Origin of the sequence: Novosphingobium sp. EMRT-2, assembly GCF_005145025.1 — a bacterium.
Taxonomy (GTDB): domain Bacteria; phylum Pseudomonadota; class Alphaproteobacteria; order Sphingomonadales; family Sphingomonadaceae; genus Novosphingobium.
Genome location: NZ_CP039697.1, coordinates 344,701 through 402,371, shown reverse-complemented (window position 1 = coordinate 402,371; position 57,671 = coordinate 344,701). Strand labels below are relative to the sequence as shown.

The following is a 57,671-nucleotide window of genomic DNA, read 5'->3' as shown; positions in this document are numbered from 1 at the left end:
CGCCTATGCGGTGCTCGCGGCTGTGATCCACAAGCTCCGGACGGGCGAGGGGCAGAAGGTGGAGATCGCGATGTTCGAGGCGTTCAGCCATTTCATGCTGCTCGAACATCTGGCCGGGCTGACCTTCGATCCCCCGAATGCGCCCGTGGGCTATTTCCGCCAGATCGATCCCGACCGCCAGCCCTTCCCGACGCGCGACGGCTTCATCAGCATCGTGCCCTATACCGACGAAGCGTGGCCGCGCGTGTTCGAAGTGCTCGGACATTCGGAGTTCTTGAAGGACGAGCGGTTCGCCACCCGCAAGGCGCGGACAGTCAATCTGGCGCTGCTTTACTGCGAGATGGCCCGGTTGACCCCGGCTTTCACCACGGCCGAGCTGGTCGCGAAATGCCATGCGGCGCAAATTCCGGCGCAGCCGGTGCGCGACATCGCCGATATCATGGACGATCCGCATCTGGCGGCGACGGGCTTTTTCTCGCGGCAGGAACATCCGAGCGAAGGCGGCTATTTCGCGATGGAGCATCCCGTCCGCTTTGCAAAGCCGCTCGGATCGGCCAAGCGTCATGCCCCGCGGCTGGGGGAACAGTCCGACCGGATCCGCACCGGGCTGAAGAAGCGATGAGAGGGGCAGCATGGCCGAGGACGTGACCGACCAGCCGGCAACGGCGCAGCGTATCGTCGAGGCGGCGCGCAGCCTGATGATCGAGCGCGGGCTGCTCGAAGTGTCGATCGCCGACATTTCGGAGCGCGCCGGCACCAATGTCGCGCTCGTCAGCTACTATTTCGGCAACCGCGAAGGGCTGATGATCGCGATCATCGAGGGCGACGCACGGCGCGCCTCGGGGCATCTCGAACGTCTGCTTGCCACCGATATGCCCCCGGCGGCCAAGATCGAGAGCCATATCAAGGGATTGATCGAGGCTTACTTCGAACGGCCCTATCTCAATCGCCTGCTCCAGAAACTGCTGCGCGAAGCATCGCCCGAAGCCTCGGCGAAAGTCGGTGCGACCTTTGTGCAGCCGGTGATCGAGGCACGGCGGGCGATGATCGCCGAAGGCATCGCGTGCGGCGCGTTTCGCGCGGTCGACGCCAACCTGGTTAGCTTCGCGATCGATGGCGCCTGCGCGCACCTGTTCTCGTCGCTGCAGTCGCGGCGCACGATCCTGGGCGATGGCGCGCTCGATCACGACCTCGTCGAACGCTACGCGCGAACGGTCAGCGAACTGATCGTCGGCGGGCTGCTCGCGCGTTAATCGGCGAGCGCGGCCTACGGGTTGAAGCCGAGCGTCGCCGAAGTGCCACCGTCCACCCCGATCGACTGACCGCACACGATCGCGGTCGCGCGTCCGATGCCCGTCGATCCGCCGACGACGAGAATGACCCTGTCCCGAAGCATGCGATCAGGCGGCGCGGGCGATCTGCGGCCGGGCGGCGGCGTCACCGAGATAGACGCCGGGAGTCGTGCCGAGCGGACGGTCGCGCTCGAACGTCTGCACGCCGTTCACGAAGATCTGGCGGTATCCGCCGGCGCGTGCTTTGCGCCGCCAGTCGCCGCCGGGCTGGTCATGGACCACGTCGAACCGGTCCTGGTCGAAATAGAGTTCGGCGAGGTCATAGACGATAAGGTCCGCGGCCATGCCTTCCAGCAGCGCGCCACGATCCTTGATGCCCATCGCGCGCGCGGGCTGGTAGGAAAGGCGATAGTGCATGTCCTCGAGCGAGAGGAAAGCGTTGTCGCGCACGAGCCACAGGATCAGGTCGGTGGTCCACTGGCCTCCGCTGAAGTTCTTGGTATGCGCCCCGCCGTCCGAAGCGCCCGCAAGAACGCGGCCGTTCGACAGCAGATCGGCGACTTTCGCGGGGTCGATCGCGATGCCGGGCGTCTTCAGTTCGATCCGGAGATCGCTTTCGAGCGCGGTGTCGATAAAGGCATCGACTTCGGTCTTGCCTTCGGCGGCTGCTATCTCGCCCAAGGTCTTGCCGAGATAGCCCTTCGCGTCGTTCGAGCCTTCGCCCATTCCGATCACGGTGTAGTCGGCCAGCCCGCCGGCGGTCGCCTCGAACATGACCGGGTCGTAGCTTGCGTTGAAACGGCGACGGAATTCGGGATCGAGCAGTTTTGCGCGCTTTTCGGCGGGGTCCTTGCAGAAGGTCAGCTCGCGATAGACGTCGAGCGCGTCGAGCGAACAGCCGGGTGAGTTGAAGAGTTCGGTCTCGTTCCAGGCGCGGCAGATGACGGTGGCGGCGTACATCTCGACGCCGTCCTCCTCGTTCATCGCGTCCAGCCACGCCATGCTCTGGCGGTGGAGGTCTGGAGTATATTCGCTGACCGAGAACACGTTGTGCAGGATCGGGCGGCCCGTCTCGCGCGCCAGCCTTTCGCTGATGCTGCGGTCGCCCACCGGCCCGATCTGCGCGATGACCTGGATGATCCCTTCCTGCCGGTCCCGAAGCGCGCTTGCCATGGCGACCGCGTCGTCGGGATGCATGATGTCGGTCGGCATCGCCGATCCGTCGATGTCGACATGGTTGTTCTCGTGCCCCATGAAGCTCAGCGACAGGCCGCACGCGCCGGCATCCATCGCCTCGTGTATCAGCCCCTTGATCGCATCGATTTCGGCCGTGGTCGGGCGGCGGCGCTTGGCGTCCTCACCCATCACGTAGAACATCACCGCGTTGAGCGGGAGAAACATGGTGAGGTTGACCGCCTTGGGTGTCCGCCGCATCGCCTCGACGAGTTCCGGGAAGGTTTCCCACGACCAGGGGAGCGCGGTTTGCATCTGGATCGCGGGAACCTGCTCGGTGGTTTCCATCATGAGCATCGCGCGCTCGCGATCCTGCACATGGACGGGGGCGAAGCCGAAGCCGCAATTGCCGGTAACGACGGTGGTGATGCCGTTCTCGCCGGCGTTCGAGCAGGTCGGGTCCCAGAAGATCTGCGCGTCATAATGGGTGTGGGTGTCTATGTGACCGGGGGCGACGATCAGCCCGGTGGCGTCGATGACGCGCGCGCTGCCGGGATCGGCGATGTACCCGACCCGCGCGATTTTGCCGTCCCGGATCCCGATGTCGGATCGGAAGCGCGGAAAGCGCGTGCCGTCGATGACCGTCCCGTTCTTGATGACGAGGTCGAATCCGTACATGACAATTCTCCCGGTATGTCGTTATGCGGGATAAATGCGACAAAAAATAAATTTCGTCAAATTTTGAGAGTTTCTGCGGGTTGGATGATGGATACGGAACTGGAAACTGATGTCGCGCGCCGAACGCAGGCCCGCATATTGGACGCCGCGAATCAGGTGATCGCGAAGGTCGGGTACAAGCGGTTGCGGATGGAAGCCGTGGCCAAGGGTTCGGGGATCACGCGCCAGACGATCTACAATTACTTCCCGAACAAGCAGCAACTCGCGACAGCGGTGCTGCTGCGCGAGGGCGCGCTGGTGAACGAGCGCGCCAAGAACAACATTCCGGCCGACCTGGAAGGGGAGGCGCTGCTATCGGCCGCGGTGCTGGCGCTCGTCGATGCGGCACGCGCCATGCCGATCTTCGAAGGCCTCTTCGAGGAAGGCTCTATGGGCTATGTCAACGAGCTTGCCGAGCACTCGCAGGTCATCGAGCGGATGATGCACGACTATTGGGCGCCGGTGATCGAACGGATCGCGGCGACGGGACGGGGGCGCACCGATATTTCGGTGCAGCGGATCGAATGGTGGCTGAGCTTCGTCTATCGCGCGCTGCTTCAGCGCCCCGCCGAGGATCTCGACGATCGCGCCAGCATGGACGCGCTGGTCCGCGACTTTCTCGCGCCGGCGGTGATGGCGCGCTGATCAGGCTGCAATCGGGGTCACCTTCACCGGGATGCCGTCGATAAACGTCGTTCCCGAAACGCGCTCGACCGCCTCCGGCCCGTGCCCGAGCAACAGGTTGATGTTCGCGCCGGGCAGCGTGTTGGCATGGCGCCAGCCGCCATTGTGGCCCCATCCATGCGGATAGCAGACCGCGCCCTCGATCACGTCTTCGGTCACTTCAACCGCGACTTCGACGGCGCCATGTGCGTTCGCCACGCTGGCCCGGCCACCATCGCTGAGGCCGTATCGGACGGCGTCGGCAGGGTGGACCAGCAGCGCCGGCTCCTGTGAACGCGCCAGCCTTTCCGGATTGTGCATCCAGCTGTTCATCGACTTGAGCTTGCGCTGGCTGAAAAGCTTGAGCGCTCCGTCGCTGGTTGCCGGGGCCTGCTGGGCGGCGAAGCGCGCGAATTCGTCGGCGGCGATCGGATGCCACAGGCGGATCTTGCGATCGGCGGTGGCGACATGGTCAGCCCACTTGTCATAGGTAAGGGGCAGGTCGAGCATCGTTCCGTGCGGCATTGCCGCAAGCTTTGCGAAACTGAGGGCCGCGTCGCCGCGCCGCTTGCCGAGCGGGCCATGGCGGAGCGCAAGCTCGACCAGCGTCAGCGGGGTGATCGCCATACCCTGCCGTTCCAGCCAGCGCAGGCCCGGGGTCGGCGCGATCGAGCCGAGCCCCATGCGCGCGACGAGATCGTTGAAAATCGCCTGCTCCTCGCGCGCCTCGCCCATCGGCGGCACGGCCGCGCGGGCGTACTGGAGGAAGGGCCGCACCATGTGCGACAGCCCGATCAGCGGGATGTCGTCCTTTTCGAGGAAGGTGGCCGCGGGCAGGATGTAGTGCGCGAAGCGGTTTGTTTCGGTCACGTAGAGATCGACCGAAAACAGCAGGTCCAGCGCTTCGAGTGCCTGTTCGAGCCGTTCACCGCCCGGCGCGGACAGTACCGGGTTGCCGGCGATGACCATCATCGCGCGAACCTGGCCTGCGCCCGGCTCCAATATGTCGTCGGGCAGCGCGGCGGCGGGCATCAGGCCCGCAACGACCGGCAGGTTGCCGATCCGCGTGCGGTGTTCGCCATAACCGGAGAGTGGTTCGGCGCCTTCAGCGAGCGGAAAGGCACCGAAGGTCGACCCGCCCGGCTTGCCGAACTTGCCGCCCGCGATGTTGATCGCATCGAGCAGCAGATTGGCGAGCGTCGAAAAACGACCGCGGCACAGGCCGACCCGGCCGTACATCGCGGCGCGCGGCGCGGCCGCGAAATCGAGCGCAAGGCGTTCGATGGTGTCGCGACGGATGCCGGTGGCCGTCGCGGCCTCGTCGAGATCGACCTGGGTGACGGCCGTGCGCAGATCGTCCCAGCCGGTGCAATGCGCGGCAAGGAAGGCTTCGTCGACCGCGCCTGCGCCGATCATGACCTTGAGCATCGCTGCGTGAAGCCAAGCGTCGGCGTCCGGCTGGATCGCGATATGCTCGTACCGCTTCGCGGTTTCGGTCCGGCGCGGATCGATCACGATCACCCGGCCGCGCTCGGCAATGGCGTCCAGATCGTGGCGCATCCGGGGCGCGGTGAGCAGGCCGCCGTGCGATACCAGCGGATTGGCGCCCGTTATGATCAGGAAATCGCAGTTCGGCAGGTCCGGGATCGCGTTGCGAAAGGCGACGCCATAGAGAATCCAGCTCGCGAGGTGGCGCGAAGTGCTGTCCTGCGACCCTGCCGCGTAGAACTTGCTGCTGCCGATCCTTGCAAGGAACCATTGGCTCGACATGAACGTGTCGGTCGAAAAGGCGCCGGGATTGCCGAAATAGGTCGCGACCGCCTGCGGCCCGTGCGCATCGATGATTGCCTTCAGCCGCGTCGCAATATCGTCGAGCGCCTGATCCCACGAAACCTCCGCAAATTCGCCGGGGCCGCCGACACGTTTCAGCGGCCGCAGCACGCGGTCGGGATCGTTGGCTATGTCGATGATCGCCGCGCCCTTGACGCAGATATGCCCCTGCGTGTGCGGATTGTCGCGATCGGGTGTCAGCTTGACCGGGCGTCCGTCCTCGACCGTCACCACCGTCCCGCAGAAGGCCTCGCACAGCCGGCAGAAGCTTGTCGTCTGCGTCCGAATCGGGGCGTTGCTTGCCAATTCCCTCTCCCTCCAATGCGCCGGAAACCTGCGGAATCGGTCGTTTAAACGAGCATTTAAGATGCATATTGACAGAATAAAATACGACGAATATCTATTTTTGTCGTGTCGGGGTATGAGCGTCATCGGCTCGGACTGGCAAGCGGAAAGATGAAGCGAAAAGCTTCACGATCTGGAGGGAGACGAAGATGCGTAAGGCTGTTCTGATGGCCAGTGTCGCCATCGCCGCGATGAACGTTTCGCCGGCTTGGGCAGAAGGCGTTCCGATGCCGGCTGCGGAAGAGGGCAAGATCGCCGAGAGCGGGGAACTGGCCGATATCGTCGTGACCGCGCAACGCCGCTCCGAAAGCCTCCAGAAGGTTCCGGTCGTGGTGACCGCGGTCGAGCCCGAAGTGCTCGAGGCGCGCAACGTTTCCACCCTGCAGGACCTGCCCAAGCTGACGCCGTCGCTGACCGTCCAGAATCAGGCGAGCAACGTCACCCCCTTCATCCGCGGCGTCGGCTCGACCGTCACCGGAGCGGGGCAGGCGGCCAGCGTCGCAACCTATGTCGACGGGGTTTACATCGCCACCCTGACGAGCGCCGCATTCGACCTCGACAATGTCGAGCAGGTCCAGGTGCTCGAAGGGCCGCAGGGGGCGCTCTATGGCCGCAATGCCACCGGTGGCGCGATCGTCGTGACGACCAAGACGCCGCGGCCGGGCGACCCCATTTCGGGCCGCTTCCGTGCGGGGTATGGCAATTACAACAATCGCGAGGCGTCGGGCATCGTTTCGGGCGGGCTTGGCGAGATGTTCGCCTTCTCCGTCAACGGATCGATCCGCAAGCGCGACGGGTACATCCGGAATCTCAACGCGCCAGGAGCGGGGACGAGCAACGCCGACTTTTACGATCGCGATTCCAAGGCAATCGGCGCCGTTCTCGTCTTCAAGCCATCGGAGCAGTTCAACCTGGTGCTCCGCGCGCAGCATTTTGAATCCGACGACCGGTCGGGTCAGGGCTATCAGGCGGTCGGGCTCGACCTCAACGTTCTGGGTACGGGGCTCAACGGGTCCCAGCTTTACTATGCCGGTTTTCTGCAAAGCTTCGGCGTTTCGCCCGCCGACGCGTTCGCCGCGGCGGCGAATTTGCGCTTCAGCGGTGAACATGGCGCGACTTACGAAAACGAGGCCAACGGATCGACCCGCGGCATATTGCGGCCGGGGCCGGCGGGCTCCTTCGTTCAGCTCAATGCCGAAACCTATTCGGCGAAAGCCACGCTCGATCTCGGGTCGGTCGAAATAAGCTCGTTGACGGCATACCAGACGGCGAAGTCGCTATCGGCGACCGAAATTCTGTTCGCGGACCCGAAGAGCTATCCGGCGGGCTTTCAAGGCGGCTCCGTCGGCTTCACCGGAGATTTCCCGTCGCGTACCTGGCAACAGGAGCTGCAGATCGCTTCGGTGAGCTCGCCCGTCCAGTGGATCGCCGGAATGCTCTATCTCGATGCGGCCGGCAACGTGCTGCTCACCGGCGACCTGCCGCCGCTGTCGGCGCTGACTGCCGACAATCGCTGGCAGAACAGGTCCATTGCCGGTTACGGCCAGATCACCGTGCCGATAACCGACAAGCTGAGCATAACGGCGGGCGGGCGCTACACGGACGAAAAATATACCAACACCGACTTCCTGTCGCTTGCCGATCCCCGAAACGTCTTCGGTATCCCGAACCAGGGCCGGCAACAGCTGAAAGGATCGAAGTTCACCTATACCGGCCGCATCCAGTACGACACCGGCAGCATCCTGCTCTATGCGGGCGTCTCCACCGGGTTCAAGGGTGCGACCCTTTCGAACACCAATCTGCTCAGCCCCGGTGTGAAGCCCGAAACGATCACCTCGTTCGAAGGCGGGACGAAGATTCGCCTGTCGCCCGACGCGCGTCTCAACATCGGCGCGTTCCACTACAACTATGGCAATATCCACATTGCCTATACGGATTCGGCGAGCGGATCGAACATCCTGGTCAACGGCACCGGGGCCAAGATAACCGGCGCGCAATATGATCTGCTGTGGCGGGTCTCGCCGATGTTCACGCTGCGCTCGAACGGGCTGGTGCTCGACACCAGCTATGATCGCGACGTGGAGTCGGCGGGCGGGGCCGGGGTGCTGTTCATCAAGGGCAACCGGCTGGCGGGTGCGCCGAAGTTCGTCGTCTCGCTGGGCGCGGACGTCAAATATCCGATCGGCGACGGCGAACTGAAGCTGTCGGTCGATGCATCGCACAACGCCGGCTACTATTTCGACGCCGAGAATCTGACCGGCACGGGCGGGGCGACGGCGCGCAGCATGCAGCTGGTCGACGCCAGTCTGACCTATACCGCGCCCGGCGACCGGTGGCTGGTTTCGCTGTACGCCGCGAACATCACCGACGAGAAGTACTTCGACAGCGGCCTGCCGATCAGCGGGATCGTCCGCAACGCGCGCGCCGCGCCACCCGCGACCTATGGCGTGCGCGTGGGGTTCAACTTCTGATGGCGACGATCGCGCCGCCTATCGACGACGACGCGATCGTCGCACCCGCGACCTATGCCGATCCCGATGCCTATGACCGTCTCTTCGCGCGGCTGCGAGATGAGGACCCGGTCCACTGGACCGAACCCACGGACTATCGACCGTTCTGGAGCGTCACCCGGTCTGCGGACATTCAGGACGTGGAGCGGAACGCCGCGCAATTCCTGAACGCGCCGCGGATGATGTTGCGACCGGTCTCGGTCGAGGAACAGGTGCGCAAATTGACCGGCGGCCGCGCGCTGATGCTGCGCGACATCGTCCATATGGACGGCCGCGATCACATGGTGCACCGCAAGCTGACGCAGGCATGGTTCATGCCGGCGCGGCTGAAGGCGCTCGAAGAGGATCTGCGTGCCTTGGCACGGCATTTCGTCGGCCAGATGGTGGAGCGCGGCGGAACCTGCGAATTCGTCGATGACGTGGCGGTCTGGTATCCGCTCCGCGTCATCATGCGTATCCTGGGCGTACCGGCCGAGGACGAGGCGCGGATGCTCGTCCTGACGCGCGATATCTTCGGCTCCGACGATCCCGACATCCGAAAAGGCCCAAAGCCCGACCTGGCGGCGACGATCAAGGGCTTCTTTGACTATTTCGCCGAGCTGACCGAGGCGCGGCGCCGCGATCCGTCCGACGATATCGCTACGCTGCTTGCGACCGCGACGGTCGACGGGCAGCCGATCGGTACGCTCGAACTGATGTCCTACTACATCATCATCGCAACCGCCGGGCACGATACGACCAGTTCGACGATCGCGGGCGGGCTGCTCGCGCTGTTGCAGAACCCGCCAGAGATGGAGCGGCTGCGCGCCGATCCCGCGATCCTTGCCGCGGGCGGCGTCGACGAGATGGTGCGCTGGGTGACGCCGGTGAAGCACTTCTTCCGCACCGCGGTCGAGGATTACAACCTGCGCGGAAAGACGATCAGGGCGGGCGAGGATCTGATGATGTGCTATCCCTCGGCCAACCGCGATGCCGACGCCTTCCCCGATCCGTTCCGGTTCGACCTGTCGCGGCCGCCGAACCGGCACCTCGGGTTCGGCTATGGTCCGCACCTCTGCCTCGGTCAGCATCTTGCCAAGATGGAAATCCGCATCTTCTTCGAGGAATTGCTGGCGCGCGTCGATGCGATCGAACTCGCTGGTGATCCGGCCTGGGTCGCTTCCAATTTCGTCAGCGGGCTGAAGCGTCTGCCAATCGCCTACAAGGCGCGATAAGGTCGTGCCATGATCCGGATGCTGTTCTGCCTTCATCGGCTGCCATCGCTCAGTCTCGAAGAATTCCAGACCTACTGGCTGGAAACGCACGCGCCGCTCGTCGCGCGGCATGCGCCGACGATCGGCCTGGCGCTTTACCGCCAGCACCACCGGCTCGATGATCCCGTGCTCGGGGGCCTGCTCAAGGGCCGGCTGGCCGATCAGCCCTTCGATGGCGTTGCCGAACTCGGCTGGAACAGCGAGGCCGATCTGCTCGGCAGCGGCAACGACCCCGCGCGGCGCATCGCCAATCGCGAACTGTTCGAGGACGAGCAGCGCTTTATCGACCTTCCGCGCTCGCCGATCTTCTTCGCACGCTCGCACATGATTGTTGGAGGTTAGACCACGCGCGCGCATTCCGGCGTGGCCGGAGCGGCAGCTATCCGACATGATCGGCTTGGTAAAATATGCCGACTCTTCACCCGTTCCAGCAGCGTGTGCCCGGAGCCGCCGATCTTCTGAGCCATCGATGTAATCGACGAACTTTGCCCATCGCGGTACCGGAAGATCATGAACTCATGACGGCTTTGCCGAACCTTTCCTGCGCAGCGAATGGCCGCAAAATTCGTCCGATCGCCACCCGGCCGGAATGAGAGCGGGTGTGCTCACACACCTGCGAGATAGGCTGCGCAGGCAAGGTCCTGTACGATCGAGCCGAGCGACTTGTAGATCGTGACGTCCGCCTGGCCCAGGCGCCCTGGCGTGTTGCCATTGAGTACATGCCCGATCTCCGCCAAGACATGATCGTCCGTGACAAGTCCTGCCTCACGGGCGTTCAGGAACTCTGCGCCCTGTGCCAGAACGCCTTCGCGGTGGTCGGGGAAGAACCGGGCACGGGCGACCAGTGCGTTATCGATCTCGGCCGGACCTAGCCGGCTGGAGCCTACCACGTTGACATGCGCGCCGTCGGGGATGTCGCGCGAAAACAGTATGGGCACGTCGGCCGCGGTGACCGTGCAGATGATGTCGGCCTGCGCGACCGCGGCGGGAACGTCCGGCGCGCTACGCGCGCACAGTTGCAGCTCGCGTTCCACGCGGCAGGCAAGCGCCGCCGACCTGGCCGGGTCGCGCCCCCAGATCGTGACCCGCGAGAGCGCGCGAACATGGCGGATCGCGGCAATGTGCTGCCACGCCTGCTCGCCGGTACCCAGCACGGCCAGTTGGTGCGCGTCCCTATTCGCCAGGGCATCGGTCGCGACGGCCGATGCGCATCCGGTGCGGATGGCAGTCACTTCGCCGCCTTCAATCACCGCCGTCGGGGCACCGGTTGTGCGGTCGAAGATGACGATCACGCCCTGGTGCGAGCGGCCGCCCGGCGCGTTGGGGAATATGCTCACCACTTTGACGCCGAAGCCGGCATCGTCCATCGCGCCGGGCATTACCCCGAACATGTCGCCTTTGCCCAGATCGATGATCCCGCGCAAAAGCTGCCTCGTGCGCCCTTCAGCCAGAGCAATCATCGCTTCGCGCACCAGCGCGATGCAGGTGACATGGTCGAGTCGGCGCGCGACTTCTTCGCGATCGATCAGCTTCACCCGGTCACGCGCCCCATACGGCTTCGGCATAGCGCACGAAGTTCAGCCCCATGATCTTCTCGATCCGCGCCTGGGTCCAGCCCTTGCCCTTCAGCAAGGCAATCAGGTCGCGAAACTGCTGCGGCCCGCGCAAGTCGACGACGAAGGGATAGGTGTCCGCCCGCTCTCCCGCCGCGCTGATCCCGGCTGCCTTACGCTCCGCGATCTCCTTGGCGAGCGCGGCCTGATAAGCAACGAGGTCGTCGATCTGCGTGACCGATCCGTCGGTTCCGATGCCAACGTGATCCTCGCCGCAGACATTCACGGCATGGTCCAGATGCGCGACGACATCGGCAGCGCGGGCGTGTCCGGTGGTATTGAGGAAGGGCATGAAATAGATGCCGACAAAGCCGCCACGCTCTGCGACCAGACGAAGCTCCGCGTCCGTCTTGTTGCGCGGCAGGTCGGTCAGCGCACGGCATCCGGTGTGATTGATCGAGATCGGCTGGGACGAGGCCAGCGCGGCATCGAGGCAGGTCCGTTCGCCGCTGTGCGACAGGTCGACCATTACCCGGTTTGCGTTGCATCGCGCGATCACTTCGCGGCCGACTGCGGTGATGCCGCGGTTCTCCGGCGCCATCGATCCGTCGCCGAGCAGGTTGGCGGGGTTATAGGTCAACTGGAATACGCGCACGCCAAGCCCGGCGAAAATATCCACGCGCGATGGGTCCTTGCCCATCATCGCGCCGTTCTGGAAGCCGTAAATCAGCCCGATGCGTCGTTCCTGCGCGGCGCGGCGGATGTCCGATGCGGTATAGACCTTGAGCACATCGCGCGCGTGCTTGCGGACCAGCGCATCGGTCGCGGCGATATCGCGCACCGAAAGTTCAAAGGGATCCTCCTCGCCCGAGACGTAACCCAGCGTAACGTTGATCGCCGTCAGGCCCGATGCGTGCGCTTCGGCCAGCACGCGGGGCGAGAGGTCAGGGACGAGATTGCCTTGCGGATGGTTGGGATCGTCCATCCCGCCGAGCGCATTGACGATAAGCATCGCAGGCCCTTGCGCGCTCGCCTTGCCCGCAACGCCCAGCGCGGCGACCGCTGCGGTTCCCGATGCCGCGCCCAGAAAGGTGCGCCTGTCAGTCGTCATTGTCGTTACCCATCTCGTCGGCCGTTACCGGGCGATAGTCTGCCCGGCGGTATTCGTGACCGCGCTTTACCGTCATCTGCACGCTGCGGATATTGCCGATGTCGGCGAGGGGATCGGCAGTTAGCACGACGAAGTTCGCGAGCTTTCCTGATTCGAGCGTGCCCATGTCCTGTCCCTGTCCCATCGCCCGCGCGCCGACGGCGGTGGCCGAATGGATCGCAGCAAGCGGAGACATGCCCACATCGCGGACGAGGAACTCGATCTCGGGAAAGACATCGGGCCACTGGCTTCCGGCACCCGCTACCGAATCCGTGCCGGCGGAGATCGGTACGCCAGCGTGCCATGCCTGTCGCGTCAGACGTGTCGTGGTCGGGCCGGTGCAGCGCAGCGCCTTGCGTTCCGGATGGGCCGCCCGCTCCTTGTCATAGCGCACGAACAGGCTGCCGGTCGCATCGAGGATCGTCCCGCGGCGCACCATATCGGCGAACAGACCAGCCATGACCGGGTCATCGGGTTGCTTTAGAAGGTTTTCGTGGACCGGTGTGTGATCCTCATAGGAGGACAGCATGACCGGCTCGGCCTGATAGGCGAGGTAGCAGGCGTGGCTCACGGAATCGACGCCCGCGTCGATGACATCGGCCGGACGGGTGGGGAAGACCGCGCTATGCGCCCACACGAGCATGTGCTGGCGATGCGCTTCATGCGTGATCGCGGCGATCAGGTCGGACGGCAGGTCGGCGTAGATTTTGATCGCCGCGGCGCCGGTGCCGCGTGCCATGCTGATGGCGTGCACGATGTTGGTCTGCTCGTCGATCGCCTGCATCCACGGCGCAGTTCCCGGCGCATAGCCCTTGCTCACCGAGCCGACGCGGGGGTCGGCGAAGAAGGGGCGTCCGGCAAACACTGCGACATAGGCGATGTCAGGCGCTGGAATTTCTCCGAAGCGTGCCGCGCGTGCCAGTTCGCCGACCAGCCTGATGTCGTCGGCCATGTCGCGCACCGCGGTCACGCCGCCAAAAAGATCGCGCCGCAGTCGCGCGCGCGCCCTCACTGGCTCGGGCGGTGTTGCCATGTGCACGTGACTGTCGATCAGGCCAGGGATGACGAAAAGGCCGGAGAGATCAACACGTCGCGCGCTGGGTTCGTCCCGCCCAGTTGCGCTACCGTGCGGGACGATCGCGACGATGCGCTCGTTCGCGACGATGATGTCCTGATGCGTCCGCGCCGGTGCGCCGGTTCCATCGATGACGATCGCATCGGAATAGACGGTGTCGTGCGGGGGTGGTGCGGCGCGGCTCGCTACCGCATCGAGAAGGGAGATGCCTGAAATGGCGAGGGCGATTGCTCGCAATGGTCGCAGCTTCATCCCTAAAGCATTTCAGTGGTGGAGATTCTGGTCAATGGCGATGCTGGCTCGACCAGCATGCCTGCGCTCGACAAAATGAACGAATGCCGTTGTCGAAAAGCGATTCTCGATCCTTGAACGACGGCTATGGCGGAGTTCGGTCCTTTGTCGCCGACCCCGGAGAGCGGTTATCCCCAAAGCGGAATCTCTCCGCGCGCTAGCGTTTCCGGACCTCCTGAAAGGCCTGCTCGCGGTAAAGCCCGTTGGCGGACGAGGTGCCGAACAGCATCGGTGGCTGGCCGGTTCCGCCGCGCGCATTGAACATGATGCTGAGGTGAACCCCGCCGGTGCGACCGTTCCAGTACCCCCGCGCCGGCATGCCAACCTCGAGATAGCGGCCGCCCATGCCGAGGACGACATTGCCGAAACCTTCGAGGTCGATCGTGTGCGTGCCGAGCGCGGCGGCGTCGAAGGTCACGCGCGCATCGCGCATCGTCATGCCATCGAGCGTCACGCCGAAGCGCGCATCCCGCGTGAGGGGGCGGGCCAGTTCGCCATCGCGGATCACGAAGCCGGTGCGGTTGCGCGTGCCCGAAAAGGTGATCGATTCGCTCATGCTGAAGATCAGGTCGGGGCCGAACGAACCGACGAGCCAGAAGAAGGTGGCGAGCGCGGCCTCGGGATCGTCGTGCTTGCGCACCCCCCAGCTGTGATCGCGGTGCCCGAAGCCGTCGACCGTCCATGTCCGGTCGCCGATCCGCATGGTTCCGCGGACCCGCCCCGCAACCTCGGTGTGCATCGCCGCGAACTTCTCGCGAAAGCCACCGGTCAGGCCGGACAAGGCCCAGGCATCATAATGCGGATGAAGATTTTCGACATGCAGGTCGAGCGCGCAATCATCGTCCTCGGCGATCCAGCGATTGGTCGCGCTGTCGAAGATCGCGGTCAGAAAGCCGTCGATCGCGAAGCCGTTCGCAAAGCGGTCGCCCTCGCGCATCGGCACGTCGATCCGCGAACGGTTGTAGCCGACGCCCGGCGCCACCACGCCGAACGTGCAATTGCCGGTCCCCAGGTTGGGGTGGTGGCCGATCCGGATGAAGCCGCCCAATTCCTGCTCGATGTCCTGAAAGCAGAGAACCACGCTTTCCTGCCAATGCGCGTCGGGTTCGGGGGCGTGCGGCCATTCGTCCTCGACCGGCAGGACGATGATGTCCCCGGCGGGGATCATGCGCCGATCCCCGGGACCAGCGCCGCGAGCCGCTTGCGCGTGGCGGTCCAATAGGTGCGTTCGACGTCTTCGAGTTCAGGGGGCAGGCGGCTCATGCCCATCGCGGCGAAGACCGCGAGGCGCCACTCGCCCAGAACGTGCGCGAACGCCCAGTCGTCGAGCTTTCCGCGCGCATGCCGGTAGGCCGCGATCATCTCGTCGGGCGTCGGAATGCCATCGACGGGCGGCGCGAGCAGCGCGAAATGCGCGATCCCGGCGATCTGATAGGCAAGATCGGCTTCGCCGACGCCATGATGCGCCAGTTCCCAGTCGAGCAGCGCCACGACCCTGCCGTCCTCGCCGTACATGAAGTTCGATATGTTCGCGTCGCCGTGCGCCAGTTCCGGGGCGCGGTGGCGCGGCGCGTGCGCCGTCAGCCAGTCGGCGACCGACTCCAGTGTTTCGCGAATGTCGCGGTAGAAATCCGCCTTTGCATCCTGCGCTGCAGGAGGGATCGTTCGCCGCAGCTCGGTCAGTGTCCAGCCGATCTCGCGATCCAGATAAGAACCATCGCCGCCGCGCTGTGCGAAATGCGCGTCGGCGAGGCCATCGGGAGAGGTCGCGTGTATCCGCGCCAGCGTCCGCGCCGCTTCGAGCAGCATGGCGTGCCGCCCGGCCGCGTCCACGGCCATATAGGGGCCTTCGTTGAACGGCATCGTGCTTGGCGCGATCCCCTCGATCCGTTCCATGAACAATCCGGGCTTGCCGTTCACCGCGCCATCGGCGTCGAGCCAGAGCGCTTTCGGAACCGGAAGCCCGCGCGCGTGCAGGCCATGCATGATCGCGAATTGGGGCGGCAACGAATATTGGCTGAAGAACGCGCCACCAAGATCGTAACGGAACACGAGCCGCAGCGGCGGCTGGTTTTCGCCCTCAATGTCGGCGTCGAAAAGGATCGTCCCGCTGGAGGCGCCGGCCGAACGGCGCCCCGCGTCGATCCGGATCGCACCGATGTTTCCGCCGAGCGCCGCTTGCCGGTTCAGAAAGGCCCTGAGCCGTTCGGCGACTTTCTCGTCGTTTCCGCCCTGCGTTGCCCCGGTAATCGCCCGGCTTGCAGCGAGCGCGCTATCGTCGACCATTCCTCTCTCTCCCCGTGCCGCCTTGGCGCGACCCTAAGTAGAAATGTGACGAAAAACTATTTTTGTCAAATTATTGAATCCGGCTTTCGTCGCCTTGCCGCCCCGGTAGCGAGCGTTGCCCGTGGTTAGGCCCCTATCCACCGCAGGGATGTCATGGCTGCTCGCGCCGAGTTCCGGCGAGAAGCCTGCTGTGCTATCGATCCAGTCCGGTGTGGGAGGTTTGCTTGCAGTTCACTCGCAGAGATCTGTTTTGGGGCGCCGCCTGTCTGGGGACGGGCCTTGTCGCGCAGAGCGCGGGCTTCACGCGCGCGCTGGCGCAGAGCGGGCCGGACCCCGTGGACCTGTTCGATCCCGAGCTGCGCAAAGCGGCGCGCGGGATGTTGCGCCAGACGTTCCCACCACCCACGCGCGAGACGTTGCCAGCGATGCGGGCCTCGTGGGCTCCCCCGCCGCTCCTCGATGCGCCCGCACCCTCCGTGGCGTTGCGGACGATCCCCGGCCCGGCCGGGGCGCCCGATGTCGCGGTCGAGGTCATTGGCGCGAAGCCTTCCGGCGCGGGCCGCCCGGCTATTCTCCACATCCATGGCGGGGGCATGATTTCCGGTCGGGCGCGCAACATGACCGCGTTTTGCCAGATGCTGTCGGCGGAATTCGATGCTGTGGTGGTCAACGTCGATTATCGCCTGGCGCCGGAAACGCCGTTCCCCGGTCCTGTGCTCGACAACTATGCCGTGCTCGAATGGATGGCGGCGAATGCCGGTCCGCTCGGCATCGATCCCGCACGGATCGCCGTGATGGGGGAAAGCGCGGGCGGAGGGCTTGCCGCGCTGGTCGGGCTTATGGCGCGCGATCGCGGCAAGGTGCGCGTCTGCCACCTTGTCATGCTTTATCCGATGCTCGATGACCGCACGGGATCAACGCGAACCGCGCCGCCACATATTGGCACGGTCGGCTGGTCGGCTCAGGCGAACCGGTTCGGGTGGTCCTGCTTTCTCGGCGTTCCCGCAGGATCGGCCAAAGTGCCTGAAAACAGCGTCCCGGCGCGCGTTGCCGACGTGGAGGGGCTGGCCTCCTCCTTCATCGGCGTGGGCGCGCTGGACCTGTTCGTCGAGGAAGATCTCGATTTCGCGCGGCGGTTGATCGCGGCCGGGGTGCCCACGCGGGTCCACGTCACGCCCGGCGCCTTTCACGCCTTCGATTTCGTGGTGCCGCAGGCCCGCGTTTCGCGCGAGTTCACCCAAGCCTGGAAATCGAGCCTGCACGCCGCCTTTGGCGCGCAGGCCTGATCGCGGGGGCGCCTATTGCCCGAGATGCTTGTCGAAGAACTTCAGCATCACGTCATAGGCTTCGCGTGATTCCGGCATGTTCGGCTTGTAGAAGAAGCCGTGGAACAGGCCTTCCCAGACATGAAGGTCGGCATCCACGCCCAGAGCCACCATGCGGCTGTGCGTCTTGACGGCGGAGCTCAACTCGAAGCCGCGCGTCGCGGTGATGATCAGCGTGGGCGGAAACTGCCGCAGCACCTCGTCAGACGATCCGGGCGACACGAGCGGGTCCTTGGGATCGGCGCCGGCGAAGTAGGGCAGTGCGGTCCATGGCGCATCGGTGCTGGCGGGCCATTTCGGGGCCGGACGCGCTTCGCCGACAGCGGCCGTCATATAGTCCGCATCGCCCCCGAAGCCGTTCGCCGAGGTGGTAAGGCCGGCGCAGAAGATGCCAACCGCGCCTGGCCTTGGCAGGTCATGCTTCTGGAACCAAGCGGTCGCCATGCCCGTCAGCATGCCGCCGGCCGAGCAACCGTAGATGCCGATGTTCGCGGCGGGATAGCTTTTCAGCAGTTCGCGATAGACCTGTGCCACGTCCTCGCTGGCGGCGGGGAACCGGTAGGCCGGCCCCTGGCGGTAATCGACGGAAACCACGCGCACCTGGCCTAGCGCCGCCACCGGAATGGATTCGAGTTCGGCGCAGGCCGGGAAGCAGCCCATGAAGCCGCCGCCGTGCAGGTTGATCAGCACGCGGCGCGCGTTCTTGGCGGCAATGCCAGCCTTGGGCGCATAGTCGAACACGCGGACGCCGCCGAGCGTGCGTTCGGTCATGTCATAGGCGAACGTCGATTTGGCTTCGGTAAGGTAAGGCTCCATGAACACCGGGACGCCGTTGTTCTGGCGGACCTGTTCCGGATTCTGCATCGCCTTCAGATGATCGGCGACATAGCGCTTCGCTTCCGGGCTGAGCATCGCCGATACCGGCACTGTCATTGCGGGAACGTGGACCGTTCCGTCGTCCTCGACGCGGACTTGCGGGGGCGCGGTCTCTTGCGCGTGGAGCAAGGGCGGACCCTGGAGGAAAGCCAGCAGCGCCACGATCGCGCGTAGCATAGGGTTTGCACCCCTTGTCGGTCTGGTCATGCGCTCGTTCCTCTCCTGCGCTATCCGATGAAAGTATGCGTAATCGATTGCATTATCGATCGCAAGGTGTAAGAAATCGATTACGCAAAGTGCGCTTCCGGTTGAAGGAGCGAGCGACAGAGAGGATGGCTGGTGGATTTCACGCGCAGAACGTTCGGCATCGCCGCGCTGGGAGCGGCGGCTGCACCGGCAATGTTGACGGCCGGCGCTGGCCAGGCGGTGGCCCGTTCCGGGATCGCAAGCACCGATTCGGACGGACTGGCGATGGTCGATCCGGAACTTCGTGAAGGCGCGAAGCTGATCCTTTCCCGCCCGTTGCCCGATCCGCTCGATCACAAGGCGATCCTTGGAATGCGGGCGAAAGCGCCGCCCCCACCCGCCGCGCTGCCGTCGCCCGCGCCGGCGGTCGAGCTTCGGCGGGTGCCCGGTGCGCAAGGCCAGCCGGATGTCGGCGTCGCGGTGATCGGGGCGCGGCGCGATGGCGTGCTGCGACCGGCGGTGCTGCATATCCACGGCGGCGGCTTCATAGTGGGCCGGATGGAGGACACCTTTCCTGCATCGCAAGCCCTCGCCGAGGAACTGGATTGCGTGGTGGTGGAAGTCGACTATCGCCTTTCGCCCGAGACGCGGTTTCCCGGCCCGCTCGAGGATTGTCACGCGGCGCTGGTATGGTTGCACGGCAATGCCGAGGAGCTGGGCGTTGATCGGGATCGCATTGCGATCAAGGGAGAAAGCGCGGGGGGCGGGCTTGCGGCCATGCTGGCGATCGCTGCGCGCGATCGGGCGAGCGTGCCGCTGTGTTTTCAGGTTCTGATCTATCCGATGCTCGATGATCGCACCGGCAGCACCCGGCATGTTCCGCCGTTCATCGGAACGATCGGCTGGAACGAGGCGGGCAACGTGGTCGGCTGGACCAGCCTGCTGGGGCAGCCCGCCGGCATGGCCTCGGTTCCGCCGGGCGCGGTGCCGGCGCGGGTGGAGAACCTGGCCGGTCTGCCGCCGGCGTTCATTGGCGTCGGCGCGATCGACTTGTTCGTCGACGAGGATATCGCCTATGCGCAGGCGCTGATCCGGCAGGGCGTTCCGACGCAGATGCTGGTCGTTCCCGGCGCTTACCACGGTTTCGATTTCATCGCGCCGGCATCCCGCGCGGCCCGGACGTTCACTGCTTCGTGGAAGCTCGCCCTGGGGGCCGCTTTCCTGAAGGCGAGTGGGGACCGGCCCGGGACATAGCGGTCGCAGGGGCGTTCCGCTTCCGTGCATGGTTTGACATCAAATGCGTAATCGATTACTCAACTGCAAAACAAGGGAGGGTACAATGAAGGCTCACCGGCATATCCAGTTTCTCCACACACGTCTGCTGTGTGCCGCGGCGATAGCGGCTTGCGGGGTTGCTCCCGCGCACGCGCAGGAAACCGCCGCCGACAAGGCGAGCGATGCGCCCAGCGCGGAGGAAATCGTCGTTACCGCGCTGAAGTCCGGCTCGGTCCGGCTCGACAAGGTGCCGCTCGCCATCCAGGCGTTCAGCGGCGATACGCTGAAGCAGCGCAACGTGCGCGACGGTGCGGACCTGATCCAGTTGATCCCCGGCGCATCGCAGGCACAGGAAATCGGTGCCGGCTATCGCATCTTCTCGTTCCGTGGCTCGGGCGCGGGCGGCCCGATCGGCGATGGCCTGATCGGCTACTACCTCGATGACACACCGTTCGGTGTGCCGAACAACCAGGCGGCACCGCCGGTCCAGTATTTCGACATCGATCGCGTGGAAGTCCTGCGCGGGCCGCAGGGCACGCTTTACGGGCTTGGTTCGTCGGCCGGCACGATCATCTACCACACCAAGAATCCCGATCTCGAGAAGATCACCTACGCGGGCGAGCTGGAGCTTTCGGGCACGCGCGAGGCGGGCGATCCCAACTATCGCGGGGCAGGCGCCTTTTCGGTTCCGCTGGTACCGGGCAAGCTCGCACTGCGCATCAGCGGTGGCTACGACCGTCGCGCGGGCACCGCGGACATCTATTCGGGCGCGCCGACCGGCACCCCGCGCGAGAAGGACGCCAACTACGTCATCTCCAAGGACATCCAGGCGGTGCTGCTGTGGAAGCCGGACGAACTGACGACAGTGCGCGCGCGGGGCTGGTACTTCAGCACGGACCAGAAGTACCTCAACGTGATCAACTCGCTCGATCCGCCCTACGCCGCGTACCAGGGCGATGTGGTCGGCTATGACCGCCGGCGCGCGTGGTATGTCTCGAACACGATCGAGCGCGAGATCGGCGATTTCACGCTGACCAACGCGACGTCGTACCAGAAGTCGCTGCCCGGCGGTTTCCAGGTAGGGCTCAACCTTGGCGCGCCGCTGGGCATCGGTGTGTTGAACAACGGCGGCGATGCGCGCAGCTTCGTCAACGAACTGCGTCTCGCGACCAACGGGGCCGGCCCGTTCAAGGGCGTCGCGGGCGTGTACTACCAGAACGCGCGCAGTCTCTATACGTTCAATCTGACGTTCCCGACGCTCGCGCTGAACGGGCGGACGATCACCAAGACCGAAAACGCGGCGGTCTTTTCGGAAGTGAGCTACGAGCTGTTCGGCGGAAAGGTCGTCCCGCTCGTCGGGCTGCGCTACTTCAAGGATCACCGTTCGTCGGATTCGGTTTCGAACGGGGTGGGCGTGACCAGCAAGGCTACGCCCGATGCGCTGACCTGGCGGGCGAACCTGGCGATCAATCCTTCGCCGAACTGGATGCTGTTCTTCAACGCGGGCACCGGTTTCCGCAGCGGCATCCTGCAATCGAAGGCGCAGGCCGACGCGGTGATCGCCGATGGCGTGCCGAGCAGCATCTCGCTGACACCGGACAAGCTGCGCAACCTGGAAGTGGGGACCAAGGGATCGCTGCTGGATGGCGCGCTGCACGTGGCCGTCAGCCTCTACGACATCAAGTACACGAACATCCAGAGCGCCTTCAACACCTCGATCGGCCTGTCCGCCTTCGCCAATCTGGGCGACGGCAAGGCGCAGGGCATCGACATGGAACTGTCCTGGCGCACCCCGCTGCGGGGGCTTACGCTGAACGCCATCGGCAACGTCAACAATTCCAAGTTCACGCGCGTCCTGCCCGCCTTTTCGGGAGCCGATCCGCGGATTGCCAATGGCTTGCGCCTGCTCAACACGCCGACGCACAACTTCCGCCTGGACGCCACCTACGAGCATGACATCGGCCATGCGGTGCTCTTTGCGACCAGCTCCGCGACGTTCGTGGGCCGGTCGCGCCTTGGCGACGCCACGGTCAACGAGATCAACCCGTATGAGCTCTATCAAGCGAGCATCGGCGTGCGGTTCGACCGCTACGAGGTGCGTCTGTTCGGCGATAATCTCTCCGACCTGCGCGGACCGACCTCGGCGAACGGCCCCACGCTGCTCGCGGGGCCGCGCCCGCGCACGATCGGCGTGACGTTCCGCCTCAATACCAACTGACCGGAGACGCCGCGGCACCGGCTCCTGCGGGAGAAGGTGCCGCCGTTCCGGTGCGGGAGCCACAGCCATGGCGCGGCGTGATGACACCAGCGAGGGACTCGATCGTCGGGGATTGATCAAGGGCGCGGCGGCCGGCCTGGTGCTTGGCTCCGCGCCAGCGGCTGCTTCTGCCGCCGGGAGAGGCGAAAGGGCCATGCACGGGATGGCTCCCGACGACGGGATCACGACCGACCCGGCGCGTGTTACGGCGCATACCACCGGCGGACGAATCCGTGGCTATTGCCAGGGCGGCGTCCTGATGTTCAAGGGCGTGCCCTATGCCGCGTCCACCGGCGGGGCAAACCGCTTCCAGCCCCCGCAGCCGGTCAAACCGTGGCAGGGCGTTCGCTCCACGTTGCACTACGGCCCGATCGCGCCGCAGGACAAGGGAACCGGACGGTTCAACGACGAGGAAGCCTTCATCTTCCGCTGGAACGATGCGGTGGAGGATGAAGACTGCCTGCGCCTCAACCTGTGGACCGCCGGATGCGACGACGCGCGCCGGCCGGTGCTCGTATGGCTTCACGGTGGCGGTTTTGCGGCCGGTTCGGGGCATGACATTCCCGCTTTCGATGGCGAAAATCTGGCACGCACCGGCGAAGCCGTGGTCGTCACGCTCAATCACCGCCTCAATGTCCTTGGCTTTCTCGATCTTTCCACCTGGAGCGAAGACCTGCGGGATTCGGCCAACGCCGGGATGCTGGACATCGTGGCAGCGCTGCGCTGGGTGAAGGACAACATCGCGGAGTTCGGGGGCGATCCCGCGCGCGTCACCGTGTTCGGCCAGTCCGGCGGCGGGGCCAAGGTGAGCGCGCTGATGGGAATGCCGGCGGCGCGCGGCCTGTTCCACCGTGCCGCCATTTTCAGCGGCTCTTTCGCGCAGTTCAACACGCCGGAACGCGCCGCCCGTCTATCGGCGCTCCTGTTGCAGGAACTGGGCGTGCGCAAGGGCGATCTCGCGGCGCTTCAGGCCATGCCCTATACCTCGTTGCGCGCCGCCGCCGAGCGTGTGGCCGCCAGGATCAACCCGTCGTTCGATGGTTTCCTCGACGTCCGCCGCCTTCCGCAGATGCTGAACTTCGCGCCGGTCGTCGATGGCAGGACGATCCTGGCCGACGCGGTCGATCCGGCCATCCCCCGGACCACGCCCGATGTGCCGCTGATCATCGGATCGACGCTGAACGAGTTCGTGACCGGCATCAACAATCCCGATGCGAACGCCATGGATGCCGAAAGCCTGCGCGCCCGGGTCGAGACGTTTGCGCCTGGCCGCGCCGGACCGGTGGTGGAGGCCTTCCGAAGGGCGACGCCCGATGCCGCGCCTTTCGCGCTCTGGTCGCGGATCGCCACGGCGCCGATCCGGCAAGCGGTGATCGATCAGGCGCGGCGGCGCATCGCGTCCGGGGCCGATGCGGCCTACCTGTTCTGGTTCACCTGGCAGACGCCGATCCTTGATGGGCGGCCGATGGCGTTTCATTGCCTCGATATTCCCTTCTGGTTCGGCAATGCCGGGACGTGCGCGTCGATGACCGGGGGAGGGCACGAGGCACGGCAACTGGCCGCCAGCATGTCGGGCGCGCTGCTGGCGTTCGCGGCTACCGGCTCGCCTGATACGGATGCCTTGCCGCAATGGCGGGCGGTTTCGGCCGGCAGCTTCCCCTCGCTGCGTCTGGACGGATCGCCACGCATGGATGGGGAAAGCGATGCGGCCGAGCGTGCCAGCCTGCGGTGAGGCGGAGCAGGCCATTGGCCGGTTGCGCAACCCCGTGTAGGTGTGGCTCCGGGGCATCGAAGGCTTCTGCCTGAAGGCTTGGAGCCGGGACACGAAGGATCAGATGGTCAGCGTCAAGAATCTCAAGGAATTCGCCGAACTGGCCGGCGTGTCCACGGCCACGGCCTCGCGCGCGCTCACGGGGTCGGGCCGCGTCAGCGACGAAACGCGCAAGCGCATCTCCGCGCTCGCCGAAAAGCTGGGCTACCAGCCCAATATCGCCGCCCGCAACCTGCGCACGCAGCGCACCATGACGATCGGCGTGCTCGTGCCGCTGGGGCACGAAGCGCTGCAGCACCTGTCGGACCCGTTCTTCAACACGATGACCGGCTTTCTCGCCGATGCCTTCGCCGAGAACGGATACGACATGCTGCTGTCGCGCGTGCTGCCACGCAACGACCGCTGGATGGACCGCTTCATCGCGAGCGGCCGGGTCGACGGGATCATCGTCGTCGGCCAGTCGGACCAGTTCCATATCATCGAGACCGTTTCGCGCCGCTATCGCCCGATGGTGGTGTGGGGCGGCCATTCGCCGGGCCAGCATCACTGTTCGATCGGATCGGACAACCGTCTGGGCGGGCGGCTGGCGGCCATGCACCTCGTCGAGCGCGGTTGCCGCCGCATCGCCTATGCCGGGCCGGTGGAAGGCTCGGAGTTTGGTGAACGCATCGATGGCGCCCGCATGGCCGTGCTGGAAGCGGGTCTGCCCCCGTTGCAGGAACTTCCGACGCACTTCGAGCCCGATGCCGCCTACGCGGATGTAAGGCAGAAACTTGAGACCCTGTCGGAGATGCCGGACGGAATCGTCGCCGGTTCCGACGTCACCGCGATCAGCGTCATCCGCGCGTTGCGCGATCTGGGGCGGCGCGTGCCGGACGACGTCCGGGTCATCGGCTATGACGGCTTGCCGATCGGCGAGCATATGTCGCCCCCGCTCAGCACCATCGACCAGCAATTGCGCCACGGCGCGCAGCTGCTGACTGAAACCCTGCTGCGGCGCATCGGCGGAGAAGAAACCGCATCGCAGCAAATCGAGCCCCGCTTGATCGTGCGCGGATCGAGCTGAACGGGCCAGTATCGCCCAGACCGTTGTCGCTCAGGCAATGACCCGCGATGTCGCGCCATCCAGCGCGACCCGGAAGAACGGCGCGGGATAGCCGGCGAAATGGGCTCGGCGCTGGCTGGCCTCTGTGATCGACGCCATGTCGTCGATGCCCGGATAATCGGCGAAACCGATCACCTGCAGATCGTTCATGACCCACCAGCTGTATTCCTGCGCGGGGCATTGCTCGGGTACGCTCGCAACCAGCCCCGTCCCGTTGAGCAGCGTGAACGGTCCCAGCGGGGTCGGCGCCACCGCGCCATAAAGACCGGTCGGCCCGGCCGCGCCGTCCTCGGCGAAGACCTTGCCCTGCGTCGACCAGAACAGGTAGTAAAGGCCATCCACCGCGCGCATGTGCGGACGTTCCAGCTCGTTGTTCAGCCCGGCCGCGTTGAGCACCGGCGGCAGCAAGGTCCAGCCGGAGGTTGCGCCCTCGCGCGCCGTGGCGACCCCGATGACGCCGGTCCAGCGCGAGGACGAACGCGCGCATGATCCGGTGAAGAACAGGAAGTCTCCGCCGCCGCGCGGATCGCGAAAGAATCCGGGGTCGCGAAAGCCCAGGATTTCTCCCGCCCGGCCTTCCGTCTGGTTTGCGACCCTGTAGTGCCGGTCGTCCGCGATGATGACTTCCGTCAGCCCGGACCAGCAGGATAGCGCAAACGTGCCATCCAGCGCTTCGAACCCGCATTGCGCCGCGAACAGCCGTTGTTCCAGACTGGGCGGGGTGACGCCGCGCCGCCCGGCGGCGGTGAAATAGACGGTGAGCAACCCGGCTGCCTCGTCGAGAACGGCCGAGCCCGACCATTCCCGATCGCCCGGCGTAAAGCCATCGGGAAACACCGGCTGATGCAGGGTCCAGCGACCGCCCTTCTCGCTGGCAAGATGAATGCGCGCGATGGCATGGCGCGCGTCCGGATCCTCCCCCGCCGGCGCGGTCAGCACCATCCACAGCGCGGCGCCGTCGAAGCGCGGAAGCGAGCCATCAGCCCGTTCGACCGGCCACATGTCCCACAGGTCGAAGCCGGGCGCGCGCGCGGTTTCGTCCAGAGTGAAAGCCGGGATGGTGTTGTCGGGTGTCCGTGCGAGCGAGGAGAGGTCGGCGGCAGTCCACAGGGTGGCTTCGGGCATACCACGATTGCCGTTTGCGGTGACCAAGGTCGCCATACTGGAGCATTCCTCTCGCTTGATCTGGCGAGGAACGGTCCCCGCGTAAACGTTACACTAAAATTCACGAATGGCGCTTGCTTCGCCGCCGGAAGCACGCGGCTTCCGTTTATGCCCGTCCTGAAAGTCCCGAAATTTCCCCTTTCCTTGTTATTGGCAATTCGTGCTGGTCAAACCGCATGGCCGATCCTAGGATAGAGCAATCGATTACGCAATTGTGCATTTTCATGGAATGATACCGGACTTGAGAGGTTGGCGGACGCGGTCGTCAGTGGCAGGCATGGCCGATTGGCGGCGCGCCGGGCGGTTCTGTCCGTCGCGGGCTATGGTTGGAAGGCAAGGAGTGTGTGAAGCGCCTCCGGACTGCCTGTTGCGGGAGAGTGTGATGGACTGGCCGATCAACCGCAGGCAGGTGCTGCTTGGGAGTGGAATGTTGCTGACGAACGTGCCGGTGCAAGCCGCCAGGGAAGCCCTGAAGATCCCGCAGGGTGCGGGCCAGTTATCGGCCGAATGGCTGGCGGCGCCGTCACTGCCGCTTTGGGAAGGACCACCACCCGGCGCGCCGAAGCTGGCGCCGACGAAGTCCGCCACGCTTGATCCCACGTTCATCACCGGAGTGATCCGGCCCGAAATGCGGGTGTTCCGTCCGCAGAAAGGCAATGGTCGCGCCCTGCTGGCGATCCCGGGCGGTGCATACAATTTCGTGTCGAGCCGCAACGAGGGACTGGACGTTGCGCGGGTGTTCACGGGGCTGGGCTACACGGTGTTCGTGCTGGTCTATCGCTTGCCGGGCGAAGGCTGGGCCGATCGCTGGGACGTGCCGCTGCAGGATGCGCAGCGGGCCATGCGCCTCATCCGGTCGCGGGCGGCGCACTTCGGCATCGACCAATCCGTTGCCGTGGTGGGATTTTCCGCCGGCGGACATCTGGCGGCTTCGCTCATCACCAGCGGCAGGCAAGCGGTCTATGACGCGCGCGATGCCGCGGACGAGCTAGACCCGGTGCCGAGCTGCGCCGGCCTGATCTATCCCGTCATCGCCGTGACGCCGCCTTATACGCATGCGCTTTCCGCGCAGACACTGCTCGGCCCCGTGCCGGAGCCGGCCTTGATCGCCCGCCGCTCGCCTGCGCAGCATATCGGCGCCGATACGCCGCCGACATTGCTGGTTCACGCCCTCGATGACGCCGCGGTTCCCTATCAGAACACGACGCTGTTCCTGGATGCCATGCGGGGCGTGGGACGGCCGGTGGAAGCGCACCTGTTCGAGGAAGGCGGGCATGGCTTCGGCATCGGCCCCGCAAACGCGCCGGCGGGGCAATGGCCGGCCTTGTTCCATGCGTTTCTGGGCCGGCACAGGGGCTAACCGGGCCGTCCCGGTCACGCGCCCGTCGGATTGGTGCGCGCTCTGGCCACCACGCGCCGAAGGTTCGCGATGTCGACCGCGCCGGGGATCAGATAGGGGCCGACAAGGATGCCCGGCGTACCCTTGAGGCCCATCACCGTGGCATAGAGATTGGTACGCGTGATGGCGGCGTCGATATCCTTTGCGTGTATCGCAAGGTCGCCCTGCAACCTGTTCCAGTCGATCCCGGCCCGATCGGCTGCCGCGCGCACGCCTTGCGAGGTGATCCGCCCCGGCGTCTGCATCATGGCATCGTTGAACGCAGCGTGCCTGCCCTGATAGTTCGCGGCGATCGCCGTGCGGGCGGCTTCGACCGATCCCGCCCCGAATATCGGCCAGTCGCGATAGACGACCTTCACTTTCCGGTCTTCGCGGAGCAATTGCTGGATCACCGGGTGGATCTGCTTGCAGTAGGGGCACTGGTAGTCGGAGAACAGCACGATCGTGACGTCCGCGCCGCGCGGCGCGACGGTCGGTACCACCGGATCGTTCTGCAACAGGGCGCGGATGTTGGCGGCCTGCGTATCGTCGTTCCCGCGCCCGGGCGCTGCGGCCAGCGCGACCCCGGTCGACAGGAGCAGCGCCAGCGCGGCGATTGCGGCAAGGCCGGCGTGCATCGTATTCTTCATGCGAGATCCTTTCAGACCGCTCGATAGCGGCGACCTACTCGTCCGGGTAGCTGGTTTCCCCTCTGGCGCCTGCGATAGTTCGCCCGGTTGGTGATGACGGGATGGCAGAGTGGCGGTCGCAGGCGTCTGGGAGAACGAGTACGGCTCGCGCATGATCCTCGCGGTGGAGGAGAAGCCTGCGGGAAGCGGCGCGATCTGGGGCATCTATGAATCGACCACCGGATCGACGGGCCGCTACCTCGTGACCGGCCGTCAGGGCAGGGCCGCTTCCGGCGGGAACGGCCAGCCGCTTGCCCTTGCGATCGCCTGGCGGTCGGTCGGCGACGATCCTGCCGATCCGAGCTGGCACTGGGCGTCGGCGATGGCCGGTCAGTATCATGGCCAGGATGGCGGAGCGCAGGTGACGGTCAATCATCTGCTCGTGGCATCCGGGGAGTTTCCGGGTCTGTGCGGCCCCGGCCTCTATTGTGACAAGCTCACCTATCGCAGGACTTCGAATACCCCCTATGCCGGGCTGCCGCCGGCGGGGGTGGCCGTTCCCCATCCGGCGTCGGGCGTCTGGAGCGGCGCGGACGGCATGCGGCTCGCCCTCCGCGTGCTGGCCGAACCGGGTGGGCGCGTCGCGCTGGTGGACGGTTTTCTGGAGCAAGACGGGCGCGAAATCGCCATAACCGGCTTTGCCGATCTGGACGGGCAGGCGGAGGAAAGCGACCGGTGCGCGCTGGCGATCACCGCTTGCGACGACGCGCGGAACCGGACGGTCGCGATGGGCGGCTGGCTGGAGGGGGAGGCGGGGACGCTCCTGCTGCAGGCACTGACCGGGCATGCCACGCCGTTGGACGGCGCCTACCTCCAGACCTCGCTTTGGCCACTGTCGCTGGTCCGGCGCGACGGGCCGTGACGCCGCTGCCGCCGCCACGGGAAGGGGAGGTTGCGCCGGAGCGCGGGGCGGCACACTATGCGGCGGCAAGCAGGGATGGCGCGGGGCCATCCGGCCAGCGTCGAGGGGGAATGCCCAGCACCGGAACCGCCAGTGACGCCCAGCGGATGCTCCAGCTCAAGCTGGAAGTGCCGCGCATGCCGTCGAGCGTGGTCCACCGCGCCCGGCTGATGACCGCGCTGGGATCGGTGGCGGCGAGCCGCCTGGTTCTCCTGACCGCGCCGGCCGGCTTCGGCAAGACCACGCTGCTGTCACAATGGCGCGATCACTTGCGCGACGCCGGCGGGCGCGTGGGTTGGCTGACGCTCGACGAGGGCGATGCGGACGTGCGCCGCTTCATGATCGGGGTGATCCGGGCGCTGGAAAGCGCCGATGTCGACGTGGGCGATCTGGTGGCGCAGGCCGACCGGGGCCTGACCGAGATCACCATCGACAGCGCGGTGCGCGAATTGAACGCGCGCCTAGCCGGCAGCGGCGCGCCGGTCACGCTGATTCTTGACGATTATCACCGCGCGTCCGCCCAGCCGCTCGACGGGTTCCTTGGGCAGTGGATCGCGCTGCTGCCCGAAGGCACGCGCCTGCTGATGAGCACGCGCCGCCGCCCCGATATCGGGCTGCACCGCCTGCTGGGCAGCGGCGCGGCGGTGGAGATCACTAGCGACATGCTGCGCTTCACGCCGTCGGAATCGCGGCAGGTGCTCGATGTCGGTCTGGCCGAAGCCGATCGCGACGCGCTGGCGGAGCGGACCGAGGGTTGGCCGGTGGCGCTGCAGCTTGCCCGCCTGATCACCTTGCAGGGCCAGGGGCAGGCCTCCGGTGCGCCCGCTCTGGGCCGGCTGGCAACGCGGGGAGGGCATTTGTGGAGTTTCCTTTCCGATCAGGTCCTGCGCGGGCTGACCGAGGAGGCGGTCGATTTTCTGCTGGAAACCTCAATCCTCGAACGGTTCAGCGTGGAGATCACCGATGCTTTGCGTGGGCGTGACGACAGCTGGCGGATCATGGAGCAGCTGGAGCCGCTGCAATCGTTGCTGACGCCACTCGATGCTGACGCGATCTGGTATCGGTATCACCATCTCTTCGCCGATTATCTCCAGGCGCAGTTGCGCCAGCGCAGGCCGACGGCGGTGCCCGCGCTGCACTTGCGCGCCTCGGAAGCATTCGAACGGCGGGGACTGCTGGACGAGGCGGTGCGCCACGCCAGCCTGGCCGGCGATTTCGCGCGCTGCGCCGAACTGGTGGAGCAGGCGGGCGGCTGGCGGCTGGTGCTGTTCGGCGGGATGGGACAGCTCAACCAGCTGCTGGATTTCATTCCTCCGGCAGAGCGTCTGTCGCACCCGCGCCTGCTGCTGGCCGAAGCCTACGTGAAGCTCAAGATGGGTCTGCTGCGCGAGGCGCGATCGACGTTCGATCTGGTGGCCCTTGATCCGGGTGCGCCGGCGGGTGACTGGCCCGCTGGGGACTGGAGCCTCCTGAACGATTACGAGCGCGATACCCTCAACATCAACGTCCTGATCCGCACCTACGAGGACAATACCGTCGACGTGCCGTTCCTGTCGTTCTTCGAGACGATGCGGCAGCGGATGCCGGATGCCGACGGACTGACGCGCGGCGTGCTCGATTGCGCGGGGGCGGTAGCCAGCCTGTGCGCGGGCCAGCTTGCGAGGGCGGAGGATTTTGCACGGCAGGCGATGGGCGCGATGCGCTCGGTCAATTCGGTGCTGGGCCTCAACTACTGCTTCCTGCACGCGGGCCTGTCGTGCGCCTATCGCGGCGAACTGCGTAGCGCCACCGCCTATCTCCAGCGCGCGAAGGCGATGGCGGTCGAGAACTTCGGCGCAGACAGCGGCCTGAAGGCTCTGGCCGAGACGCTGCTGGCGCTGGTCGAGCTGTGGGGCGACGGGCGGTTGACGATGACCGCGCAGGAGCTTGACGAGGCGTTCCGCCACGTCTGTGATTACGATGGCTGGTTCGAAATCTATGCCGCCGGGCTGGATAGCCGCTTCCGCCTTGCCTGGCTGGCACAGGATAGCGCGGCCATGGACCGCGTGATTGCCGATGGCGATGCGCTGACCCGCGCCCGCGGGCTGGAGCGGCTGGCGAGCATCGTCCAGGCGCAGCGCCTGCTGCGCCATGGTGCGGCGGGCGAGACAGCGCAGGCGCAGCCGCTGGCGGAACACCTCGCCGTCCGTTTCCCCCTCGGCATCTGGCGCGACAATCCCGTCCACTGGCGCGCCGGTGTGGACGTGGCGTTCGCACTGGGAACCTGGCTGGCGATCCGCGATCCGGCGCAGGCGCGCGAACGGGCGGGCGACATGCTTGCCTGTGCCCGGGCGATCGGCGCGCGTCCCTATGAAGTGCGCGCGCATCTGCTGCTGGCGCGCATCGCCGCGCTGGGCCGGCGGCCGGACGACGCCATGGGCCATTTGCGTGAGGCGGTGGAGCGCGCTGCCGGTGAAGGGATCGCGTTGCCGTTCTTCGAGCAGCCCGAACTCGCGCCGCTGATCCGCCGGCTCAAGCGCGCGCTGTGGGACGGCGGCGGCAATCCCGTCGAGGCCTCGTTCCTGTCCTCCATCGACGAGCGCCTGGCCGAGGCCGGTCCGGCGGACGACAGCCCGATCGCGGTGCTCAGCGCGCGCGAGCAGGAAGTCGTCGCCGAGCTTTCGCGCGGGCTGACCAACAAGGAAATCGCCCGCGCGCTCGACATGACCGAGCACACCGTCAAATTCCACCTCAAAAACATCTTCGCCAAGCTGGGCGTGGACCGTCGCGCCCACGCGCTGTCTGCCTTGCGCGACACCGGCTGGTCCTCCCGCGCCTGACTCTCCGCCCGCCGCCGGACCTCCCCGTTCGGGTAGGTCCGCCGCCGCCTCCACCGATGGGTAGCTACTCTCCGGGGCAGCTTGTTCGTGACCGCCCGATGACGGACCTTGCCGGAAGAGACACAAATCCGACCAAGGGGGGTCCAATGTCCGTTCGTAGCACGATACGCCTGTCCGCCTGCGCCTCGGCGCTCGTCCTGTCCGCCGCCGGCGTGGCGCACGCGCAGCAACCGCCGGCGGAAGAGGCGACTGCCGCGCCTGCCGATCCCAGCCAGATCGTCGTGATCGGGCGCGGCCGCCTGGAAGCGCTGCAGCAGGCTCCGCTGTCCGTCACCGCTTTTTCCAGCCAGGCGCTGGAGGATGCACGGGTGAAGGGCGTGGCGGACTTCATCGGCATCACGCCCAATATCTCGATCGTCCAGTCGCAGAGCGCGGGCAATTCGTTCGTGACCATTCGCGGCATTTCGCAGGTCCGCAACGGCGAAAGCCCGATCGCGGTGGTGACCGACGGTATCCAGCAGATTTCCGCGCGCCAGTTCACCAGCGACCTGTTCGACGTGAAGCAGATCGAAGTGCTGCGCGGCCCGCAAGGGGCGCTCTACGGGCGCAACGCGATCGGTGGCGCGATCATCGTCACCACCAAGCAGCCGACCAACGATTTCCATCTCGACGCGCAGGTTTCCGCCGGCAACGGCAACGACTATCGCGGCGAGGTCTCGGTCAGCGGGCCGATCGTCAAGGACAAGCTGCTGTTCCGCCTGGCCGGCAGCGCGCGCAACTTCGGCGGCCTGCTGCGCAACGACCATCTCAACCAGACGGTCGACTGGGTGCATGATCGCAACGTGCGCGGCCAGTTGAAAGCGTTCCTGACCGATACGCTGACCGCTGACCTGCGCGCGAGCTACAGCCATACCAACGCGATCGGCGATCAGTTCCAGTATCAGGGCGCCAAGTTCGCCTCAGATACCTCGTGCTTCCTCGATCCGGCCAATCCCTTCGGTGGTCCCGCGCCCGATGCCGACCGCGTCAGCCGCCGGTTCTGCGCCAACAACCGGGGCCGCAATTTCCGCGAGCTGACGGATGTTTCGCTGAAGCTGGAGAACAAGGCGGACTGGGGCACGATCACCAATGTCCTCTCCTACATCAACATCAAGGAATACCTCGAAGGCGATCAGTTCCCCTACACCGCCAGCCGCAACGTGTTCGGCACCGACGGCACGCAGACGCAGTACGAAACCGTCAAGGCCTGGCAGAACGACCTGCGCATCGCATCGCCCGATGGCGGCCGCTTCCGCTGGATGATCGGTGCCTACATCCTCGGCACCCGCCGGTTCATCTCGACCACGACGGGGCAGGACAACGGGCAGGGCATCGTCAGCATCTACAAGGCGCCGCAGTACAGCAATCCGATCAACCCCACGCTGTCGTTCCTCGCTGATAACAACCGCAACACCGCCTATGCCTTCTACGGCAACGTTGCCTATGACCTCACCGACAAGCTCGAAGCCGCCGTCGCGTTCCGCTACGATCACGATCATCGCCACCAGATGATCGATCCGCTGAGCAGCGCGGGCGTTCCCGCCGGCTGCACGGTGGCGGCCACCACTGCCTGCTCGCGCGTCGCCAACTTCAGCAAGGCGCAACCAAAGGTCACGCTGAACTACAAGGCCAGCCCGGACCTCACGCTGTTCGCGGACTGGGGCATCGGTTTCCGGTCGGGCCAGTTCAACCAGGCGGGCGCCGCCTCCGCCGCCAACCTCCCCGGCGCTTTCGATCTTGCCCGGCAGGAAAGCGCGGAAACGACCGAGGCCGGCTTCAAGGCGACGCTGCTCGGCGGCCGCCTGCGCATCAACGGCACCGCGTTCTACACCGCCGACAAGAATCCGTTCTACTTCGTGTTCGTGGGCGCGGTGGGCGCGCAGATCCTCGTCAACGTCGACAAGGTCGATCTCTACGGCGGGGAAATCGAGGTGGCCTTCACCCCGGTCAAGGGCTTGGACCTCTACGCCAACTACGGATACACCCACAGCCGGATCAAGAAGTTCACGTTCAATCCCGCCGATGTCGGCAACTGGGCACCCTATATCCCGCGCGACAGCGGATCGATCGGCGCGCAATACCGCTTCCCGGTGTCCGATGGCCTCAACGTCTTCGCGCGGGGCGAGATGGAACACCACGGCAAGCAGTACTGGGACCCGGAAAACGCCACGGCGCGGTCTTCCTTCCAGCTCGTCAACCTTCATGCCGGGCTGGAGGACGCCAGCGGCAAGTGGAGTCTGACCGGGTTCGTCCGCAACCTTGGCGACAAGAAGTACAACGCCGAGTTCGTCAGCGGGGGCTTCGTCCAGCCGGCTTCGCCGCGCACCTGGGGCTTCGAGCTGCGGACGAGCTTCTGAGGGAGAGGACATGACCGCGATCGCCCATCACCGCGAGGCGCCGGCCACGGCGCCGCTCAGGATCCTCTGGGTCAATCCGATCAACCAGCCGGGCTATGACGCGCCGATCGCCGACCTGATCGGCCGCGTCAAACTGCCCAATGCCGAAGTCCATGTCGTTTCGCTCGCCATTCCCGAGCCGGTCGCGCTGACCAACCTGGAATGGCGGGTGTTCGAAAGCCGCATCTGGTTTCCGGTGACGGCGATCGCGCGCTATGCCGCGACCCATGGCTTCGATGGCTATGCCATCGGTTGCTTCTACGACACCGCGCTGGACGAGGCGCGCGAGATTTCCGGCGATGCCGTGGTCTGCGCGCCGTGCCAGTCGGCGCTCCAGATCGTGTCCAACCTCGCCAACCGCTTCTCGGTCGTGATCGGCGTCGAGAAGTGGAAGGTGCAGATGGAAGATCGCATCCGCCACTACGGCTATCATGACCGGCTGGCCTCGTTCCGCACGATCGGCCGCCACGTCGATGAATTCCAGCAGAATACGGCCGCCACCGAGGACGCCATCCGCCGCGCGGTGCGCGAGGCGGTGGAGATCGACAAGGCCGAAGCGGTGATCCTGGGCTGCACCATCGAGTTCGGTTTCTATGCGCAGTTGCAGCGGGAGTTCGGCATCCCGATCGTCGATGCCGTCTATGCCTGCTACAAGGCGACCGAAGCTGCGGCGCTCGCCAAGGTGCAGTTCGGATGGAAGCCGAGCCGGCTCTACAGCATGGCCCCACCCGGCGAGGAACGGCTGGCGGCGAGCGGCCTGTTCGCCGGGCCGCCGCCGATCGGCAACACCGTGATCGTGCCCCGCGCCTGACCGCGCCGCACTTTCCCTGATCCCTTCCCACCGGGGCCTGGCCACAGGCCCAACCGGAGAACTTCCTGTGCGTGCAGCAAGCGATGTCGGCGGCACCTTCACCGACCTGGTCTATTATCCCGTCGATCCCGAGACCGGCCGCCCGGGAGCGGTGCAGGTGGCCAAGGCGGACACAACCCCGCCCGAATTCGAACAGGGCGTGATGAACGCCATGGCCAAGGCAGGCCTTTCCCCCGCCGCGCTCGATTTCTTCGCTCACGGCTCCACCGTCGTGATCAATGCGCTGACCGAGCGCAAGGGCGTGAAGACCGCGCTGATCACCACGGCGGGCTTCCGCGACGTGATCGAGATCGCGCGGGGCAACCGGCCGGACCTGTTCAACTTCAACTTCCGCAAGCCCCGGCCGTTCGTGGACCGCTACCTGCGAGCCGAACTGGTGGAACGCAGCAATTTCCGGGGCGATCTGGTCAAGCCGGTCGACCTCGCGCCGTTGCCCGCGCTGCTCGATTTCTTTCGGGCGGAAGGCGTCGAGGCGATCGCGGTGGCCTTTCTCCACGCCTATGTGAATCCCGAAAACGAACGCCGCACGGTGAAGGCGATCCGCGCGGCCTGGCCCGGCGTGGCCGTGCTGGCGAGCCACGAGGTGAGCCGCGAATGGCGCGAATATGAAAGGACCAACACCACGGTCCTGTCCGCCTATGTCTCGCCGATCGCACGGCGCTATATCGAGCGGCTGGAACAGCGGCTGGCCGACGGCGGCTTTGCCCAGAAGCCTTACATGATGCAGTCCAACGGCGGCATCGCCACCGCCGCCGCGGCCAAGGCGAACCCGATCACCATGGTCGAATCCGGCCCTGCCAGCGGCATCTACGCCGCCGCCCATGTCGGCCGGGCGATCGGCGAGCCGAACCTGATCGTGCTCGACATCGGCGGCACCACGGCCAAATGCACGCTGATCGAGGGCGGTCAGATCAAGGTCTCGACCGACTACTACATCGAGCGCGACGGCAAGTCGCCCGGCTATCCGGTGCAGACGCCCGTTTCCGAAATCGTCGAGATCGGCAACGGCGGCGGGTCCATCGCGTGGGTCGATGCCGGCGGCAAGCTCCATGTCGGGCCGCAATCGGCCGGCGCGCGCCCGGGGCCGGCAGCCTACGGGCGCGGCGGCACCCGTCCGACCACGACCGACGCCAATCTCCTGCTGGGCCGCATCGATTCGGCCAGCTTCGTCGGCGGGGAGGTGGAACCGGACTGGCAGGCGGTGGATGCCGCCTTCGCGCCGCTGTGCGACCAGCTCGGGCTCAGCCGCGCGGAACTGGCGCGCGGGGTGATCCGCATCGCCAACGCCAACATGACCACCGCGCTGCGCCTGGTTTCCACCAACAAGGGCTACGATCCACGCGATTTCGCGCTGATGGCTTTCGGCGGCGGCGGGGCGATGCACGCGGTGGCGCTGGCCGAAGAGCTCAAGGTGCCGCGCGTGATCATCCCGGTGAACTCCTCCGTGTTCTCGGCCTGGGGGATGCTGCTGACCGACTTGCGGCGCGACTACATCCGCACCCGGCTGACTCCGCTCGCGCCCCGCAGCATCGACGCCGTGCGCGCCATCTTCGCCGAAATCGAGGCGGAGGCGCTGCGCGATTTCGCCGGCGAAGCGGGCGATCGCGCGCCGCTGTTCGAATACCGGGCGGACCTGCGCTATGTGGGGCAGGAACATACCGTCGGCATAGCCTTCCCGCTCGATGGCGATGCACCGGTGGAAGCCGCGATCGCCGCGTTCCACGAGGCGCACGAGAAGCGCTTTACCTACCGGCTCGACGCGGCGGTGCAGCTCGTCAACTTCCATCTTGTCGCCACCCTGCCGGTCGACAAGCCCGACCTTGCCGAGCGGGCGGTGACCGGTCTGACCCTGGCGGACGCGGTCAAGGGCACGCGGCGCGTCGATTTCGACACGCATGGCGTTCATGACGCGACGATCTATGACGGGCTGCGGCTGGAGCCGGGGATGGCGCTGTCCGGCCCGGCGGTGATCCAGGAGCCGGCCGTTACCCTGCCGCTGCCGCCGGGCGCGCGCGCCGAAGTCGATCGCCTTGGCAACTACCATGTCCATCTTCCCCAGCCCGAAGGAGCGCGCCCGTGAGCACTGATCCCTTCACCCAGGAAATCATCAAGGACGCGCTCGTGGCTTTGGGCGACGAGATGTTCAACGCGATGATCCGCACCTCGATGAGCCCGATCATCTACGAGACGACGGACTTCGCCGTGGGTGCGACCGACGCGCGCGGCAACCTGCTGGCGCAGGGCAACGGCGTGACCGGCTTCCTCGCCACGCTCGATACCGCCGTGCAGAGTACGCTGGAGCACTGGCCGCTCGACCGGATCAGGCCGGGCGACATCTTCGTCACCAATTCGCCCTACGAAGGCGGGGGCACGCACCTGTCGGACGTGGTGATCCTCTATCCGGTCTTCGTCGATGGCCGGCTGATCGCCTGGACCGTCAACAAGGCGCACTGGACCGAAGTGGGGGGCACTTATCCCGGCAGCGCGACCACCGCATCGACCGACATCTTCCAGGAAGGGCTGCACTTGCGCTTCCTCAAGCTGTTCGACGAAGGCCGCATGAACGAGGCGCTGGTCGAGATGATCCGCACCAACGTCCGCCTGCCCGACAGCACCATCGGCGACATGCACGCGGGCGTCGCCGCCTGCCGCGTGGGTGGGCGGCGGATCGTCGAACTCGCCGCGAAATACGGGGGCGACGATCTGCTCGCGGCGATGGATTCGCTGCTCGATTATGGCGAGCGCATGACGCGCGAGGAGCTGAAGAAGCTGCCCAAGGGCGTGTTCACCGCCGAGGACGTGGTGGAAGAGGACGGGCACGGCAATGGCCCGTTCGTCATCAAGGTGAAGGTGACGATCACCGACGACCGGATGGTCGCCGATTTCACCGGCACCAGCGGCCAGGCGCCGGGGCCGATCAACCTGTCCTACGCCGGCCTCATCACCGGGGTGCGCTGCACGTTCAAGGCGGTCACCAATACCGAGATTCCGGCAAACGGCGGCTGTTTCCGCGCGCTGGAGGTGATCTGCCCGGAAGGCACGATCCTGTCCGCGAAAAGCCCGGCGCCGGTTTCCATCTACTATGAATCGCTGCTGGGCGCGATCGAGGTCATGTGGAAGGCGCTGGCCCCGCTGATGCCGCACAAGCTGCCGGTGGGTCACCAGCGCACTGTGGGCGCCACGTTCATTTCCGGACTGCTGCCGGGGACGGAAGACCTGTTCGTGATGGGCGAGCCGCTGGTGGGCGGCTGGGGCGCGGGCATCGATCATGATGGCGACGCAGGCCAGTTCTGCGCGGCGAACGGCGAAACGTTCAACATCCCCATCGAACTGGCCGAAAGCCGTTATGGCTTCGAGATCGACCAGTATGCCTTGCACGCCGAGGACGGCGGCGCGGGCGAGTATCGCGGCGGCAAGGGCGTGGTGCTGGATTATCGCGTGACGGCGAAGGAAGCGTTTCTCACCTATTCCGCCACGCGCACCACATCGCGCCCCTGGGGGCTGGCCGGCGGTGGCGAAGGCTCCACCAACCGTGCCGAAATCCTGCGCCGCGATGGCTCGGTGGAGACCTATTCTATGGTCACCGGCGCGCGGGCCGTGGAAGGGGAGACCTTCCGGCTCGTCAGCGCGACGGGCGGGGGCTATGGTGATCCCATGAAACGCGATCGATCCCGCCTGCTGGCAGACCTGCGCGATGGCTACGTCACGCCGGAGCAGGCGCGGCGCGATTACGGGTTCGATCCGGCGGCATGATCGGCGGTTCAACCATCGCCGCCGAACTGGCCGCGATCCGGCCGTGGGCGGATCGCGCGCCCGCGATCGCGCTGGCGGAGCGGCAGGCCCGGATCGAGCGTGCCCGCGCGGCCATGGTCGTTGCCGGGGCGGATGCGCTGCTGGTGGGAGCAGGGCTCAGCCTCTCCTACTTCACCGGAATCGGGTGGGGCATGATCGAGCGGCTGGTGGCGATGGTGCTGACGCCGCGCGGCAAGCCCTACATCGTCTGTCCGGCGTTTGAGCGGGGTTCCCTTGAGGCGATCCTGTCCATGGATGTCGATCTGCGGTTGTGGGAGGAGCACGAAAGCCCTTCCGCGCTGGTCGCCGCGATCCTGCGCGAAGCCGGGGCCAAGCGGTTGGCGATCGATCCGGCGCTGCCGTTCGGCATGGCGGAGCGGATCAGGCTGGCCGCGCCCTCGGCATCGATCATGGATGCTACGCCGATCATCGATGGGTGTAGGGCGATCAAGTCCGACGCGGAACTCGCGTTGATGCGGCAAGCCAAGCGGATGACGCTGGAGGTCCAGCGCCGCGCGGCCCGTGTTCTCGCACCCGGTATCCGCGCCAGCGCCGTGCGCGGGTTCATCGATGCCGCGCACAAGGCGATCGGCAGTGCCGGCAGCACGTTCTGCATCGTCCAGTTCGGCGCTTCCACCGCCTTCCCGCACGGATTGCCGCAGGACGACGAGCTGCGCGAAGGCGACATGGTGCTGATCGACACCGGCTGCGCGGTGGAAGGCTACAATTCCGACATCACCCGCAGTTACGTCTTCGGCAAGGCGGATGACGAGCAGCGCCGGATCTGGGACATCGAGGCGGAGGCACAGCGCGCGGCGTTCGATGCCGTCCGCCCCGGCGTACCCTGCGCCGCGATCGACGCGGCGGCGCGGGCGGTGCTGGAACGGCACGGACTGGGTCCAGACTACCGCCTGCCCGGCCTGCCGCATCGCACCGGCCACGGCATCGGCCTGTCGGTCCACGAAGCGCCCTATCTCGTGCGCGGAGACGAGACGCTGCTTCAGCCCGGCATGTGCTTTTCCAACGAGCCGATGATCGTGGTGCCGGGCCGGTTCGGGGTGCGGCTGGAGGATCATTTCCACGTCACCGATCACGGCGCGCGCTGGTTTACCGAGCCTTCGCGGGCAATCGACGAACCGTTTGCCTGACGGGGCGCCTTGCCTTGCGGCAGAGGCTCAAGTCCTTACGATTGCGGCATGAACGATCACGATATCAGGAAATCCTGCACACGCTCGCTGTCCTACCACGGCTTCTCCGGACCACGCGAACAGCTTCTCGCGCTGGCCGACTATGCGCCCGAGGACGAGGCCGCGGACGTCTATGGCGCCGGCGGCGCGGTAGCTCGGCTCGAAGAGCGCACGGCGGCGCTGCTGGGCAAGCCGGCCGCGCGGTTCTTCATCAAGGGCATGACCGCGCAATACTGCGCGCTGCGCGTCCACGCCGAAGCGCGTGGGACGGAAACGGTCGCGATCCATCCGCAGGGGCATATCGCGTCGGACGAAGGGGACGGGCTCGAACGTGTGGCCGGCCTGAAGGCCGTCCGCCTTGGCCGCTATCAACCGTTCGACCTTGCCGCGCTGCAAGCCGTGGAGGAGAAGCTGGCGGCGGTGGTCGTCGAACTGCCGCTGCGCCGGTCAGGCTATTTGCTGCCGCCGCTGGACGAACTGCGGGCGATGTCCGCGTGGTGCCGCGAAGAGGGCGTTCCCCTGCATTTCGACGGGGCACGGCTGTGGGAAGCGGCGGCGGGGTATGATGTCGCGCTGACCGAACTCGCCGATCTCGCGGACACGGTCTATGTGTCCTTCTACAAGGGCCTGGGCGGTCTGGGCGGCGCGGCGCTGGTTGGCGATGACGCCTTCATCCGGCGCCTCGCTCCTTGGAAAACGCGCTTTGCGGGCAACCTCGCGACGGCCTTTCCGCAGGCGCTCTCGGCGCTGGCGGGCATCGATCAGCATCTGGCCCGCATGCCCGAATATGTCCGCCGCGCGCGCGACCTGGCCGGGGTGCTGGATTCCGACGGGCGCGTCATCGTTCACCCGGTCATTCCCCACGCGAACAGCTTTCAGCTGCTGCTGCCGGGAACGACCGCCGATCTGCACCAAAGACACGCGGCGTTCGCGCGGGAACACGGCGTCTGGCTGTTCAACGCCTTCACCGAATCCCCGATCGAGGGACGTTCGATCGCCGAAGTGGTGATCGGAGCGGCGTCCGATACCTGGGAGAACGGCGAAGTCGCGCGCTGGATCGACGCCTTGCTGGCCGCCTAGACATTCGGGCCATCGCGGCGGGCTGATGCCGCGATGGCCCGACCGCGTCAGAACTTGACCTTGGCTTCCACCGCCCAGGTCGCCGGCTGCGCGCGGAACCCGATATCGGTATCGGACCCGGAATAGGCCTTCGGGTTGTAGTCGCTGTAATACTTCTCGTTGAAGATGTTGCGGCCGCTGAAATAGAGGCCCCAGCGTTCGTTCTCGACGCCCACGCGCACATCGACGAGGTTGATCGGATTCTGCACCTGCCGGTTGTCCACTTGCCAGTACTTGCGCCCCTTGTGCGCATAGTCGAGCCGCAGCAGCAGGCCGAAATCCTCGGTCAGCGGGCGGTTGTACTGGAAGCCGGCATTCATCGACCAGGTCGTGGTCTTGGGCGTGTGGTTGCCCACGGAGGCGGGATCGACCACGTTCTTGCGGATGTTGGTGTCGGTCGTGCCGATGGCGCCGAACAGTTGCAGGCCCTTGGTGGGCAGCGCCTGCATTTCCAGTTCCACGCCCCAGATATGCACCTTGTCGATATTGCCGATGATCTGCGAGGCCGTGGCGACATCGATGTAGAAATACTGGAAATCCTTGCTGACGGCCTTGTAGATCGCGCCGTTCAGGATCAGGCGGCGATCGAACCAGCTCGTCTTGAAGCCGGCCTCGTAGTTCGCCAGCTTTTCCGCGCGGAACACCGGGATGCTCACCGTGGGCGCGTTGAACCCGCCTGAGCGGAAGCCGGTGCTGTAGGTCGCATACACGAGCTGCCGGTCGTTGAACTTGTAGGTCAGCGTCGCCTTGGGCTGGACGTTGTCGAAGCTGGTCTTGCGCACGGCACCCGATGCCAGGTCGGTCTGCCGCCGTTCGTCCCGATCGTAGCGCAGCGCACCCGACAGGGTGAGGTGATCGCTCAGGTCGTAATCGACGTTGCCATAGACGGCATAGGCGTTGTTGCTGTTGTCCTCGCTCAGCCGGATCAGGGCCAGCGCGGGATTGTCGATCTGATCGCGCGATCCGTTCAGGTCGATGAAGGCGCGGGTCAGCAGGCTGCGCTTGGTGTGCAGGTAATAGCCGCCGAGAATCCAGCGGAACGGCCCCTTGCCGTTGGAGACGAGGCGCAATTCCTGGCTGGTCAGCTTGACGCGCAGGTCCTGCCCTTGCCCCGCCTGGATGCCAAGGCCCAGGAAGCCGCCGGGATTGTCCACCGGATTGCCGAAATCGAGATCGCCGCGATAGCTCTCCTTGATGTCGGTATAGGCGGTGATGCTGGTCAGCGTGGCGGCGCCGAGATCGAGATCGATCTTGGCCGAAGTATCGAACAGGTGGCCGAACGTCAGGCCCTCGATATTGGCGCTGGGCAGCCGGAAGTCGTTGGCCAGCCCCGATGGAACCCGGCTGTCATAGATCGCGCCGGCGCGGAAATCGCGGTAGGAGGCGCGCAGGTCGATCTTCAGGTTTTCGCTGAGCGAGGCCTTGAACTTGCCGCGCAGTTCCCAGTCGTGGTCGATGAAATCGACGTTCTTGTCGCTGTAGGTGTTGCGGATGCGTCCGTTGTCGGTCTTGTACGATCCGGCGATGCGCAAGCCCGCGTCGTCGCCGATCGGCGTGGAGAGCGAGCCGGTCACGTCGATGGCGTCGCCCCGGCCATAGCTGGCATCGAGCGCGCCTTCCATGTGGTCGGACGGGTCCTTGGTGATGATGTTCATCGCCCCGCCGATCGCGTTGCGCCCGTAGAGGCCGCCCTGCGGTCCCTTCAAAACCTCGATCCGCTGGATGTCGAACAGGTTCATCCGCAACTGCTTCTGGCTGTTCTGGGGAACGCCGTCGACGATCACCGCCACGGGCGAATCCGCGTTGTTGATCTGCGTGACGCCGCGCACCACCACGAACGAGTTGAGGTAGGTGAAGCTTTCGTCGAACGAGACGTTGGGCACCAGATTGACGAATTCGCGCGTGGATTTGATGCCGGCGTCGGCGATCTTCTCCTCGGAGAACGCGGCCACCTGGATCGGCACGTTCTGGAGATTCTCCTGGCGCCGCTGCGCCGTCACTACGATATCGCCGAAGCCCTGGCTCTGCGGCGCCTCCTGCGCCATCGCCGGCGTTCCTGCGGTCAGTCCGGCAATCGCGATGGCCAGCCGGCCAGCGCCCCTCATGTTGTTCGTTCCCATCGTCTTTCCCCTTTTATGCCCCGTATCGAGCGATGCCTATCTCCGGGTATCCCCTCAGTTCCTTGTCGCGTGGCGTGCCGTAAGTGCGCTTGCTGTGCGCAAGCCCTGCGCGAACCATGCCGTCGGCCATGCAGACCGTGGCCGGGACCGGATCGATCACCGGCAGCACGTGTCCGTGCGTGCGCAGGGTTGCGGCAATGGCCTCGGCGCACCCTAAAAAGCCGGTGCAGCCGAGCACGATGGCGTGCGCGCCGTCCTGTTCCACGGCCGCCAGCGAGGCCTGCGCCAGTTCCGTCGTCAGCCGCTCGGGCGCGGCTTCCAGTTCGAGCACCGGAATGTCGATGACCCTGACGGAGGCGAGCTTTTCGCCCACGCCATAGACCTTCGCCAGATTCTCGATCATCGGCACGACGGAATCGAGCACCGTCACCACGCTGAACCGGTGGCCAAGCATGGCGGCGAGATGCATCGCGGTCTGCGCCGGTCCCAGTACGGGAATGGACACGACCTCGCGCGCGGCCTTCAGCCCCGGATCGCCCATGCAGTCGATGACGATGGCGTCCGCGCCCGCGCGTTCCGCCCGGATCGCCTCGACCACGAGCCCCGGCACGGCCATCGCCTCGTCGAATTCGCATTCGATCGAGGCCGGACCGGTCGCGAGCAGCGACTGGGTGATGACCAGATCGTCGCGCATCAGCGGGGCCACATCGTCCAGCGTGCGGATGCCCTCGGTGATGACGGGGGTAATCAGGTGTACCCGCATCACGCGCAATCCTGGATCAGGTCGCGGACGGGCACGTAGTCCTCGTCCAGTCCGAAGCAACGCGGGCCGACCACGTCCAGCGCGTGGGGCGTAGTGAGGATCGGCGGGGCGCTGCACGCCACCACGGCGACGCGCTGGCCATAGGCGAGCCGTTCGGTGGGAATGGCGTGCGCGGTTTCAGCATCGACGATGGTGACGAGATCGGGGACGATGCCGCGCAGCTCGCCGTTGACGTGGACCACGAGGTTCTCGTTCTGGAATCGGACTTCGGCGACCTCCGGGGCCTCACCCGCCGCTGCTTCCGCCCCGCCCATGGCGGAGATCGTGCAGTTGCCGAACACCCAGCCGCGCGTGGTATCGCGTTCGAGGCTGGTGATCTTGCCCCGGAACACCACGGCGGCATCCGAATAATAGGCGTGGGCGCGCAAGGCCTCGATCAGGCGGTCGAGCGGCGGGCGCGGATCGCCGCTGCGCGCGATGGCTTCCCCGATCCCGATCGCGCCGCTCAGCGTCAGCGGCACGGCGGCGCGGCGCGCCTGCGCCCCGGTCATCGGATAGCACGACATGCACACGCTGGCGCCCATCACCGCGGCGACGGGGCGTGCCAGCTCCTCGGCCTTGAGGCCGGTAACCGTCTGGTAGAGCACGCTGTTGCCGTGTTCGTCCGCGATCGTCATCGGGGCGCAGGCCACGCCCTCGATGTTGAAGCTGGTCATCTGGAGCGCGGGGAACGCGCGGCCCATGCCGTCGGCATCGACGATCGGCAGCCCGCGCATCGCCGCGTAGGCGACCGGCATCATCGAATTGCAGCCGCCGATCTCGGCCGAGATGATCGCGGTGGCGGTGCGGCCCAGGAAGCGCTCCAGCACTTCGACGGCGCGGTGCTGGTCCTCGATCGAGAACAGCTTCTCGATCATCACTGTCGGCGCGCCCATCGCGGCAGCCACGAACACGTTGTCCTCGTCCTTGAGATCCTCCGGCCGAACGATCGGGACGGGGCCGTATTGCGCGATCGCCTCGCGGCAGAGCAGCGAGCCGAGATAGGGATCGCCGCCGCCGCCGGTGCCCAGGAAGGCCGATCCGATCGCCAGGTGTTCGATATTGTCGAGCGTGATTTCGCGAACCATCACCGTACCTCCGCAAGCGCTAGATCGCCGACCGCGCGGCAGACCACGCGCGTCGCCCCGCCCGGCAGGTATTGCAGCGGGACCGCCTCGATATTGACGATCTCCACCGTCTCGGCGCTCGCCCCGGCGGCGATGGCCTGTTCGGTCGCCTGCGCGCGTGCGTCGGCAAGCGCCGCTTCGCGGCTGGCGGTGTCGGGCGCGTTGTAGATGCGGTCGATCTCGCCGCTGACCTGGCCAATGGCCGCGCCGATCGCGTTGGCGACGCCGGCGTGTTCGGGGCGCATCATGTCGGAAACGCCCTGCGGCGTGGCCGAAACCAGCACCGATCCGCCGCCGACCAGGATCATCGGAATATCGCCGGGCGCGGTCTTCATCCGGTCGATCGCGTCGTCGATCAACCGATCGATCGCGCCGCGCGCCTCCGCCACCAGCGCCGGAGCCAGGTGGGCCACGCGCGCGGGATCGCCGAACGCCGCCTGGCCGCTCGCCACTGCGATGTCGCTGGTGGTGAGCGTTTCGCCGCCGAAGATCAGCCCCTCGCTGCGCAGGCGGAAGCCCACCGAATCCGGCCCGACGGTGACGCCGTCCGCCGTTTCGCGGACAAGGCTGCCGCCGCCGAGACCGATCGAGAGAATATCGGGCATGCGGAAGTTGGTGCGCACGCCCCCGACGTCGACATGCACGGTCGACTGGCGGGGAAAGCGCGCGACCAGCACGCCCACGTCCGACGTGGTGCCGCCGATGTCGACTACGATCGCGTCGCTCGCGCCGGTCAGCCAGGCCGCGCCGCGCAGGCTGTTGGTGGGGCCGGCGGCGAAGGTCAGCACCGGATAGCGCTGCATGTGGTCGGCGCTCATCAGCGTGCCGTCGTTCTGGCTGATGTAGAACGGCGCGGCGATGCCGAGTTCGGCCAGCGCGCGCCGGAACGCCGACGTGATGGTGGCGGCGAGCGGGCGCAGGCTGGCGTTCATGATCGCGGCGTTCTCGCGCTCCAGCAGGCCCACGCGGCCGACTTCGGACGAGAGCGAGACTTCCATCCCGGGGGCGTGTTGCGCGATCAGTTCGGCGGCGCGCGTCTCGTGCGCCGGGTTCAACTGGCTGAAGATGCAGGAGACGGCGATCTGGCCGATGCCGGCAGCGCGGGCTTCGTCGACGGCGGCAAGGATGGCCGCCTCGTCGAGCGGCGAGATTTCGCGTCCGTCGAACTCGAAGCCGCCGCGTACCATCGCTGATCCGCCGCGCACCACGGCCTTCAGATCTTCCGGCCAGGCGGTGAACGGAGGAATGCCGCGTCCGGCGGGAAAGCCGATGCGGATTGCGAAGACCGGCACCAGTTCGCGGCGCTGGATGAAGGCGTTGGTGAAATGGGTCGTGCCGATCATGACGGCGTCGATCGCGTCGGGCGTGATCGCGCATTCGGAGATCAGCGCCGTGATCGCCTCGGCGATGCCCGAACTGACGTCCTTGCTGGTCGGGCGTTTCACTGCCCCCAGAACGTTCCTGCCTGATAGAAGAACGGCATCGGTATTCGTGCCGCCCACATCCACGCCAATCCGCATTGAAGCCCTCCGCTGGTGGAGGACAGCTTTCATGCGCCGTGGCCGGTGCGCAACGCGCCCGGCTGGGAGGGGAAGGGTTCTACATGGTAGTTATGAGATAGTGCGCCAGATTGCGGCACTACTCGGATTAGTAGTCAGGCGGATGCGAGCCGCCTGCCAGCGGCAATCGCCGAAACTCGGTCGTGGACGCCCAGCTTCTTGTAGATGCTTTTGAGGTGATAGCGCACGCCGTGCTCGGAAATGGCGAGCTGGCGGGCGATCCGCTTGTCCGAACCGCCGCTTTCCAGCAGCCGCAGCACTTCGCGCTCGCGCTCGGACAGGGCGCTTGCGCCGGCGCCGCCCCGGTCGCGCAGCCGGTTGCCAAGCGTTTCCGCAAACGCGAGTCCAACCTCGTCGAGGCGGGCCTCCGCGCGCAAGCGCGCCAGCGGAGTGGCGAGGAGAGGGCCTACCATGTCGCGGAATATCTGCCTGGTCCCGGTGCGCGCGCCGATCGCGATGGCCGCGCCCAGCAGATCGCGCGCGCGGTCGTCCTCGCCATCGAGGCAGGCGGCGCTGAAGCGGGCGAGCAGGAAGCGCAGCCGCGATCGCTCCAGTCCGCGCGCGGCGGCGCGCTCCAGCGCGGTTTCGAGAAGCGCGTCGGCCTGGTCCCGCGCACCATCGGCGCGCAGCCGGTAGAAGCGGGCCAGCGTATAGATCTCGTGTTCCTGCCAGCTTGCCGTCGGCCCGGGTTCCGGCGCGATCCAGCCCGGCGGAACGGGGCTTTCGTTGCCCTGCATCGCTTCCTCGCCGACGATGCACAGGCCAATCCCCGTCACCAGATCGGCCACGCGCGGCAGGCCTTGCGCGCGCAGCTTGCCGACTTCGTCCTCGATGGCGCGTAGGGTGGTCCCGAGGCCATGGTCGATGCGGTTGAGCCGCACCATCGTTTCATAGGCCACGAAGTAGATGTCGAACCAGGCTTCGGCGTCGGGCATCCTGTGCGCGGACTTGCGCACCGAATTGCGCGCGCTCGTCAATTGGCCGGCTTCGTACTCGATCGATCCGGTGAGCGCGGCGATCACCGTTTCCACGCCCACATCATGCGCGAAGCCTTGCTGCCAGTGACGGCGCGCCTCCGACATGCAGGTACGCGCCTGCTTGAGCCTTGCTTCGGCCAGGTGGATCGCGGCTTCGTGCATGAACAGAAACATGACGTTGTAATGCGAAGCGGCGAGTTTGGCCTGCGCGCGCGCGTCGATCAGGCTGGCACGCGCCACGTCGAACCGGGCGCGCTGCGAATTGAGGATGCACGAAAGCGTCGAGAGGAAGCTGCGCAGGGCGGCGTCTTCGGCCTGCTCGGCGGTCAGGCCGCGTAGCAGTTCAAGGTCGTTCGTCCGTTCCAGCGAGCAGCCATAGACCAGCAGCGTCACGCGCACGATTTCCAGATCGCGCGCCAGCGGATCGGGCGAGCCGATCCCGGCCTTCGCCATTTCCGCCGCCAGCGTTTCGTACAGGTGCTGCGCCACGCGGATGCGGCCGCCCTTGAGGTGGACGATGCAGTCCATCATCCGCAGCACGAGCGAGGCAGCCACGTCCTCCGCGCTGGATTTCTCGACGAGTTCGCGCAGAACGGGAAAACCGTGGACGATCCAGATGCGCAGCGCGCCGTGCGCATCGGCATATTCGCGGATACGGCCGGAATTGCCTGCCATCCTTGCCAGCGTGGCGGCTTCGGCAAGCTGCCCCGTGCCGGAATAGTGGTCGGCCATGGCCAGCAGCAGGCTCTCGCGGTCCTCTCCCGCGCCTGCGGCCTGCGGCCCGTCGCGCAGCAGGACGCGCAAGGCGGGATGGAGGTGGATGCGCTGGCCCTGCCGGTCGACCAGCCCTTTCAGGCGATAGGCGAGATCGGCGACGACCGTGTCTTCCCGCCGCTGGCTGTCGATCGCTCGCAAGGTCGCCAGATCGGGCGCATCGAGCCAGCTTGCATGCGTCAGCGCGGCGCATTCGGCCGGTGTGAGCGACGCCAGCACTTCCTGCGCGATGAACGTGCCGAGTCCACTTTCGCGCACGATGTCGAGATCGCTCCAGCTTGCCGACACCTCGCGCGCGGAGGCGGCCCAGCGGGTCAGCACGTCCAGCGCCACCGGCCAGTCGCCGGCCAGGGCCCGGATGCGGGCGCGGATCGCCGGGCGCAGCGAGCCTTTCAGTGTGCTGGCGATATCCTGCGGGCGCAGGCGCAAGGCATCGGCGTCCAGCACGTCGATCGGCGTCCGCAGTGCCATGCGTGCCAGCGGCAGATCGCCGGGCTGGTGGATCGTGAAGATCACCCGGCGGCCGGCGCGTTCAAGGTCGATCCGGTCCAGCACTTGCGCCAGTAACCTGCCGTCGGCCGCACCGGCCTCCTCGATTACGGTGATCGGCGCCGTTCCGCCCAGCAACCCTTCGGCCGCCGCCTGCGGATCGCGGCCATGTTCCCACAGGCCGAACGCCGCGATCCCGTCCGTGCCCGCGCTGTGCAGGCGCCGCGCCGCCGCCTGCGCCAGCCGGCCCTTGTAGAAGCCCGGAGGGGCGCACAGCACCACGACCGGCCCGCCGGCAACGATGCGCTCCACCAGTCTGCCGAAATGTCCGTCCGTCGGGGAAAGCTGCATATGCGGGGTATACCACCAGGCTGTGATGCCATGGTGGTACTACCTGGTAGGAAATTGGCCAAGCAGTGTTCAGATGTCTGCGGTCCCGGCAAACAGGCTTGCGGTATGGCCGCCGATCCAGACCTGGCCTTCGCCATCGGACTCGACCGTGATCCGCCCGTCCCGGCCCAGGCACGCGCCTTGCGTAACGTGGTAGGGCGCCTTGACCTGCCCTTCGCCGATCAGCCATTGCGCGACCGAAGCGTTGAGGCTGCCGCATACCGGGTCTTCGATCAGGCCGCCGAACGGATCGCTGAAGAACGCGCGGATCTCGTAAGCGGCGGGATGACCCTCGGGATAGGATCCGACCACGCCGAGGTCGATCGTCGCCCCGTGCCAGCGCACGGGATCGAGCGCCAGCACCGCTTCCGCCGATGCCAGCCGCACGGCGACCCAGCCGGGGCCGTTGTCCACCCAGCGCGAGGCAAGGATCGCATCGCGCGCAATGCGCAGCACGGCGGCGATCTCGTCGAGCTTGTCCTCCTCGACCGCGCCGGACCGGATCGTCGGCGGGGCGGCGAAGGCCAGCGCGGACCCGGCGCGGCGCACGCGCACCAGCCCTGTGCCGCATTGCTGCACGACCTCGTTCGCGGCGCGCGGCGTTCCTCCCGCCGCCAGCCAGGCGTGGCAGGTGCCGAGCGTGGGATGCCCGGCGAATGGCAGTTCGCGCGCCGGGGTGAAGATGCGCACGCGATAGTCCGCGCCCGTGTCGGTCGGCGGCAGCAGGAAGGTCGTTTCCGAGAAGTTCAGCCAGCGCGTGATGCGCAGCATCGTGTCAGGATCCAGTTCCTCGGGCGTGGTGACGACCGCCAGCGGATTGCCGCTGAACGCGCCGGTGCCGAACACGTCGACGATCTGGAAGGAATAGCGGGTCATGCATCAAGCCTTTCGCAGCGAGAAATGACGGGCACCGGCCACGCAGCCGATCACCAGAACGAGTACCAGAACCATGTCCATGCCGACCGGCTCGCGCAGCAGCAGCGCGGCCAGGCCAAGCGCCAGCAGCGGCTGGACGAGCTGGAGTTGCCCCACGGCCGCGATCCCGCCCAGCGCAAGGCCGCGATACCAGAACATGAAGCCGATCAACATGGAGCCGAGCGAGACATAGCCAAGGCCGAGCCAGGCCGGCGCACCGACCGCGCTCCACACCGGCGCCGTGGCCAGCCCTAGCGCGCCGAGCGAGACCGGCAGCGTCAGCGCGAGCGCCCAGCAGATCACTTGCCAGCCGCCCAGCCTGCGCGAGAGTACCGCGCCTTCGGCATAGCCCAGCCCGCAGACGATTACCGCCGCGATCATCAACGCAATCCCGGTGGGGTCGGCGCGCAGCGACGGCGACCAGGCGTAGCTCCCCACGCACATCGCGCCGAGCGCGGCGAACAGCCAGAACCGCCGGTCCGGCCGTTCGCGCGCCCGCAGCACCGCGAACGTCGCTGTGGATAGCGGCAGCAGGCCGGTGAAGATGATCGAGGCGGACGCGTTCATGTGGCGCAGCGCCACGGCGGTAAGCAGGGGAAAGCCCACGACCACGCCCAGCGCCACGACACCGAGCGGCACCAGATCGCGCCGTTCCGGGCGGGGCTGGCGCAGGGCGACCAGCAGCGCCAGCGCGATCAGCCCGGCGATGGCGGCGCGGGCGAGCGTCAGGAACAGCGGATCGAGATCGATCACCGCCGCGCGTGTCGCCGGCAGCGATCCGCTGAAGATCACCACGCCGATCAGGCCGCTGAACCATCCTTCGAGCGATTTTTCCATAAGTCCTCCGGCAACCTCCTTGCCTCGGACGCGGGGATGGGCGACAGGGACAATCCAGTAAGGTTGAAACAAACTGTACTGGTTCAATCGGCAATAAGGTTTCGGATCATGGCGCCATCGCAAGGCACGCTCGTCGAACAGGTCATGGGGCAGGTGCGCCGCCAGATCGCCTCGCGCGCGCTGCCGCCCGGGGCGAAGCTGCCTTCGATCCGCAGCGCGGCGGAAGCGGCGGGCGTGTCCAAGTCGACCGTCGTCGAAGCCTATGACCGGCTGGCGAGCGAAGGCACGGTTTCGGCGCGGCGCGGATCGGGGTTCTATGTCGCGCGGCAGGGCGAGCCGTTGTCGCTGGCCGACATCGCGCCCCGATTGGACCGGGCGATCGATCCGCTGTGGGTCTCGCGCCAGTCGCTCGAAAGCCCCGGTGACCATCCCAAGCCCGGGTGTGGCTGGCTGCCGCCCGCATGGCTGCCGGAGGAGGAGGTGCGCCGTGCGCTGCGCGCGATGGCGCGCGATGGCGGCGGCGCGCTGGCCGACTACGGCACGCCGCTGGGCCTTCCCGCGCTGCGGCAGATCCTCGCCCGGCGCCTCGGCGAACGCGGGGTGCATTGCGGCCCCGGCCAGATCATGCTGACCGAAAGCGGCACGCAGGCGATCGATCTTCTCTGCCGGCTGCTGATCGCGCCCGGCGATGTCGTGCTGGTGGACGATCCCTGCTACTTCAATTTCCTCGCGCTGCTGCGCGCGCACCGCGTCACCGTGGTGAGCGTGCCGATGACGGCGGAAGGACCGGACCTTGCCGCGTTCGAACACGCGCTCGTCACGCACCGTCCCCGGCTCTACATCACCAATTCGGGCGTCCACAATCCCACCGGGGCCACGCTTTCGCTCACCACGGCGCACCGGCTGCTGCGGCTGGCGGACGCCCACGACCTGACCATCATCGAGGACGACATCTTCGCCGATTTCGACGAGGAACCCGCTCCGCGCCTGGCCGCGCTCGACGGGCTGGAACGGGTGATTCAGATCGGCAGCTTTTCCAAGACGCTGTCGGCGGCGGTGCGCTGTGGCTACGTCGCGATCCGGGCCGACTGGATGGACCGGCTGGTGGACCTGTCGATCGCGACGGCCTTCGGGGCAGGGCGGCTGTCGAGTGAACTGGTGTTGCGCGTGATCCAGGACGGCAGTTACCGCCGCCATGTCCAGACCTTGCGCGCCCGGCTGCGCAAGGCCCGGCGCGCCACGATCGAACGGCTGGGCGCGCTGGGCATCGTGCCGTGGATCGAACCGCGCGCGGGCATGTTCCTGTGGTGCCAATTGCCCGGCGGGATGGACGCCGCCGAATGCGCGCGCGCCGCGCTGGCGCAGGGGGTGGTTCTGGCCCCCGGCGACGTTTTCAGCCTGACGCGCACCGCGCCCGATTTCATGCGCTTCAACGTGGCGCAATGCGTGGCGCCGGGCGCGGCCGGCCTGCTGGAGCAGGTCTTCGCGCCCGGCTGAGCCGCCTACAGCCGTGAAGCCGTGTCGCCGTGGCCGGGGACGAACCGGCGTGCGGAGAAGCTGTGCGGCACCTCCGCGCTGCCACCGTAAAGCTCGTGGTGCGGCGCGGCCTCGGCAAAGGCGCAGGCCAGTTCGAACAGGTTGTTCTGCGCTTCGTCCATCTCCTCGAGCGGAACCTGTTCGAGCAGATCAAGCGCGGCGCGCAGGCGTGGCATGAACGCGGTGTAGAACGCCGCGAAATCCTGCGCCGAAGCGCTCCAGCGAATGGCGCTGCGCGCATTTTCCGTGGCGCGTGCCCAGTGTGCCGCAAGCTCGGTCAGGTCTTCGAAGCCGGCGGGCAGGGTGATGGTATCGGTCATCGGGATGATCCTTTCCGTTCAGGCGGCGAGGTAGCGGTCCAGCGTGCGCGCCGCGTGCCGGATCAGGAACTCCTGATCCATGAGCTGCATGGTATCGACTGCGCCCGAACGGATGCCGGTGAACGTGTCTTCCATCGTCGCCGTGTCTTCCAGCCAGGCGTTGCGATGCAGCGCGTTGACGTGCAGTTGCGCCACCCGTTCGGCCGCGTTGCGCGCCGGGCGGAAGTAGTTGATGCCTTCCCACAGCGTCCGCCCGTGGTCGAGCGGCCAGAACTGGTGGGTGAAGAAGGCCATGCCCGGATAGCCGCAGCCGGCGGCGAGATGGATCAGCAGGTTGGGAAAGACGTTCGGCAGTTCGAACTGGAAATCCGCGCGCCGCGTCGGGTTGATCCCGGGCGGAACCTGCTCGGGATGCGGGGCATGGGCCGCGCTGCCGTGGAGCACGCGCGCGCATTCGGCGGTGGAAGCGGCGGCTTCCATGCCAAGGCCGTAGATCGTGGACGAGGCGTGCGGGCCGATCAGCTTGAAATCGGAATGTTCGATCCCGCGAAAGCCCGGCAGCGATCCGGCGTGGATCGTGGGAACGTGATAGCCTTCGGAAAAGGCATAGAGCGCGACCTTCCAGTTGCATTCGAGCACGGTGGAATAGCGATAGGCCGTCGTCGCTTCGGCATAGGGATAACCGCCGAACAGTGTGCCGAAATCGCCGAGATATTCCGCCAGCGTCTGTTCGGGCGGATCGGCCATGTTGATGAACACGAAGCCTTCCCAGGTATCGCAGGCGATCTCGCGCAGGCCGAGGCAGGCCTTGTCGAGCGTGCCGAAATGGTCCTCCAGCGGCACCGAGCGCAGCGGGCCGTCGGTGCCGAAGACCCAGCCGTGGAACCGGCAGGTGACGACGCCGGCGCGCGCGCGGCCGAAGGTTTCGGCGTCCGAGGACGGCACCACCTTGTTGCCGCGATGGGTGCAGACGTTGTGGAACGCGCGGACCACGCCGTCCTTGCCGCGCACGATCAGCACCGAGGCGTCGACGACCGGCAGGTCCTTGACCTTGTAGTCACCGATGGCGGGCAGCTCCGACGTGGTCGCCACCTTCAGCCAGGTGCGGCGGAAGATCTTCTCCCGCTCCAGTTCGTAGATCGCCGGATCGCGGATGGCGTCCACCGATACGGGTTCGGTGCCGAGTTCGGCGCGGATCGCAGCCACGCTGCGGCCGAGGTGGGCGAACGTCTCCGCGCCCGGCTTCAGCGTGGTGCTGGCGGGGTCAGTCATCGTCGAGGTGTCCTCTCTGTGGTCGGTTTCAGGCGTCGGCGAGTGCCCCGGGCTTTGGCGACCAGCCCGCGGGATAGTGGGAAATGAGATCGGCGATCAGTTCGAGATAGCTGAAGCGCCATTGGCCCCGATCGGACCGCGCGGTGGCGAGATAACGGCCGCCGATCCAGTAGGCGCGTCCGCTGGCCGCGGTTGCGACCTCCCAGAGATAGAATTCCACGTCGGCCACCATGCGGTCGGCGGCCAGTTCCACCTTGGGAGAGACGAGGTAGTGCAGCGTCCAGCGGAAACCCGCATCGGCATTGCCGGCCACGCCATCGGCAATGGCATCGCGGCCCTGCAGATCGCCGTAGCGGTCGATGCGGAAGGTGGCCTCTACGGTGAACAGTGGGCGCAGCGCATCGGCGGAAGGGCCGCTATCGAACGCCCGGCCCAGAGCGCCGATCAGGTCGTCGATAGCGCGCCGCGCTTCGAGGCGGGCGATCCGGTCCTCAAGCGACGATGGTTCTGTCATGATGCCGGGCCTTTGATGAACGAGCCGGGGCGGCGGAAGCGGACCGGATTGCGCCGGGCCGCTTCCGCCACGGGGTCAGAACGACGTGCGCGCGCTGAGGTACCATTCGCGCGGACGGCCGTAGACGCCCTCGATGATACCGCCGAACGAGTCCGCATAGCCGGAGCCGAGGTAGAGCGCCTTGGTCAGGTTCTTGACGCCCAGCGTCACGCCCCAGCGCTTGTCCTCGTCACTGAAGCCGATCGAGGCGTTGACGAGGTGATAGCCCGGCTGGACCAGTTCCGGCGTGTTGACCGCGTCGTTGTAGACCGTCGAGCGATAGGACCAGTCGATGCGCGGCGTGAAGGTGCCGATGCCAGCGGCCTCGATCGCATAGGATGCGCCGGCGCTCAGCGTCCACTTGGGCGCGTTCTGCAGCCTGGTCGCGGTCGTCACGCCCGCGCTCAGCGCGCGCAGGTCCACCTGACGGTACTTGGCGTCGAGATAGCCGATGCCCGCCTCGATCGACAGCGCCGGCACCGGGCGCGCCAGCATTTCCAGCTCGAAGCCCTTGATGCGGGCCTTGGCGGCGTTCTGGATGATCGGCGCGAAGCCCAGCGTGGGGTCGTTCACGGTGATCTGCAGGTTGTTGTAGTCGTTGAGGAAGACCGCGCCGTTCAGGCGCAGGCGCCGGCCGGCGAGATCGCTCTTGAAGCCCAGTTCGTAGGTCCTGCTGGTTTCCGGCTTGAACGAGGGGATGAAGGCGAACGGCGGGAACACGCGCTGGGTAAAGCCGCCACCCTTGAACCCTTCGGAGTAGGAGGCATAAGTCAGCAGCTCCGGGCTCCAGCGATAGGAAAGGCTGACCATCGGCGTCCACGCCTTGTCCTTGATCGTCGCGCGCTGGCCGAGCGGCCCCATCAGCGGATCGCCGTTCTTGAGCCCGGACCCGTCGGGGTTGTAGGGCGCGCCGGTCAGGAAGCCGGCTTCGACGACGTACTGGTTGGCGTTGCCAAACGTCTTCTTGTCCTGCGTCCAGCGCACGCCGGCGGTCAGGTTCAGATCGTGCACGATCTCGTAAGTGCCCTGGCCGAAGAAGGCGAGGCTTTCCCCGTCAAGCACCGCGCCGCTCAGGAACACGGCATCGACGATATTGACGAGGTCCCTGTGGTTGCCGTGCTCGCTCGAATAGTAGCCGCCCAGCACCCAGTTGAACTTGCCATTCAGCATCTTGCCCTGAAGCTGAAGTTCCTGCGAGAACTGGTCCTGCTTCCAGTCGCTGTTGGTTTCGACGATCGTGGCCGGGCTGTGATCGGAATCGCGTGTCCAGAAGCCCGTCACCTTGCGGTAGGCGGTGATCGACTTCACCGCGATTTCGGGCGAGATTTTCCACTCTACCGTGCCCGATGCGCCCCAGATGTTCACGTCAGAGCCGGATTGGTACTTTCTGGGGTTTCCATTGGTGAAAACGCTGGAAATCGACGTGAAGGTGCCGCCGTGACGGTAGGGGCCGACCGCCCACTGGCTGTTGAAGCAGCGCTGGTCGCTGAGCCGGGCGGGGTTGGAAAGATTGGTGCAGATCGCCGCCGCGCCGGAATAGAGCGCGTTCCACACTTGCGCGGCGGGTGCGTTCTCGTTGATCTTGAGCGCGACGTTGGGCGCCGAGTTCTCGCGAGTCCGCGATCCGTCGACGGCGAGATCGATGGTCACGTTGCTGGACGGTTCGAGGCGAAGCGCAAAGCGGCCGGCAAGGTTGTCGGTATCACCCAGGTCCGGCGCGCCGGGAACGATGCCTTTCACATAGCCGTCGCGGCGGTGGTAGAAGCCGGCGAAGCTCGAATAGACTCCCTGCGCCAGGGGAACGTCGATGCTGCCCTTGATCTGGAAGCGGTTGAAGCTGCCGGTTGTGGCTTCGATATTGCCGTTCAGCGTCTCGGACGGCTTCTTGGTCACCACGCTGACCGCGCCACCGATGGTGTTGCGGCCGAACAGGGTGCCCTGCGGGCCGCGCAGCACTTCGACGCGCTCGATATTGAGCACATCGAGCACATTGCCCACGCCGCGCGAGATATAGACGCCGTCCAGATAGAGACCGACGCCGGGATCGGCGGAAAGCTGGTAGTCGTTCTGGCCGATGCCGCGGATAAAAATGGCGGCCGTGGCGTTGCTGGCCGAAACCGGGACGGAGCTGTTGAACTTCACGTTGGGCGTGAAATCGCCGATCTGCGTGACGTTCTCGATGCCGCGCGCGGCAATGCCTTCGCCGGTCATTGCCGAGATCGAGATCGGCGTATCCTGCAGCGATTCCGCGCGCCGGCGCGCCGTTACGGTGATCGTCTCGACGCCGGTGTTCGCTTCCTCGGCCGCGCCGGCCGACGTTTCGGCGGATGCGGACTGGGCGTGGGCGGCAACGGCGGGCAGGGCGAGGCCCAGCAGCGATGCGCCTACAAGCAGCCGGAAGGTTCGCGTGGTGTGATGGACCGTCAGGCCGGCAGGACTAGCCGGCGTGTTGTGCTGTGTCATGATTGAATTCCTCCCGATGTGATTTCCCCGAACCGGCCTTCGCGCTCTGTTGGATAGATCTGCGCGATATTGCCGGAAGCTCCGCCTGCCCACGGGACGCCGGCAAGCGTCTTCGTGACCCTATTATGCAACATCATCGGGGCGCAGGCGCGCTAGCCTCAGGGCGCTGGAAGAAACACCTCAGCGCGATCGAATGGTGGCGGGGAATGAAGGAATTGCGGGTTTCGCCGTGATCGATGGGGCGTGGTT

The 57,671-nt window shown here is 66.4% G+C and carries 43 protein-coding genes (1 of these 43 running past the window's edge); 21 read left to right on the top strand and 22 right to left on the bottom strand.

Annotated features, from left to right (window positions below; genetic code table 11):
* Nucleotides 1-622: the 3' portion of a CaiB/BaiF CoA-transferase family protein gene (locus FA702_RS19885; RefSeq protein ID WP_255504848.1), read on the top strand. Its footprint begins 554 nt before the window's first position; only the last 622 of its 1,176 coding nucleotides appear in the window; its start codon lies beyond the left edge, outside the window; it ends in the stop codon at nt 620-622.
* 10 nt (nt 623-632) lie between these two features.
* Nucleotides 633-1,253: a TetR family transcriptional regulator gene (locus FA702_RS19880; protein ID WP_136957828.1), complete on the top strand. Its 621-nt coding sequence runs from the start codon at nt 633-635 to the stop codon at nt 1,251-1,253.
* A gap of 14 nt (nt 1,254-1,267) precedes the next feature.
* On the opposite strand, the gene FA702_RS23355 is transcribed toward FA702_RS19880, so the two are convergent.
* Nucleotides 1,268-1,396 (bottom strand): hypothetical protein, encoded by a 129-nt coding sequence (locus FA702_RS23355; RefSeq protein WP_255504847.1) that lies wholly within the window; start codon nt 1,394-1,396, stop codon nt 1,268-1,270.
* A 4-nt stretch (nt 1,397-1,400) separates the two neighbouring features.
* Nucleotides 1,401-3,143: an amidohydrolase family protein gene (locus tag FA702_RS19875; RefSeq protein WP_136957827.1), complete on the bottom strand. Its 1,743-nt coding sequence runs from the start codon at nt 3,141-3,143 to the stop codon at nt 1,401-1,403.
* Nucleotides 3,144-3,281: 138 nt separating this feature from the next.
* Here FA702_RS19875 and FA702_RS22900 point away from each other — a divergent pair, with 138 nt between their 5' ends.
* The gene (locus FA702_RS22900) at nt 3,282-3,827 is read left to right on the top strand and encodes a TetR/AcrR family transcriptional regulator (RefSeq protein ID WP_168196156.1); all 546 of its coding nucleotides are present in this window, start codon (nt 3,282-3,284) and stop codon (nt 3,825-3,827) included.
* Here the strand turns inward: FA702_RS22900 and FA702_RS19865 are convergent, their stop codons facing one another.
* Nucleotides 3,828-5,981 carry a molybdopterin-dependent oxidoreductase gene (locus FA702_RS19865; RefSeq protein WP_168196155.1) on the bottom strand — a complete coding sequence of 718 codons (2,154 nt, stop codon included), beginning with the start codon at nt 5,979-5,981 and terminating at the stop codon, nt 3,828-3,830.
* Between the two features lie 188 nt (nt 5,982-6,169).
* Between FA702_RS19865 and FA702_RS19860 the strand changes: the two genes are divergently transcribed.
* Genes FA702_RS19860 through FA702_RS19850 form a run of 3 tightly spaced genes read left to right on the top strand, consistent with a single transcriptional unit; the run spans nt 6,170 to nt 10,125 of the window.
* The gene (locus tag FA702_RS19860) at nt 6,170-8,491 is read left to right on the top strand and encodes a TonB-dependent receptor (protein WP_136957824.1); all 2,322 of its coding nucleotides are present in this window, start codon (nt 6,170-6,172) and stop codon (nt 8,489-8,491) included.
* Nucleotides 8,491-9,744: a cytochrome P450 gene (locus FA702_RS19855; RefSeq protein WP_136957823.1), complete on the top strand. Its 1,254-nt coding sequence runs from the start codon at nt 8,491-8,493 to the stop codon at nt 9,742-9,744. The genes FA702_RS19860 and FA702_RS19855 overlap by 1 nt, the downstream gene beginning before the upstream one ends.
* A gap of 9 nt (nt 9,745-9,753) precedes the next feature.
* On the top strand, nt 9,754-10,125 hold the full coding sequence (locus tag FA702_RS19850) for an EthD domain-containing protein (protein WP_136957822.1): 372 nt from the start codon (nt 9,754-9,756) through the stop codon (nt 10,123-10,125).
* 263 nt (nt 10,126-10,388) lie between these two features.
* Here the strand turns inward: FA702_RS19850 and FA702_RS19845 are convergent, their stop codons facing one another.
* From FA702_RS19845 to FA702_RS19825, 5 genes are all read right to left on the bottom strand, one after another.
* On the bottom strand, nt 10,389-11,318 hold the full coding sequence (locus tag FA702_RS19845; protein ID WP_136957821.1) for an ornithine cyclodeaminase family protein: 930 nt from the start codon (nt 11,316-11,318) through the stop codon (nt 10,389-10,391).
* 4 nt (nt 11,319-11,322) lie between these two features.
* Entirely contained in the window at nt 11,323-12,447 is a 1,125-nt protein-coding gene (locus tag FA702_RS19840; RefSeq protein ID WP_136957820.1) for a dipeptidase, read from the bottom strand.
* Nucleotides 12,437-13,813 carry an amidohydrolase family protein gene (locus tag FA702_RS19835; RefSeq protein ID WP_136957819.1) on the bottom strand — a complete coding sequence of 459 codons (1,377 nt, stop codon included), beginning with the start codon at nt 13,811-13,813 and terminating at the stop codon, nt 12,437-12,439. The genes FA702_RS19840 and FA702_RS19835 overlap by 11 nt, the downstream gene beginning before the upstream one ends.
* Before the next feature lie 196 nt (nt 13,814-14,009).
* Nucleotides 14,010-15,020: a hypothetical protein gene (locus FA702_RS19830; RefSeq protein WP_136957818.1), complete on the bottom strand. Its 1,011-nt coding sequence runs from the start codon at nt 15,018-15,020 to the stop codon at nt 14,010-14,012.
* Entirely contained in the window at nt 15,017-16,138 is a 1,122-nt protein-coding gene (locus tag FA702_RS19825) for a phosphotransferase family protein (protein ID WP_136957817.1), read from the bottom strand. Before FA702_RS19825 ends, FA702_RS19830 begins: the two co-directional genes overlap by 4 nt.
* Nucleotides 16,139-16,362: 224 nt before the next feature.
* Between FA702_RS19825 and FA702_RS19820 the strand changes: the two genes are divergently transcribed.
* Entirely contained in the window at nt 16,363-17,424 is a 1,062-nt protein-coding gene (locus FA702_RS19820; RefSeq protein ID WP_255504846.1) for an alpha/beta hydrolase, read from the top strand.
* A gap of 12 nt (nt 17,425-17,436) precedes the next feature.
* Here FA702_RS19820 and FA702_RS19815 read toward each other — a convergent pair whose 3' ends face one another.
* Entirely contained in the window at nt 17,437-18,516 is a 1,080-nt protein-coding gene (locus FA702_RS19815) for an alpha/beta hydrolase fold domain-containing protein (RefSeq protein ID WP_136957816.1), read from the bottom strand.
* A gap of 162 nt (nt 18,517-18,678) precedes the next feature.
* On the opposite strand from FA702_RS19815, the gene FA702_RS19810 reads away from it, so the two are divergent.
* The 4 genes from FA702_RS19810 (at nt 18,679) to FA702_RS19795 (ending at nt 24,894) form a co-directional block, all read left to right on the top strand.
* Entirely contained in the window at nt 18,679-19,779 is a 1,101-nt protein-coding gene (locus tag FA702_RS19810) for an alpha/beta hydrolase (RefSeq protein WP_255504845.1), read from the top strand.
* Between the two features lie 85 nt (nt 19,780-19,864).
* The gene (locus FA702_RS19805) at nt 19,865-22,018 is read left to right on the top strand and encodes a TonB-dependent receptor (RefSeq protein WP_136957815.1); all 2,154 of its coding nucleotides are present in this window, start codon (nt 19,865-19,867) and stop codon (nt 22,016-22,018) included.
* A 193-nt stretch (nt 22,019-22,211) separates the two neighbouring features.
* On the top strand, nt 22,212-23,789 hold the full coding sequence (locus tag FA702_RS19800) for a carboxylesterase/lipase family protein (protein ID WP_255504909.1): 1,578 nt from the start codon (nt 22,212-22,214) through the stop codon (nt 23,787-23,789).
* A gap of 103 nt (nt 23,790-23,892) precedes the next feature.
* Entirely contained in the window at nt 23,893-24,894 is a 1,002-nt protein-coding gene (locus FA702_RS19795; RefSeq protein WP_136957813.1) for a LacI family DNA-binding transcriptional regulator, read from the top strand.
* Between the two features lie 30 nt (nt 24,895-24,924).
* Here the strand turns inward: FA702_RS19795 and FA702_RS19790 are convergent, their stop codons facing one another.
* Nucleotides 24,925-26,094, bottom strand: a complete 1,170-nt coding sequence (locus FA702_RS19790) for a glycoside hydrolase family 68 protein (protein WP_136957812.1) — start codon at nt 26,092-26,094, stop codon at nt 24,925-24,927.
* Between the two features lie 385 nt (nt 26,095-26,479).
* On the opposite strand from FA702_RS19790, the gene FA702_RS19785 reads away from it, so the two are divergent.
* Complete coding sequence (locus FA702_RS19785; protein ID WP_136957811.1) at nt 26,480-27,457, top strand: alpha/beta hydrolase; 978 nt, start codon at nt 26,480-26,482, stop codon at nt 27,455-27,457.
* 14 nt (nt 27,458-27,471) lie between these two features.
* Here the strand turns inward: FA702_RS19785 and FA702_RS19780 are convergent, their stop codons facing one another.
* Nucleotides 27,472-28,125 carry a DsbA family protein gene (locus FA702_RS19780; RefSeq protein ID WP_136957810.1) on the bottom strand — a complete coding sequence of 218 codons (654 nt, stop codon included), beginning with the start codon at nt 28,123-28,125 and terminating at the stop codon, nt 27,472-27,474.
* A 109-nt stretch (nt 28,126-28,234) separates the two neighbouring features.
* On the opposite strand from FA702_RS19780, the gene FA702_RS19775 reads away from it, so the two are divergent.
* The 8 genes from FA702_RS19775 to FA702_RS19740 all read left to right on the top strand — a co-directional run bounded on the left by FA702_RS19775 (nt 28,235) and on the right by FA702_RS19740 (nt 41,249).
* The gene (locus FA702_RS19775; RefSeq protein ID WP_136957809.1) at nt 28,235-29,026 is read left to right on the top strand and encodes an avidin/streptavidin family protein; all 792 of its coding nucleotides are present in this window, start codon (nt 28,235-28,237) and stop codon (nt 29,024-29,026) included.
* A gap of 110 nt (nt 29,027-29,136) precedes the next feature.
* A complete protein-coding gene (locus FA702_RS19770; RefSeq protein ID WP_136957808.1) occupies nt 29,137-31,884 on the top strand; it encodes a LuxR C-terminal-related transcriptional regulator in 2,748 nt (915 codons plus the stop codon).
* A 146-nt stretch (nt 31,885-32,030) separates the two neighbouring features.
* The gene (locus FA702_RS19765; protein ID WP_255504908.1) at nt 32,031-34,280 is read left to right on the top strand and encodes a TonB-dependent receptor; all 2,250 of its coding nucleotides are present in this window, start codon (nt 32,031-32,033) and stop codon (nt 34,278-34,280) included.
* Between the two features lie 10 nt (nt 34,281-34,290).
* Complete coding sequence (locus tag FA702_RS19760; RefSeq protein WP_136957807.1) at nt 34,291-35,130, top strand: aspartate/glutamate racemase family protein; 840 nt, start codon at nt 34,291-34,293, stop codon at nt 35,128-35,130.
* A 67-nt stretch (nt 35,131-35,197) separates the two neighbouring features.
* Entirely contained in the window at nt 35,198-37,270 is a 2,073-nt protein-coding gene (locus tag FA702_RS19755) for a hydantoinase/oxoprolinase family protein (RefSeq protein ID WP_136957806.1), read from the top strand.
* Complete coding sequence (locus FA702_RS19750) at nt 37,267-38,943, top strand: hydantoinase B/oxoprolinase family protein (protein ID WP_136957805.1); 1,677 nt, start codon at nt 37,267-37,269, stop codon at nt 38,941-38,943. Before FA702_RS19755 ends, FA702_RS19750 begins: the two co-directional genes overlap by 4 nt.
* Entirely contained in the window at nt 38,940-40,130 is a 1,191-nt protein-coding gene (locus tag FA702_RS19745) for a Xaa-Pro peptidase family protein (protein ID WP_136957804.1), read from the top strand. The genes FA702_RS19750 and FA702_RS19745 overlap by 4 nt, the downstream gene beginning before the upstream one ends.
* A gap of 48 nt (nt 40,131-40,178) precedes the next feature.
* Nucleotides 40,179-41,249 carry a low specificity L-threonine aldolase gene (locus FA702_RS19740; RefSeq protein ID WP_136957803.1) on the top strand — a complete coding sequence of 357 codons (1,071 nt, stop codon included), beginning with the start codon at nt 40,179-40,181 and terminating at the stop codon, nt 41,247-41,249.
* Between the two features lie 47 nt (nt 41,250-41,296).
* On the opposite strand, the gene FA702_RS19735 is transcribed toward FA702_RS19740, so the two are convergent.
* The 7 genes from FA702_RS19735 to FA702_RS19705 form a co-directional block, all read right to left on the bottom strand.
* Nucleotides 41,297-43,408, bottom strand: coding sequence for a TonB-dependent receptor (locus FA702_RS19735; RefSeq protein ID WP_136957802.1), 2,112 nt, complete (start codon nt 43,406-43,408; stop codon nt 41,297-41,299).
* A 13-nt stretch (nt 43,409-43,421) separates the two neighbouring features.
* On the bottom strand, nt 43,422-44,171 hold the full coding sequence (locus FA702_RS19730) for an aspartate/glutamate racemase family protein (protein WP_136958089.1): 750 nt from the start codon (nt 44,169-44,171) through the stop codon (nt 43,422-43,424).
* On the bottom strand, nt 44,171-45,298 hold the full coding sequence (locus FA702_RS19725; RefSeq protein WP_136957801.1) for a DUF917 domain-containing protein: 1,128 nt from the start codon (nt 45,296-45,298) through the stop codon (nt 44,171-44,173). Before FA702_RS19725 ends, FA702_RS19730 begins: the two co-directional genes overlap by 1 nt.
* Complete coding sequence (locus FA702_RS19720; protein WP_136957800.1) at nt 45,298-46,857, bottom strand: hydantoinase/oxoprolinase family protein; 1,560 nt, start codon at nt 46,855-46,857, stop codon at nt 45,298-45,300. Before FA702_RS19720 ends, FA702_RS19725 begins: the two co-directional genes overlap by 1 nt.
* A gap of 134 nt (nt 46,858-46,991) precedes the next feature.
* Entirely contained in the window at nt 46,992-49,487 is a 2,496-nt protein-coding gene (locus tag FA702_RS19715; protein ID WP_136957799.1) for a LuxR C-terminal-related transcriptional regulator, read from the bottom strand.
* Between the two features lie 69 nt (nt 49,488-49,556).
* On the bottom strand, nt 49,557-50,402 hold the full coding sequence (locus FA702_RS19710; protein WP_136957798.1) for a PhzF family phenazine biosynthesis protein: 846 nt from the start codon (nt 50,400-50,402) through the stop codon (nt 49,557-49,559).
* Between the two features lie 3 nt (nt 50,403-50,405).
* Nucleotides 50,406-51,278, bottom strand: coding sequence for a DMT family transporter (locus FA702_RS19705; RefSeq protein ID WP_136957797.1), 873 nt, complete (start codon nt 51,276-51,278; stop codon nt 50,406-50,408).
* 108 nt (nt 51,279-51,386) lie between these two features.
* Here FA702_RS19705 and FA702_RS19700 point away from each other — a divergent pair, with 108 nt between their 5' ends.
* Nucleotides 51,387-52,775, top strand: a complete 1,389-nt coding sequence (locus FA702_RS19700; protein ID WP_136957796.1) for a PLP-dependent aminotransferase family protein — start codon at nt 51,387-51,389, stop codon at nt 52,773-52,775.
* Between the two features lie 5 nt (nt 52,776-52,780).
* On the opposite strand, the gene FA702_RS19695 is transcribed toward FA702_RS19700, so the two are convergent.
* The 4 genes from FA702_RS19695 to FA702_RS19680 all read right to left on the bottom strand — a co-directional run bounded on the left by FA702_RS19695 (nt 52,781) and on the right by FA702_RS19680 (nt 57,422).
* The gene (locus FA702_RS19695; protein WP_136957795.1) at nt 52,781-53,134 is read right to left on the bottom strand and encodes a hypothetical protein; all 354 of its coding nucleotides are present in this window, start codon (nt 53,132-53,134) and stop codon (nt 52,781-52,783) included.
* A gap of 18 nt (nt 53,135-53,152) precedes the next feature.
* Entirely contained in the window at nt 53,153-54,406 is a 1,254-nt protein-coding gene (locus FA702_RS19690) for an SRPBCC family protein (protein WP_136957794.1), read from the bottom strand.
* A gap of 28 nt (nt 54,407-54,434) precedes the next feature.
* Nucleotides 54,435-54,920, bottom strand: coding sequence for a nuclear transport factor 2 family protein (locus FA702_RS19685; protein WP_136957793.1), 486 nt, complete (start codon nt 54,918-54,920; stop codon nt 54,435-54,437).
* 75 nt (nt 54,921-54,995) lie between these two features.
* Nucleotides 54,996-57,422: a TonB-dependent receptor gene (locus FA702_RS19680; RefSeq protein ID WP_136957792.1), complete on the bottom strand. Its 2,427-nt coding sequence runs from the start codon at nt 57,420-57,422 to the stop codon at nt 54,996-54,998.
* Between the last annotated feature and the right edge of the window lie 249 nt (nt 57,423-57,671).

Coding starts and splice junctions, on each gene's coding strand:
- FA702_RS19880 (WP_136957828.1), top strand. CDS start 633: ATGGCCGAGGACGTGACCGACCAGCCGGCAACGGCGCAGCGTATCGTC.
- FA702_RS23355 (WP_255504847.1), bottom strand. CDS start 1,396: ATGCTTCGGGACAGGGTCATTCTCGTCGTCGGCGGATCGACGGGCATC.
- FA702_RS19875 (WP_136957827.1), bottom strand. CDS start 3,143: ATGTACGGATTCGACCTCGTCATCAAGAACGGGACGGTCATCGACGGC.
- FA702_RS19860 (WP_136957824.1), top strand. CDS start 6,170: ATGCGTAAGGCTGTTCTGATGGCCAGTGTCGCCATCGCCGCGATGAAC.
- FA702_RS19855 (WP_136957823.1), top strand. CDS start 8,491: ATGGCGACGATCGCGCCGCCTATCGACGACGACGCGATCGTCGCACCC.
- FA702_RS19850 (WP_136957822.1), top strand. CDS start 9,754: ATGATCCGGATGCTGTTCTGCCTTCATCGGCTGCCATCGCTCAGTCTC.
- FA702_RS19840 (WP_136957820.1), bottom strand. CDS start 12,447: ATGACGACTGACAGGCGCACCTTTCTGGGCGCGGCATCGGGAACCGCA.
- FA702_RS19835 (WP_136957819.1), bottom strand. CDS start 13,813: ATGAAGCTGCGACCATTGCGAGCAATCGCCCTCGCCATTTCAGGCATC.
- FA702_RS19830 (WP_136957818.1), bottom strand. CDS start 15,020: ATGATCCCCGCCGGGGACATCATCGTCCTGCCGGTCGAGGACGAATGG.
- FA702_RS19825 (WP_136957817.1), bottom strand. CDS start 16,138: ATGGTCGACGATAGCGCGCTCGCTGCAAGCCGGGCGATTACCGGGGCA.
- FA702_RS19815 (WP_136957816.1), bottom strand. CDS start 18,516: ATGCTACGCGCGATCGTGGCGCTGCTGGCTTTCCTCCAGGGTCCGCCC.
- FA702_RS19805 (WP_136957815.1), top strand. CDS start 19,865: ATGAAGGCTCACCGGCATATCCAGTTTCTCCACACACGTCTGCTGTGT.
- FA702_RS19800 (WP_255504909.1), top strand. CDS start 22,212: ATGCACGGGATGGCTCCCGACGACGGGATCACGACCGACCCGGCGCGT.
- FA702_RS19795 (WP_136957813.1), top strand. CDS start 23,893: ATGGTCAGCGTCAAGAATCTCAAGGAATTCGCCGAACTGGCCGGCGTG.
- FA702_RS19790 (WP_136957812.1), bottom strand. CDS start 26,094: ATGGCGACCTTGGTCACCGCAAACGGCAATCGTGGTATGCCCGAAGCC.
- FA702_RS19785 (WP_136957811.1), top strand. CDS start 26,480: ATGGACTGGCCGATCAACCGCAGGCAGGTGCTGCTTGGGAGTGGAATG.
- FA702_RS19780 (WP_136957810.1), bottom strand. CDS start 28,125: ATGAAGAATACGATGCACGCCGGCCTTGCCGCAATCGCCGCGCTGGCG.
- FA702_RS19770 (WP_136957808.1), top strand. CDS start 29,137: ATGCCCAGCACCGGAACCGCCAGTGACGCCCAGCGGATGCTCCAGCTC.
- FA702_RS19765 (WP_255504908.1), top strand. CDS start 32,031: ATGTCCGTTCGTAGCACGATACGCCTGTCCGCCTGCGCCTCGGCGCTC.
- FA702_RS19760 (WP_136957807.1), top strand. CDS start 34,291: ATGACCGCGATCGCCCATCACCGCGAGGCGCCGGCCACGGCGCCGCTC.
- FA702_RS19745 (WP_136957804.1), top strand. CDS start 38,940: ATGATCGGCGGTTCAACCATCGCCGCCGAACTGGCCGCGATCCGGCCG.
- FA702_RS19740 (WP_136957803.1), top strand. CDS start 40,179: ATGAACGATCACGATATCAGGAAATCCTGCACACGCTCGCTGTCCTAC.
- FA702_RS19735 (WP_136957802.1), bottom strand. CDS start 43,408: ATGGGAACGAACAACATGAGGGGCGCTGGCCGGCTGGCCATCGCGATT.
- FA702_RS19730 (WP_136958089.1), bottom strand. CDS start 44,171: ATGCGGGTACACCTGATTACCCCCGTCATCACCGAGGGCATCCGCACG.
- FA702_RS19725 (WP_136957801.1), bottom strand. CDS start 45,298: ATGGTTCGCGAAATCACGCTCGACAATATCGAACACCTGGCGATCGGA.
- FA702_RS19720 (WP_136957800.1), bottom strand. CDS start 46,857: ATGCGGATTGGCGTGGATGTGGGCGGCACGAATACCGATGCCGTTCTT.
- FA702_RS19715 (WP_136957799.1), bottom strand. CDS start 49,487: ATGCAGCTTTCCCCGACGGACGGACATTTCGGCAGACTGGTGGAGCGC.
- FA702_RS19710 (WP_136957798.1), bottom strand. CDS start 50,402: ATGACCCGCTATTCCTTCCAGATCGTCGACGTGTTCGGCACCGGCGCG.
- FA702_RS19705 (WP_136957797.1), bottom strand. CDS start 51,278: ATGGAAAAATCGCTCGAAGGATGGTTCAGCGGCCTGATCGGCGTGGTG.
- FA702_RS19700 (WP_136957796.1), top strand. CDS start 51,387: ATGGCGCCATCGCAAGGCACGCTCGTCGAACAGGTCATGGGGCAGGTG.
- FA702_RS19695 (WP_136957795.1), bottom strand. CDS start 53,134: ATGACCGATACCATCACCCTGCCCGCCGGCTTCGAAGACCTGACCGAG.
- FA702_RS19690 (WP_136957794.1), bottom strand. CDS start 54,406: ATGACTGACCCCGCCAGCACCACGCTGAAGCCGGGCGCGGAGACGTTC.
- FA702_RS19685 (WP_136957793.1), bottom strand. CDS start 54,920: ATGACAGAACCATCGTCGCTTGAGGACCGGATCGCCCGCCTCGAAGCG.
- FA702_RS19680 (WP_136957792.1), bottom strand. CDS start 57,422: ATGACACAGCACAACACGCCGGCTAGTCCTGCCGGCCTGACGGTCCAT.